The following is a 57671-nucleotide window of genomic DNA, read 5'->3' as shown; positions in this document are numbered from 1 at the left end:
AAACGGCCTGGGAACTTATCCGCCAGACCGCGGTTTCGCTTTAATTCCGGAACAGGCCAATATTCCCCGGCCTGACATTCTTGATTACTATTAAATTAAAATAATTCCCCAAATATGGAGCAAAACGGGCCAATATTTGGTTATATGATTATAAGTAACCGGTTTTTGGAGGAAGGAGTCATTATGATAAAAGTCAAAATGGCTATCCTGGGATTAATGGCGGTATTATTACTTGGAACCCTATATTTATATGCACCCGCGTTCCTCCGGGCGGCGGATAAAAAAGCCGGAAATGCCGAAGCCGGCTCCCAAATAAACACCGATAACATGGAGAATAAAAATATGGAAAAAGCTACTTTTGCGGCTGGTTGTTTCTGGGGTGTCGAGGCCAATTTCAGACAGATTAAAGGGGTTATTTCCACCTCGGTTGGTTACACCGGCGGGCATACCGAGAATCCGGATTATAAAGATGTCTGCACCGGGCAAACGGGGCATGCCGAGGCCGTCGAGGTAATCTTTGATCCCGCCCGGGTAAGCTATGAGCAGTTATTGGACGTTTTCTGGGAGAATCACGATCCCACTACTCCTAATCGTCAGGGTCCGGACATTGGCACCCAATACCGCTCGGTTATCTTCTGTCATAATCCTCCACAAAAAGAAGCGGCCGAAAAATCACTGAAGAAACTGGAGCAGGAGGGTCTTTACAAGCGCCCGATTGTTACCCAAATCGTCCCGGCTGGCGTCTTTTTTAAGGCGGAGGATTACCACCAGCAATATCTCGAGAAACGCGGCCTCTCGAGTTGCCATATTAACGATTAGTATTGAAATATAGATCCGATAGATAAAAGATAAATCGAAAAGACCGGCTCAAGGTATCCCTCAGGCATAAAGCCACCCCGTCATTTGGCCGATTAATAGAGAAATGAAAACGGGGGAACCATGAGCGCCGATTTTATGCAAAAGATCCTGGAGGCGAGTCCGAACCTCACCTCACTGCCCCAGACAATGGTCGAAGTCCTGCGGCTGGCCCGCGATGAAAGTTCCAGCTCCCGCCAGATGGCGCAGGTGATTATGCACGATACGGCCCTGGCGGCCAAAGTCCTGCGGGTGGTCAATTCACCCTTTTATGGCAGAGGCCAGAAAATCGGGAATATAACCGATGCGGTCACGCGTATGGGTCTGCGGGAGGTGACCGCTCTGGCTCTTTCGACCTCGGTTTATCGCATGACCGGCGACTGGAAATCATCGCTCGATCGAGCCCGGTTCTGGAGACACTCACTCGAGGTGGCCATTGCCGCCAGGCTGATTGCCGAGAAAGTGAATTACAAAAACAGCGAGGAAATGTTTGTCGCCGGACTTTTGCATGATCTGGGCCTTCTGGTTCTGGAACAGGCTGTCCCCGATGAATTTTCGGAGATCTGGCTCCAGGCGGGCGCTGAGGGCAACCTGATTGAACTGGAAAACCGCCGGTGGGAAACCAACCATGCTCTGGTCGGCGAATACCTGCTCGAACAATGGCATCTGCCCGAATCGATCAGTACGGCGGTCGGCCGCCATCACTCCATCTATTCCGAGGGAGCCGACCAGCCTATGCAGCTTTCAGGCCAGATTGTCAACCTGGGCCATATGATTTCCAAATTCGGACTTATCTCGGAGATGAAAATCAATACCCGGATTCTGGTCGGTAAAGAAATTATCCGGGCTAATATCGGTATCCCGGCCGATGAACTTCTCGCTATCGAAAAAACACTTTTCAGCCGAACAATGGAGGAGTCGCGTTATCTGGAAATAGATATTGGCTCGATTGATGATATTATTATGGAAGCCAACCAGTTACTGTTCGAACAATATGTCACTATCGAGAGCATGAACCGGGTAATTCGCAAAATGGAAGGCCGGATTAAAAACGAGAAAAGCCAAATACCTAATTAGATAATTCCTCTCTCAATATACTGATCTGGTATGATTGAACGGACGGTCCATCGAACCGTCCGTTTTATTTTAAGATGTTATGCGGTCTGATCTTGTGAGCGATATAGACCAAAACACCGGCATCCCTGCAGAACCCCAAAACGGCCAAATCGACAATTCCGACCCAATTTCACCGCCTTTTTACCGTATTAGGGGGGATTATCTGACTGAAATGCGATTCTGATGCGTATTTTTGGGCGATATGACTTGTTTTTTTGAATCGTTTTATTAAAATAACTAACTAACTTAATAATAAGGATTATTAATGATGTTTATGGTATCCGACAAAGCCAGTCTTGAACTGAAAAAGGTGATGGAATCCGAGGCCAATAAAGGCAAAAACCTGATTCTCTATTTCATAGGGGCCGGATGCAGCGGACCGTCGTTGGGAATGGCTCTCGATGATTCAACCGATGGTTTGGTCGAATTGAATTCGAATCAAATCAACGCTTATATCGAACCGAAATTGAAAGAATATCTGGATCAAATCGGCGAAATAAAAGTTGATTATATTACTAATGAACATGGTGAAGGGTACAAAATCTCAGTCGGTGATAGTGATTGCGGAGCCGGGGGGTGTGCCGGTTGCGCCGGACATCATGAATAAGTAATGCATTTCGAAACGAAAGCACGATTAATTTAAAAGGGATAAAGTAATTTTCTAGGGTTTTGTTTATGTTTGAAGTGACTGATAAGGCCAGTATTGAGTTGAGAAAAGTACTTGATGCTGATGCCCATAAGGGCAAAGGACTGATTCTGTATTTCATGGGGGCCGGCTGAAGCGGACCCTCGCTGGGTATGGCTCTGGATGAGTCAACGGAAGGTCTTGAGGTTTTAAACTCGAATAACATTACCGCTTATATCGATCCCAAACTGAAGGATTATATCAGGCAGATGGGTCAGATAAAAATCGATTATATCACCAATGCTATGGGTAGCGGTTATTCCATAACGGTAGGAGATAACAACTGCGCCTCCGGTTGCGGCGGTACCTGCGGCCATGAATCATAAAAAAGCCTGTTAAAACAGAGTTTTCCCGGCCGGTCGAATTTTTGATCGGCCGTTTTTTATTGCCAATTAACCACCTGTCAGCCTGTAATTAATCAGGCGTGGTCCAACCGGAATTTGCCGTCAATAACATTAACGAGGTTAATGGAGTAGGGTTTATATTTTAACTCGTTTGCCGATAATTATTGGGAACGGGAAATTGGAGCGTTTTGATATATTGATGGAGACGCTATTAATGAGAAAGCTGATCCCTATTTTTATATTTATTGGTCTGGTCCTGACGGCCTTTGGAGAGGTCACTCCGGCCCAGGAGGCCGAATTTATAATTAATATCATCGACAATGTCGATTGGCCCTCGGGAACCGGAGGTAAATTCATTATTTCGGTGGTGGGTAACGGTAAAATCGCCCAGGCCTTGACCGATGCGGCTGGTAAAAAATCGGGCGGGAAATTTAATATCAAGATCAATACCATCACGGCAGATGACGATTTTTCGGAAGCGCAGATGGTGGTGATCACCGATAATGACAAAGCCGCCCTGGCCAAAGTTCTTAAACAAGCCGGCGGCAAACCGATTCTTACAGTCACCAATGTCGCAGGTTTCGCGAGGTATGGAGTCATGGTGGAACTTATCTCACCACCCAGCAGCAATAAAATAGATTATGCCGTCAACCGGATGGTCGCCAACAAATCCGGCTTGAAAATATCCGATAAATTTATCAGCGATGCCATTAAGGTTTTTGGCTGAGAATATTATACAAGCAATATCTATCGGCTCCCGGATTGGGGGTTTTTTTTATTCTCCGCATTTTATTCAAACGCAGGTTTGGTGATTTTGATGGCGCCCGGGATTTCAAACTGGCATATTACCATCGGGTAATTGGAATTTTGGGAGACATTTCAGGAGAAATTCATGGCGATTTATAAGGATCATCAGGACGCCTATGGCCATGCCGTTTATGATTATCTGAAAGGCCGGGGTGGATACGAAATCGTTGAGCGCGACGATGGTTATATCAATATGTCCGAGGGGCCGGCAGTATATCACTCCCAATATCAAAAATGGCCGCCTTATTATCGAAAGGCCCTTCGCCACGCTTCCGGCCGGGTACTAGATATTGGCTGTGGCGCCGGAAGGATTGCTCTTTATCTCCAGATAAAGGGGTGTCAGGTAACGGGCGTGGATAATTCACCCTTGGCGATAAAAACCTGCCGGGAACAAGGCTTGAGAAAAACCAGATTGATGTCAATCACGGATATCAATCCCAGCATAGGCACCTTCGATACCATCGTCATGCTCGGCAATAACTTCGGTTTATTCGGTTCGTTTAATCGCGCCCGCCGACTCCTGCGCCGGTTTTATCGAATAACCGGAACCAAAGCAAGAATAATAGCCGAGTCCAATGACCCAACCAGGACCACCGAACCCCTTCATCTGGAATACCATCGACGCAACCACAAAAAAGGGCGGATGACCGGTCAACTTCGTTTACGTGTCAGATATAAAATATATAAAACCCCGTATTTCGATTACCTGATTGTCTCCGAAAAGGAAATGGCTCAGATCCTCAAAGGAACCGGATGGCACATTGCCGGAGTATTTCCTTCCGGCCGGGGACCATATATCGCGATTATTGAGAAAGACCCCAAAGCCCTTTGAGATAATCCCGATTTCCAATCCTATCGCATTATCCGTCAATCGGATGCATGCACAATCAAACTTGATGAGAGACAATCATTTTTCTTGACAGCCTATCTATATTTGGTTAGCTTAAATTTTCTACGATTTAACGAGGTAAACGATTTTGGAGACCAGACAAACGGCTATCGGCACGAAAAACGATCTTTTCGAAAAATGCATTAAATTCACAGCCGCCCATGATGTTAAAGCGGCAGGATTATATCCCTATTTCAACCCCATCGCCTCGGAACCGGGTGATGAGGTTATCATTGACGGCCGCAAATTGACCATGATCGGCTCCAATAATTACCTCGGATTGGTGAATGATTCCCGCGTCAAGGAAGCTGCCGCCGATGCCGCTCGTAAGTACGGTTCGGGATGCACCGGTTCCCGTTTTCTTAACGGAACTTTGACCCTGCATATCGAACTTGAGGAAAAACTGGCCCGGTTTTTCAAAAGAGAATCGGCCCTGGTTTATTCCACCGGGTTTCAAACTAACCTCGGAACCATCTCCTGCCTGGTCGGAAAAAATGACCTCCTGGTAATTGATCGCTCCGATCATGCTTCGATTGTCGATGGGTGCCGGTTGTCCTACGGCAAAATCGTCAAATTCGCTCATAACGATATGGTTGATCTTGAGCGCGTCCTCAATAATATCGTCAACAATAACGGCCTGCGCGGCGGCATCCTGATTGTCGTCGATGGCGTTTTTTCCATGGAAGGTGATATTATCAAACTTCCGCAACTGGTTGAAATCGCCGGAAAATATAATGCCAGGGTTATGGTCGATGATGCTCATTCGGTCGGGATCCTCGGCGATGGCGGCCGCGGGACGGCCGAGCATTTCGGATTGATCGATCAGGTCGATATTACCATGGGGACTTTTTCCAAATCGTTCGCTTCTCTGGGCGGATTCATTGTCGGCGATGAGACGGTGATCAATTATGTCAAGCATTTTGCCCGCGAGCTGATTTTCTCGGCCTCCATCCCGCCATCCAATGTGGCCGCGGTCCTGAAAGCCCTTGAGATTATCCAGTCCGAACCGGAACGCCGCGAAAATCTCTGGAAAAACACCCACAAAATGCACTATGAACTGCGGCGGCTGGGTTATAATATCGGCCAGACCGAAACCCCGATCGTCCCCATCCTGATCGGCGAGGATATGCAGACCTTTGCTTTCTGGAAAGGCCTGTTCGATAACGGTGTCTTTGCCAATGCCATTATTTCTCCTGCTGTCGCACCCGGCAATGCCCTGATCAGGACCTCCTATACCGCCACCCATACCGACCTGCAACTGGATCATGTTCTCGAGGTTTTTGAACGTATCGGCAAAAAAATGGGCATTATTTCCTGAAAAATGACAAACAATGGCAGATGATATAAATGTCATAGAGGTTGAAACCTCGCGTCAACTGGACCTGTTTATCAATCTGCCGTACCGATTGTACCGTGATGAACCCAACTGGGTCGCACCGCTCCTCTCCGAACGCAAAGAGTTTTTCAACAAGAAGAAGAATCCCTTCTTTCGAACCGCCAAAACCAGGCTTTTCCTCTGCCTCAAAAACGGCCAACCGGTTGGACGTATCGCCACCTGCATCAATTTTGCCCATAATGAATTCCACGGGGAAAATATCGGGTTTTTCGGTTTCTTCGATGTCATCGATGATTATGAGGCGGCCGCCAAACTGCTCAAAGTGGCCATGATTACTCTCAAGTCCGAGGGCCTCGAGGCCATGCGCGGACCGACTAATTTTTCCACCAATCATGAAATCGGATTTCTGATCGAGGGTTTTGATTTACCCCCGACCGTCATGAATCCATACAACAGGCCGTACCTGCCCAAATTGGCTGAAAAATTCGGCTTGAAGAAAGTCATGGATTTGCATGCTTACCTGATTACCCGTGAAAACCCCATACCCGAACGGCATCTCAAGGTCGTAAACCGCATCAAAGAAAGAAATAAAATTACCATTAGAACGGTGAATTTGAAACATTTCGATGAAGAAATTAAAACCATCCGGGCAATTTACAACCAGGCCTGGTCGAAAAACTGGGGATTCGTGCCGATGGCCGAAGATGAATTTGTCCATATGGGCCGAAGCTTGAAGAAAATTGTCGATCCGCAGATGATTCTGGTTGCCGAGGTTGACGGGGAACCGGCCGGGTTTTCTATGGCCGTACCCGATATAAATCAGGTCTTGATCCATCTTAATGGTCGTCTTTTTCCCTTCGGAATTGTCAAATTGCTATGGCATTTGAAAATCAGGAAAAAAATCGACGGGATGCGGATGTTGACAATGGGAGTGATCCATAAATACCAGAAACGGGGAATCGACAATGTTTTCTTCGTGGAAACATATAAAAAAGGTGTCGAGCTCGGATACAACTGGGCCGAACTATCGTGGATTCTGGAAACCAACGACCTGATGTGCCGGGCGGCGGAAAGCATGGGAGCCAGGCTCTACAAGAAATATCGCCTGGTCGAAATGCCGTTATGATTTGTAAAAGTAAGATTATTCTCGGCATTCTGTTACTGCTGGCTCTGATGGCGGCCTGTCGTCACGGTCTCAAACCGGTTGTATATCGGGTAATGAATAATGAACGGCGGTCTCTTGGTACCGAAGATACATATTACCTGAGTCGATTCGAGATGACCGACCGGAAAGCCGCCAATCCAATTCAACCGGGCCGGGGTAATGTCCTTGTAACCAACCAGAGTTATGTCAATCCCGATGCGGAAGAATTAAACACCGGCCTGATTCTGGCCGTGAGCGAAATCAACTACCGAATATATATTTCCCTGCCCGATCAAATACAGGCCGAATCGCTGGATATCGCCAGCCGGTCAATCTGCCGGATAATCGGGCTCTACGACCTGCCGGACAGTCTCCGGCATTATGAATGCATAGAGGGATTTTTGAAAATAGACACCGTCAAATCCTCCCGATTTCACGCCCGGGTCGCCGGGATATATCTCAATCCCGTCAATGATACCCTGTCGTTTGACGGCGATCTCAATGCCTCTCGCCGGAATTAATCCGGCCGATATATCCGCTGTTCATTATTTGAGCACTACCGTAATTGGGAATTAATAATTATTGCATTATCATATTAATCCCTTTTTTGCCGATAAGATAAGCATATGTGGTATTGGCGATAATCCGGAAGGAACACCCCTGATCGTATTAATTTTTGTTGGTTGGAAAAAGGGGATAACCAATCATTAGACCGGTTAAATTCTGGTATGGTACCGTCCGGGGTTATTACCGATTCCATGGTCAACTATAATGACGACAGGATTATAATGATCACTCATGCACCAACGGAAAAGATCAAAGACAAAGTAGCCATCCAACGGGGATATACGAACGAACCTGACGAAGAACAGGCCGTGCTCGAGATGAGTCGTCATTTGAATCGTCCCGAGGTGGCGGTGGTTTTTCTTTTCTGCTCATCGAAATATAATCTGGACAGACTGGGTCGGGCAATTAAGAATGCTTTTGAAGTTCCCGTCATCGGCTGTACCACCGCCGGAGAAATTTCACCGGAAGGATATAAAGAAGGCTCTCTGACCGGTTTCAGTATTGTCGGTGACAGCATAAAAGTATCCTCGTTCTTTATCCGGCCGCTGGAGCGCAATTCCCGGCAGATTTTGGAACTGACCGTCCGGGCCAACGACCACCTGGCCGGGGCCCGCAAAACCGATCCCGAGGCGAAGGCTTTCGGATTTCTGATGATCGATGGAATGTCGGTCAAGGAGGAGCATATTGTCGCCGGTATCTATTCCGGGTTGCCGGATATCCCGCTTATCGGCGGGTCGGCCGGCGACGATCTGACCTTTGAAAAGACTTTTATTTATCATGACGGGGCTTTTGTTTCCGATGCCGCCGTATTCAATCTGTTTATTACATCCCTGCCCTTCCATACCTTCAATATGCATCATTTTGTTCCGACCGAACAAAAACTGGTCATCACCGCGGCCGATCCGAGGCAGCGGATTATAAGGGAAATCGATGGTTTCCCGGCCGCCGAGCGTTATGCCGAATTGATCGGGCACCGGGTCGAAGACCTCAGCCCGGTGATATTTTCCAAATATCCGATCATGCTGAAAATCGGCGGGAAATATTATGTCCGCTCGATTCAAAAAGCCAATACCGATGGCGGCCTGACCATGTACTGCGCCATCGAAGAAGGATTGGTTTTGACCCTGGGGCTGGCCGGTGACCTGATGGCCAATCTCGAGGAAAACCTGAAAAAACACAGCGGAAAAGTAAACGATTTGCAGATTATTATCGGTTGCGAGTGCATCCTGCGGCGACTGGAAGTTCTCGAGAAAAATCTTGTCGAGTCGGTCGACTACCTGATGCGGAAGTACAAAGTGATCGGCTTTCATTCCTATGGAGAACAGGTCAATTCGATTCATGTCAACCAGACCTTTACCGGGGTGGCCATTGGGGGTTGAATAATAAAAATGCCGGAAAGAGAAAGACCTCAGGATAAAATCCCCGAACTACTGGAACAACTCGTCCGGATGGAAAAAATAAACCGGGTTCTCATGAATCGGGTCGAGAAGTGTATCGACAGCTCCGACAGCGCTTTTGCCATTTTTGGAACCAATGTCCTGCTCAACGAAACCATTAAGCAGCGGACCCGTGAACTGGCCGGGATCAACGAACGGCTTCTCCGGGAAGTGCAAGAACGCCGCCAGGCCGAAAAAACCCTGGGTGACTCCCAGAAACGGCTATCGGGAATAATCAATTTTCTACCTGACCCGACGTTTATCGTCGATCTGGATGGGATCGTCATTACCTGGAATCGCGCCATGACGGAGATGACCGGGGTGAAAGCCGAGGATATAATCGGACGGGGCAATTATGAATATGCTATCCCGTTTTACGGGCAAAGACGACCGATATTGATCGATATGATAACCTATCCTCAGGAAAAAATCCTTGAAATATACCCGGAACTGGAAAAAGAAAATGAGACTCTGATTATCACCACTTATATTTCTTCTCTTAAAAACGGTTGTTATATCTGGGCCAAGGCCCGGCCGCTTTATGATTCCGATGGGAATATTACCGGGGCGATCGAAACCATCCGCGATATCACGGTTTCCAAAAAAAATGAACAGGCCCTCAAAGATGGCGAGGAACTGCTCAAGGCCATCATTGAATCGACCGAGGATGGCATTATTGTCACCGATGAAAACGATAAGATAACCTATTATAATGACCGCTTTGCCAGGATGTGGGGATATTCAAGAGAATTCCTGGAAAATGCCGATAAAAAGACTCTGATAAAGCATGCCGTCGGGAAATTGATTAATTCCGAGGAGGTTGCGGATAAGAACTATAACCTTCATGGCAAAAATGATTCCAATGCCAGGATAATTCACTTCAAAGACAGCCTCGTTTATGTGCAATATATTTGTCCCTTGATCCGTGATAATAAAATATGCGGACGGGTCTGGAATTTCCGGGATATAACTGATTCCCAGAAGGCCGAACAGGATTTAAGAGACAGCGAAGCACGGTATCGGACTTTGTTTGATTCGGCCGGGGATGCCATCTTCATCATGAAGGATGATCTTTTTATCGACTGCAACTCCAAAACGCTTGAGGTCTTCGGTTGTACCCGGAATCAAATTATCGGTCAACCGCCTTACAGGTTTTCGCCGGAATTCCAGCCCGATGGACGCGATTCGAAAATTAAAGCACTGGAAAAGATCAATGCGGCTCTGAACGGTCAACCTCAATTTTTCGAATGGACCCATATCAAATATGATAATACACCATTCAATGCCGAAGTCAGCCTGAACCGGATGAATATTGGTCATAAAGTTTTTATTATGGCTATTGTCCGCGATGTGACCGAGCGAAAACAGGCCCAGGAGCAAAAACTGAAACTCCAGGAAGAACTCCAAAGGGCCCGCAGGATGGAATCGCTCGGGGTTCTGGCCGGAGGTGTGGCCCATGACCTGAATAATATGCTGGGTCCCATGGTCGGATACCCGGAACTGCTGTTGATGAAGCTTCCCGAAGATAGTCCTCTACGGAAACAGGTTAAACGAATAGGAAACGCCGCCCGTGATGCGGCCGATGTGATCCAGGATTTACTGACTCTGGCTCGCCGCGGACGATATGAAATGGAACCGGTCAGTATCAACACCATTATCGAAACCTATCTTGACTCCCCGGGGTACCTGGAATTATCCTCGGCTCGTCATGATATCGATGTGGCCGTAAAACTGGATAAAACTCCGCCCAATATTCATGGTTCCACTCCCCATCTGGCCAAGGTTATCATGAATCTGATCGTCAATGCTTTTGATGCCATGCCCGATGGCGGCCATCTTGAAATCGAAACATCGCACCGGCGGCTTGCCCGGCTGATCGGAGGCTATAAAAATATGGTCGACGGCGACTATGTTGTACTCAAAGTGAAGGATACCGGCGTCGGTATCGCCCGCGAAGATATGGAAAAAATATTCGAACCGTACTACTCCAAGAAAAAGATGGGAACCAGCGGTAGCGGTCTTGGATTGTCCGTTGTCTACGGAATCGTAAAGGATCATAAAGGCTATTATGATATTATCTCCGAACCGCAGAAAGGCACCGAATTCATTCTCTATTTCCCCGTCACCAATAAACAGGTTAAAACCGGATGCGATGATGTGGTTTGTTCGGAAAACCACGAAACCGTCCTGGTGGTCGATGATGAGGAACTCCAGCGCCAGATTGCCGAGGATATTCTGGCCAGTTTGAATTATCGGGTGACGACCGTTAAAAACGGTCATGAAGCCGTTGAATATTTGAAAAACAATTCGGTTGATCTGGTGGTTATGGATATGATTATGGAGAACGGTTTCGACGGGCTGGATGCGTATCGCGAGATAATCAAAATCAAACCCGGACAAAAAGCGGTTATTGTCAGCGGTTTTTCGGCCACCGAGCGGGTCAATGAGATGCAGAGTCTCGGGGCCGGCCCCTATGTCCGCAAACCATACACCCGCCGGGATATCGCCCGCGCCATCCGCGAGACTCTTCATGGTACACCGGTTCCCTCCGCCGCGGAATCATAATCACTCGGATAACGTCCGATCTCGCTCCTTTTTAAAGGCTGCGTAAGAATCCCGGTCATACAATACGAAAATTATTTTCTCAAGCGACTGCCGTTGTCCCGATAACTCGCGGGCACAATCGATCATTATCCGGGCGCACCGCTCCACCGAAAAACCGCCGACTCCGGTTCCGATGGCCGGAAAAGCCAGCGATTTCAGCCCCAGACGATCCGCCAGCAATAAGCAGTTACGGGTAACCTCGGCAATAATCCTTTCATCGGTGCGAAGATTCTGACCCATTCCGGCCGCATGAATAACGTACTTATGGGGCAGTCGCCCCGCGGTTGTCTCCACCGCCTGACCGACCGTAATCGGACCTTTGGCCATCGCCTCCTTTTCGATCATATCGCCGCCCTTGCGCTTGATGGCTCCGGTCACCCCGGAACCCATCCAGAGATGATTATTGGCGGCGTTGACAATGGCCTCGGTTTCCGCCTCGGTTATATCACCATGTTTGACTTCAATTTTGGGAGTCAACCTTGTCACCTCCGTTTAAAACCGGAATCCCTTTCCTGCGATCGAAAATTGCGATAAACAGCCATCCTGTCCCGAAACCGGCCAGCGTTCCCAGAGCCGCCCCGACTAGAAGATCACCCGGGTAATGCACCCCGACAAAAACCCGCGACAGCGCCACTAAAATGGCCAGGGGAATGAGTAATTTTGATGACTCGGGAGTTATCGCCCGGAATAAATAAGCCTGCCCGAACAAGTTGGCGGCATGCGACGACGGCATCGAAAAACCGGAACCGCATCCGACCAGCAGATGCACTTCCATCGTATGACAGGGACGAACGCGTTCCAAAAGTGGTTTTAGCACGGCGCTTGATAGCTGATCGGATATGGCCAACACGATCAGCGAAAATATCACCGCCAGCCGAAGACGTTTATCGCCTTTCCAGAGAATAACCGCCAGGCAAAAGGCATAGAATATTTTCAGATGCAGATCAAGCGTGACAAAGGGCATGATAATATCGGTCACCGGATTGGACAGGGTGGTATTGATAAAATGAAACAGGGCTGTATCCATCTGCCCCAGCCAGGCGATAAAATCAAGCATATCGACCACCGCTCCTGTTTAAGAATGAGATCACCTGACGATAATTCGGAATCCCGGTTCTTGCTCCCGGCCGGGTACACTTTATGGCCGCCGCCGCCGAGGCGAATCTTAACCTCTTTTTCAAATCCCAACCCTTTAAAAGTCCGAACAGGTAACCGCCGTGAAAGGTATCACCGGCCCCGGTGGTATCGATGCTCTTAACCTTGAAAGCCCTCTGCCGAACATAGCCCGATATTTTATCATAGCCGATCGAACCATTGGTCCCCGATGTTACGACAATGGTTCCGGGACAGATTCCCTTTAGTTTTTCAATAGCCGTCCGCGGTTCGGATGAACCGGTATAGGGAAGGGCGAAAGCGTCGGCGCAGACCAGATGATCGGTCAGCGGCAGTATCGCCGATATATCGTTGCGTATCGAACCGATATCGAAACTCACTGTTATTTTTTCCCGCCCGGCCCAGTTCGCCAGCTTCAGACAGGCCGCTATATCCCGCCCATCCAGATGAACCATCCGGGTTGCAGGAAGATCTCTTAATTTTATATCACCCGGAGTCAGGTTTATCTGACGGTTTAATACAATCGTGCGACTGCCGCTACCCCGCTCGATCCATCCGGTTGCCAGCGCCGTCGGCTGTTTCTTCCTGACGACGTAAGAAACGCTAATCCCTTCGCGTTTCAACTCCTCGACCAGTAATTGCCCGAATAGATCATCACCGACCGGAATGATAACTGCCGTCTTCATTCCCAGCCGCGACAGTGCCACCATGGCATTAGGAACCGGTCCGCCTCCCTGGATAGTCAACCCGGTCCCGTCGATCTTGGAACCGACCGGCGGATAATTGCCGATACCCACCAGGATATCCAGCGGCGATATACCCAGACCGAGGCAATCCAGATGCTTACTCAATACGAATCCTCCCCGAAGTCAGGTCAATTAATCTTTCCCGAATTTGTTCGACAAGTGATCTGCGAATCTCGACCGTCAATCGAACGATATCGGAAAAATCGGATTCGAGAATCCCGGCGCCTGCCTGATGCAAGGCTCGCTCCACGATATTGTAATCCGGGAAGGGAATCATCATGGTTAATTGCCCGGTAATATATTTCTCAATCACTCCGGCCTTTTCAATAGTAGCCGCGGCGGCCTCGGAATAGGCATGGGTCAGACCGCCGGTCCCGAGTTTGGTGCCGCCGAAATATCGGGTGACGATTACCATTGTGTTGGTCAAACCATTGCCCTCGATCCGGTCATATATCGGCCGCCCGGCCGTGCCCGATGGTTCTCCATCATCCGAGTATTTAAACTTCGTGTCATGACCGAAACCGACCCGCCAGGCGAAGCAGTTATGCGTCGCATCGAAATACTTCTTTTTAATCCGACCCAGTATATCCGCCGCCTCGAATTCGTCCCGGCAGGGATAAGCCTGTCCGATAAATCTTGAGCCTTTGATTTTATTTTCTATTTCCGAAACGGTTTTGATGGTATAGAAACTGTCGGTGGTATCCATAATGCTTTTTAAACCATGGACTTGACTATCAAATCCACCCCGCTGTCGAGATGGAATGGAATCGCGCCAAGGGCGATTATTTTTTTCACACTGGAATTGTCGCGCTCCGGCCGTTCGCATCCATCAAGCATAATAAACATCAGTTTACCGAGTTCATGACAGAAGGTGGCGGTGTCCAGTGTCCCGTTCGAATCGGCCATCACCTCCCCGATCACTACCGATTGCGATAGCCCGGCCACCAGCCGATTACGGGCCTTCAACCGGCCCGGGATGATCTTGCTTTCGGGCGAATATTCCGAGATGACACTGCCGTGTTTGATTATTTCCTCGGCCAGGGCTTTGTTCTCAACCGGGTATATCTCCTCCAGCCCCGATCCGATTACCGCATGGGTTCGGCCCCCGGCTTTCAAAGCCCCAATATGTGCCGAGGCGTCGATCCCTTCGGCCAGACCGGATATTATTGAGATCTTTTTTTCGGCCAGTCGTGAGGCCAGATCTAATGCGTACCCGATTCCCGCCCCGGTGGCCTTATGTGATCCGACAATGGCCACGGTCGGTTCATCGCGGCGAGGTAATTTGCCCATATGAAAAATAATCGGCGGAGGATCATTGAGTTCCTCCAATAGAGCCGGATAGAAATCATCGAACATCGAACAATGAGCCATTTTTCTCGCCTCGAGGGACCGGATAAAATCCTCGGATTCATCAAGATGCTCCGCCGCCTCGGTAATCTTGCCGGACTTTTTATCCCCCAGACCCTCAATCGCCAGCAACTGCTCTTTTTCGGCCATTAGAATTTCGGCCGGGCAGCCGAATCGGGCCAGTAATACCCGAAAAGCCCGGGGGCCCACCTCGCCATAATGACGCAATGCCCAAATCTGGGCCGATAGTGAATATTCGTCGATATTTTTCATTGGATAAAGTTATGTTAATCCCCCCTTGATGTCAACGACTTAAGAATTTGACTCATTTTCCGCTTTTATCCGGCGGGATTTTTCGATATTTTGTATAATTGAACGTATCTGAATGAGAAACATGATTAATCGGGATGGCTCCAATCATGAGCGATGAAAAATCATCCGAAAAACCCGTTATCGAGGCGGTGAAAAACGCATCATTTAAGGTCAGCCGCTTGCAAAACCTGTACAACTCGCGCGGAGAGAAGATCCCGACCAAAGAAACTTTCTGGCTGTGCCGTTGCGGTCATTCCGAGAATAAACCTTTTTGCGACGGGCGCCATAAACAGGTCGGATTCTCCGATGAGAAATCCGATGACCGGGTGGCATATCATTGGAAGGATTATACCGGTAAAGAAATTACAGTGCATGATAATCGCGGACTCTGTTCCCATTCGGCGGAGTGTCTTAAAAATCTCCCGGCTGTTTTCGATAACCAGCGCAAACCCTGGGTTCTTCCCGATGCCGCGACCGTTGAAAAGGTGATTGAGACAATCAAAAAATGTCCGTCTGGGGCCTTGGGCTATTCTGTCACGGGTGAAAAATATGTCGCCTTTGGCGGCGAACCGGCTGTCCATATCGCCCGAAATGGACCCCTTAATGTCACTGGCGGGATAGAATATAAAGATGGTGATAACAATCTTCCCGATACCACAGACCATTATTCCCTCTGTCGTTGCGGGAAATCCAAAAATAAGCCGTTTTGCGATGGAACACATAGGATAATACATTTCCGGGATGACAAAAATTAGTCTTTCGAATTTTCTTGATTCGCATGAATAGAAACCGATAATGAGAAGTATGAAGACAATTAGAAAAAGCCGCCTGACAATAATATTACTTTTGGTCATGGTTCTTCTTGCGGCCGCCATTATCTCCACCGTTTCAGGCAAAAACCAGATAATCTGCGATTACTGCAAACAGCAGATAAACGGGCCCTATATCGAGGCCGGCGGTAAATATTTTCACCCGATTCATTTCCTATGCGAAAACTGTAAAAAGCCGATTGATCCGGCCAAATATTACCAGAAAGACGGTAAATTCTACTGCCCGGATTGTTATACCAAGCTGTTTGCTCCGCGATGCGCTTACTGCGGGGGTATTCTCGGAGAAGGATACATTCTCGCCGATGGCAAAACCTATCACAAGGACTGCTATTACAATAACGTTGCTATCAGGTGTTCCGTCTGCGGGGAATTGATTACCGGCAATTATATAACCGATTTCTGGGGGAATATCTATCACCCTGATCATCAGAATGAGTATCCCAAATGCGATTATTGCGGCCGCCTGATTGCCGCTAACCTGACCGGCGAGGGACAGGTTTATCCCGATGGTCGGCATATCTGCGGGATCTGCCTGAAAACAGCCGTCAATGATATCGGGCGAGCCACGGCCATTTTCAGTAAAGTCAAACTCCACCTTGCCAGTGTCGGTATCTGGGTCGAAGATAGTGATGTCAGCCTGCATCTGGTCGACCGTCATGAAATGGCGGATATTTCCAAAATCGACCATGAGGGCAACCAGGCATTTATTAAATATTATGAAGTCACCGACGAAAACGGCCATAAATTACGTACATATGATATCTATATTCTCGAAGGGATTCCGGAAATAAGTTTTATTGCGGCGGCGGCCCATGAGTTGATGCATGTCTGGCAATACATAAACGCCCCGGCCGATAACGATCCCGCCCTGTGCGAAGGCAGCTGTAATTACGCTTCCTACCTTGTCCTGGAACATTATCCAGACAAAATGGCTGAATACCAGAAGGAAACCATCAGGCAGGACCAGGATAAAATCTATGGTGATGGTTTTCGGCGAGTCAGCCGATTAGTCGAAGACCATGGCGCGGCCTTCTGGCTCAGACACCTGAAGAACCACAAAGAATTTCCGGCAGGCTACTAAAAGCATTCCTCGCTTTTTTCTCCGAATTTATCTCTAATTCAAAATTTCTTGATTGCCTTTGCCCGCTCGGTTTTATATCTATGAATAATATCAACTTAAATACCGGGGAAACCGACTATTGTGCCCGATATGATAAAAGACAGTACCACCGTTAATGTCGCCATTAGCCGGAATGGCGCCGATCTGGCCGATAAATTCCGAGACTGGCTGATAAGTATCGGCGTTTCGACGCATCTGGCCGATTATCTCGGATGGATCGGAATGGCCCTCGCCGTTTTAATTCTGGCCCTGATAGCCAATTATATCGCCAAACGTATTCTGGTGGCGGGGGTGGGTTATTTTGTCCAGAAGACCAAAACGCGCTGGGATGACGCCCTCGTCGAAAATAAAGTCTTTACCCGCCTGTCCCATTTTGCTCCGGCTCTGATTATTTATTTTACGGCTTTTTTATTTCCTTCGATCCAGGATACCATCCAGCGTTTTTCGATAGTCTATATGGTTCTGGCGGGAGTCCTGGTCATTAATTCCTTCCTGAATGCGGTTGTTGATATTTACCAGAGTTTCGATATCTCCAGGCAACGGCCGATCAAAGGCTATATTCAGATCGTTAAAATCATTGTCTTTATTTTCGTCGGAATAATTGTCATTTCAACCCTGATGAATCGCTCGCCGCTGATCCTGTTGAGCGGCTTCGGAGCCATGACCGCCATCATTATCTTGGTATTCAAGGATTCCATCCTCGGTTTCGTGGCCAGCATTCAACTGGCCGGCAATGACATGGTCCGGATCGGCGACTGGATCGAAATGCCCAAATACGGCGCTGATGGCGATGTGATCGATATCACCCTGCATACTGTCAAAGTCCGAAACTGGGACAAAACCATTTCCACCATCCCGGCCTATTCGCTTATTTCCGAGTCATTTAAAAACTGGCGAGGGATGCAGGAATCCGGGGGGCGGCGCATTAAACGAGCCGTTCATATTGATCTCAGCAGTATTAAATTCTGCACCCCGGAAATGCTTGACCGGTTCGAGAAATTCCAGTTGATATCCGACTATGTAAAAAATAAACGCCGTGAAATTACTGAATACAATAAAACTAATAATTTCGACACCTCGGAACTGATTAACGGCCGAAACCTGACCAATATTGGTACCTTCCGGGCCTATGTCGCGGCCTATCTTCGCCAGCATCCTAAGATTCATCAGGATATGACATTTCTCATCAGACACCTGACTCCCGGTCCGAATGGCCTGCCGGTGGAAATCTATGTCTTCAGCAATGATCAGGTCTGGGCCAATTACGAGGCTATTCAGGCCGATATTTTCGATCATATACTGGCTATAGTGCCCCTGTTTGAATTAAGGATGTTCCAGAACCCCACCGGTTTCGATTTCCGATCCATTGTCAATTAATCTCTACCAATATCCTTTGGCATTGGATATATGTGATTGTGATTCCATAACTTATAATGGATAATATTAGCCCTGCTTTGCCTTACTCCTCGTTGTTCCATTATCTAAATGGTTGCCAGTGCAATATCGTGGTAGCCCTTGGACTGACTCGGATTCGCGGCAAACTTGTGGAAGAAACGCCTACTAAACGACTCGTGGCGAGTCATCCAGGCAGTGTTATCAAGAGAATAAGTAGAAAATGACGAAATATTGTGGATAACCTGTTAGTAAGTTGTCACTTTTATTTGAATAACTGTGAATATGTCTATTCCAAGTCTTTAAACGAATGTCCCGGATAACTAATAACCTGCCCTATGGTCGAATAAGAATCCCCCGGAATGGGGGGCAGGTATCCGATATAAAACTATGCCGTTATGGTATCCGCCTTTTTGTCGCTGGTAACATTCATACGCAACATGGTTTTGATAGTAATCCGATTAAAACCGACAGTCATCAGGCGTCCATATACAACTACGGGTGTTTTCAGATAGCCGTTATCCAGGCTGATCAAATCAATCACTTCCCGGCGGTTATTAATAACGCTGTCCGCCTTTTTTCTGCCGAGACCATTATAATTGGGGTTGAAAAAATGGGCCGGCTTAAAATGCCGCAACAGGCCCTCAATTTGATTTCGACCGAGCGGCGATTTTTTCAAATCATGAACCTTTAAAATCACTTCGAGTTCTTCCAAAAAACCTTTCGCTTCCTCCCCGACCGAATCGTTCGGATGCACATACAAATCCACCTGTCTGATCATTTTTTTTATCCTTGATTAATTTTTTCCTGAGTCTCGGTGATTCGGATGGTTACTCATCCGAACCACCAAGCCTTCTTACCCCTTTTAATCACCAAACCTGATAAGAATTCCGGCCACCTGATGCTCCCGGGAATCGCCCCCATCGATTCCCTCCCCGATGACTAACGGCGGCGGCCGGTTTTCTTATTCCCCCTCACTCTGCTGTCCCGAGCTTCCTGTAATGTACATCCGGATTTTTCTTTTCCTGATCTATGGTCAGTGGTTTTACTTTGGGAAATCCAACCGGCGTCTGGGCCACCTCGGCAAACAAATTGGTCAGGATATTAAGCGAGATATGGGCGATTATTTCGACTATCTCGGAATCGGAATAACCGATGGTCTTCATTTCCTGAATATCACTGTCCTGGATACGTCCGCGGGTTATTAGGACGGCCCGTGCAAATTTAAGTGCCCGATCAACTCGTCTATCTGCCGCCGAAGCCCGCCGGGCCATTAGCATTTCTTCCTCATTTATCCCGGCCATGCGAGACAGGGCGCTGTTGGCCGCCAGACAATAACTACTTCCATTAAGCTCCGCAATCATCAGGGAAATCAATAATTGCAGTTTATCATTGAGTTGTCCATGCGACAGGGCTTCGTTGAAAAGGTAATACCCTTTTAAAACTGCCGGTGAGCAGGCCAACCCCTTGATCAAGTTGGGAGTCATACCGTGCCCGTTTTTATAGTCGTTCAGCAGTTCTTTGGTTTCGTTGTCTATCATGTCAATATTAATTGTGTCAAATCTTGACATATTTTATTACCCGTGTAATTATTACCGAGCGCTGTTTTTCTCCTGCCGTTTTGTTATGCAACCCTCATACCAAATTTTATAAAAATCGTATCCTGTTGTGCCGCAATAGATATTGATTTTGGTATTATAGCCGGACACAGCGATTTTTCGTAAAAACCAATTTTTTGTTTTATTTTTATTGGAAATTCGTTATATTGAATACAAGTTAAAAGAGAAAACTGGTCGCTTCTTCAATCATTCGATTTAATATCTTGGCAAATTCTGAAGCGGTTCCAGAAAGCGCATAATCTTTAAATTAATCTTTAATTAATATTATCTGTCGGGTTACAGAATCATTTTGGAAACGATTTTAATCAGGGGTGATACAGCTTTATTATGACTGAAATCCCGGAAAATAACGGCGGCCTTGCACGGTTATCGGAGCTTTTTCTGAAATTCAGTGCGAACGCTATTATCCTTGCCGATCTCTCCGGCAAAATCAAATGGATTAATCAGACTGCCTGTGATTTTCTTGATTATTCGCTTGCCGAAATCGTCGACCGGCAAATTCCCGGCGTCTACGGGCAATGGCCCGAAAATAACTGGGATACCTTCTACCGCAACCTGAGCGAAAAAAAGGAGATATCTTTCAAAACCGAGTACCACTCCAAATCCGGCGCCAAAATTCCGGTGGAAGTCAACGCCAATTACCTGGATCTGGGTTTTGCCCGATTTATCTGCTGTATTATCCGTGATATTTCTGCCATTCAATATCCCGATGAAACCCTGCGGCTGATGTACTATTCGATAGACCGGGCCAGCGATGCGGTGTACTGGTTGAAAGAAGATACCAGCATTGTCTATGTCAATGAAGCCGCCTGCCGGGCTCTCGGCTATACCCGCGATGAATTACTGCATATGTCAATCCTTGATATCGATCCCAATTTCAATATTGATATCTGGCCGGAACATTGGTCCCGAATAAAAGATTATAAATCCAAAATATTCGAGACTCAACATCGGGCCAAATCAGGGGAAATTATCCCGGTGGAAATCTCCGCCAATTTTATAAAGTTCGGCAAAAACGAATATCACTGTTCCTTCGCCCGCAACATCACCCGGCGGAAGAAGTACGAAAGCGAGATACGAAAAGAAAGCTCTTTAAGAAAGGCCATAATCGGCAAGGGGGCGGACGGGATTTGCGTCTGTCATGAGATTCCTGATTATCCTTATGTTAAATTCACTGTCTGGAATGAAAGGATGGTTTCCTTGACCGGTTATACCATGGATGATATTAATAAGCTGGGCTGGTATCAGACCATGTATCCGGATCTGGATTATCAAAAAAAGGCCGTGGAACGGATGGCCCTGATGCGCCAGGGAATCGATATCGAGGGAGAAGAATGGGTCATCAAACGGGCTGATGGTCAGGATCGAACCATTCTTATCTCCACCAGTGTCCTCGAAACCAATGAAAATGATGCTCATGTGATCGCCATGATGCTCGATATCACCGAGCGGAAAAAGGCCGAAGAGGATTTGCGCCGGGCCATGATCGAATTGGAAAATCTGAAAAACCGTCTTCAGGATGAAAATATTTATCTCCGTCAGGAAATTAAGGATGAGTACAATTATGATCAGATAATCGGCCGGTCACAGGCCTTGAATGATATCATGGAAAAAGTGACCCAGGTGGCCAATACCAGTGCCACCGTTCTAATCACCGGTGAAACCGGAACAGGGAAGGAGCTCATTGCCCGTGCCATTCACGAACATTCTCAGAGAGCCGAACAACCCATGATCAAAGTCAATTGCGCCTCCATCCCAAAAGACCTCTTCGAAAGCGAGTTTTTCGGCCATGTCAAAGGTGCCTTTACCGGCGCCCACCAGGACCGGGTCGGGCGTTTTCAACTGGCCGACGGGGGGACGCTGTTTCTTGATGAAGTCGGTGAAATTCCCATCGAGTTACAGGGTAAACTGCTTAGGGTTCTGCAGGAGGGGCAATTCGAAAGGGTCGGAGAGGATATTACCCGCACGGTCGATGTCAGGATTATTGCCTCGACCAACCGCCTTCTGGAGCAGGAGGTGGTCAACAACCATTTCCGCCAGGACCTGTATTTCCGGCTAAGCGTTTTTCCCATCGAAGTGCCCCCATTGCGGGAACGCCTTGATGATATTCCGCTTCTGGCCAAGCATTTCATGCGTCTATCCTGCCGCCGGATTGGTATTCCCGATATCGACATCAGCGAAAATCAAATCAATTTGCTCAAAAGTTACGCCTGGCCGGGGAATATCCGCGAATTACAGAACATTATCGAGAGGGCCGTTATTAAATCCCGCCTGGGCGAGTTTAAAATCGAACTGCCGGCCGAGGCCTTCGGTCCGGACATGGTTCTCAAACCAAAACACGACAGACTGATTCTGAAATCCGCCGGCGTTATCAGTCATTCGGATTTAAGAAAAATAGAAAAGGAAAATATCATGGCGGCTCTTGAAACCAGTCACTGGAAAGTCTATGGAAGCGGTGGAGCCGCGGAGCGCCTGGGGATGAAACCGTCAACCCTGTCCTCGCGGATTAAGGCCCTGGGAATCAAACGTTCCGGCGATGATTAATCTCCAGCTAATCATCATCCACCTGCAGGGCGGCCAGAAAAGCCTCCTGCGGAATTTCAACCGTCCCGATCTGTTTCATCCGCTTCTTGCCCTCTTTCTGCCTTTCGAGCAGTTTTCGTTTACGGGTAATATCGCCGCCGTAACATTTGGCGGTAACATTTTTACGAAGCGGTTTGACCGTGGCCCGGGCCAATATTCTGCCGCCGATAGACGCCTGGATAACGACCTCGAACAATTGGCGGGGAATAAGCTTCCGAAGTTTTTCGCACAGGTTGACACCGTACTTATAAGCCTTCTGGCGGTGAATGATAACTGAAAAAGCGTCCACCGGGTCGCCGTTAATCAGAATATCCAGCTTAACCAGATCCGATTCACGGTAAAAGGGAAGACCGTAATCGAGCGAACCATAACCTCGCGAAATAGATTTCAATTTATCATAGAAATCGAATATTATTTCCGACAGGGGCAGTTGATAACTCAACACCGCCCGCAACTGGGTGGGATATTCGGTGTTTTTATAAATACCCCGTCTCTCCGTACAGAGACGCATAATCGGACCCAGCGAATCCGGTAGCGTGATTATCTGGGCCTCGACATAAGGCTCCTCGATATATCCAATCTTGCCGGATTCGGGTATATCCGAGGGAGAGTCGATCACTTTGACCGACCCGTTTTCGAGATAAACATTGTATTCGACATTGGGGACGGTATTTATAATGGTCTGGTTATATTCCCGCTGGAGACGTTCCGTGATGATTTCCATGTGAAGCATCCCGAGGAAACCACACCGGAACCCGAATCCGAGGGCCGTCGATGTCTCCGGTGTAAACGCAAGCGAAGCATCATTTAACCGCAGTTTCTCCAAGGCATCACGCAGTTCAGTGTAATCCTCGGCGATAGCCGGAAACAACCCTGAAAAAACCATCGGTTTTACCTTAACAAATCCCGGTAGCGGCTTATCGGCCCGGCGTCGGGCATGGGTGATGGTGTCACCGATACGGGTATCGGCCACATCCTTGACACTGGCGTACAAATAGCCGACCTCGCCGGTTTCGAGCGCCGCCATGGGAAAATTGGCCAGCCTTCGGCAACCGACCTCATCGACCTCGAACTGCTTTCCATGAGAGAAAAAGGTAATAACATCCCCGGGCGCAATCGAACCATCGACCACCCGAACATACGCCGCCGCTCCCCGGTAGGAATCATAGACCGAATCGAAAACCAGCGCCTTGAGTGGGCGCTCGGCATTACCTTCGGGAGGCGGAATCCGTTGCACTATCGCCTCCAGAAGCCGATCAATTCCCAGTCCGGTTTTGGCCGAACAATGGAGGATTTCATCTTTTTTGCATCCGATCAGATCGACAATCTGGTCGGCCACCTGGTCCGGTTGAGCGGCCGGCAGGTCGATCTTATTAATTACCGGAATAATTTCGAGATTGTTTTCCAGCGCCAGAAAGAGGTTCGAAACCGTTTGAGCCTCCACACCCTGGGCGGCATCGACCACCAGGATAACTCCCTCGCAAGCCGAAAGCGCCCGGCTGACTTCATAAGTAAAATCGACATGACCGGGAGTATCGATCAGATTGAACTGGTATATAAAACCATCGGTGGCTTTGTATGCCAATCGGATGGTGTGAGCCTTGATAGTAATACCGCGCTCCCGCTCCAGGTCCATATCGTCGAGAACCTGGGCCCGCATCTGGCGTTCCGATATAGTCCGGGTCGATTCCAGAAGACGGTCGGCCAGGGTTGATTTCCCGTGATCGATATGCGCAATAATCGAGAAATTGCGAATCAGTTTCTGTTTCGGCGTCATACTCATAAAATGGTGGCTGAAAATACGCTTATTGTAGCCTTTTGTCAATTCGTTCTGCTGGCCCCAATGGCAAATAAATCGTTTATGCTTGACTTTGTGTTCACTTGGACTATATTTTCCATCTGGCTTAAAAGGGCTTATGGCTGAGATAAACAAAATAAAGAGAGCATTTTACGAGAAATCATTCCTTTCTTTCGGGAGGATCTGCCTTAAACTTGGGCTAACCCCCAACATGTTGACCGGTATCTCGCTGATCTGTTCTATCATTTCCGGTGTATACTTCTGGAGAGACCAGATCTGGTGGGGTATCTTCTGGATGATAATGACCTCCTTTACCGATATGCTGGATGGTTCAACCGCCAGGGCCGGCGATATTGGGACTGTTTTCGGGGGAATTTTAGACCATGTTTCCGACCGTTATGGCGAGTTCTTCATCCTGGCCGGCATCACCCTTTCGGGATCAGTTCATCCGGGCTGGGGCCTTTTTGCCCTGTTCGGTATGATTATCGCCAGCTATACCCGTGCCGCGGCCGAGTCCATGGGCAAGATCGAAAATTGCGCCGTCGGCATCATGGGGCGACTGGAAAAATTCCTCGCCATTATCATCGGCGCCATCCTGGAGAACTACTACCCCCAATCTCGCTGGCTCGAGGTGGCCCTTATTATCGTCGGACTGGCCTCGTTTATAACCTCCATCCAGCGTTTGGTCTATACCCACAAAATTCTTAAAGATAAAAAATCGGTGTAATAAAAGTTATGATAACCGCCATTGGTAATCCCGTTTACGATTATATCAAAACGCAAAAAATCGAAACCGAAGGACGCATTCTGTCCGGATGCAGTACCAATGCCGCCCTGACTCTGGCTCGTCTGGGAGAAAGTGTTCGTCTGATCGGTGCTATCGGTGATGATTTCCGCACCGATTTCGAAACCAGACTCAGTGCACTGGGAATCGAGGCAAGAGTAATCCCTTCACCTCAGTCTGGCGGTTTTTCACTGATTTACTATGATAATTTCGGCAACCGCACTCTCGATCTGCTCGGCCGGGCCGATAATATTGGCCCTATTAAACCTGGTATATACTCGGACTCCGAGGCTGTTCTGATTGGCCCAATTCTGGGCGAGGTATCATTTGATAATATCCGAGATATCCGGCGTCATTATGATGGTTACTTGTTTTGTGATCCCCAGGGATTGCTCCGTAATGCCGATGAGAACAATCGCGTTTATCATGAAAAAGTGGACGGAATCGACAATATTCTCGGATTATTCACGGTCGTTAAACCGAATGAACTGGAAGGACGGGTTTTAACCGGGATCGACTGCCGCCGTGATCCCTACCGGGCCGCTGAGATTATCAAAGACTGGGGGCCGGAAATAGTTATCGTCACTCTGGCCGAACTTGGTTCGGTAATTTATGACGGCCGCCGTTTTATCGATATCCCACCGTATCGGATTGATCTGCTTGATTCCACCGGGGCCGGCGATACCTACATGGCCGGATTTACTTTCGAATATCTTAAAACCGGTGACCTGCGTAAAGCCGGGTGTTTCGCTTCCTGTGTTTCCTCGATCATGATCGAACAGGTCGGGCCGGATTTTGTCATGACCGAATCCGAAATCCGGCGGCGCCAGAAAACCCTGCTGGAGATGACTGATTTCAAAGTACCGGTCACCATTTAAAAAAAACGGCGGGCCGATCCCTGTCAGGGAACAGCCCGCCTGATATTAAGCCTGATTTACCGCTTAAATAACTATTTCAACAAAATCATCTTTCTTTTTTCGATATAGTCTCCGGATTTCATGCAATAGAAATACAAACCGCTGGCCACGGGATAACCGGATTGATCACTGCCATTCCATTCCACCGTATATGTTCCCGGCCCTCTGGTTTCATCAACCAGTGTTATCACCTGCCGTCCCAGAAGATCAAAGACCGTGATATTCACCACCGACCGGGTCGGGACCGAGTAACCAATAATGGTAATCGGGTTGAATGGGTTGGGATAATTCTGATTCAAAGCGTACCGTTCGGGAATCAACTCGGCGTTATCGTTCACATCAAGGAACGGTTCAACCGTGACCACGATGGTGTCATGAGCTATGGCGGTATCGGGATCGGTAATAGCGATGTACAAATAGACCTCACCGCTATATCCGGCCGAGGCTGTCAGCGTTAGAAGACCGGTTTCATAACTGAAATCGCGCAGAAGTGAATCATTGCTGGCGCTGAAGGCGTAATAGATCAGGCTGTCATCGCTCTCCGCATCGCTGACGGCCGCGTAGATATCAAGAACCGCCGAGCTGTCCGCCCCAAAAGCGATACTGTCGGGAAGACCGGATATAATCGGCGCATAATTATACCTGATCACGAATTTAACCGTGTCATTGGCGGTCAATCCTCCCGGATCGGTCACCGTCATATACAGGTAGGCGGTGTTGTTATAGCCGATCACGGAAGATACATTGAGAATTCCGTTTGATGTGTCATATGCTGGAATAAGGGAGTCGCTGCTGGTCGTGAAATCATAATCAAGAAGAGAATCATCACTTTCGGTATCGGCCACATAACCCCAGATGTAGAGATTATACGAGGAATCCGCCTTGAAACTGAGACTGTCCGGCAATCCGGTAATAACCGGATCGGTATTGGGCATGGTTGTGACCGTGACAATGGTGGTGTCCGAGGCGCTGTCACCATGCTGGTCAGTGACGGTCATGCCCAGGACCACTTCTCCGATAAAACCTCCCACGGCCGATAGAATCAGGAAACCGGCTTCGTTGAGATCGTACAGCAGGGAATCGTTGCTGACGGTGAATTCATAAACGATATCGGTATCGCTGGTGTAATCATCGGAAACATAATTCCAGATTCCCAGAAGCCCGGTGCTGTCGGTGTCAAAACTGATGCTATCGGGCATACCCGTTATAACCGGAGGATCATTGGTGACTTCCTTGGTGACAATATATAGAGCCGATGATGTGAAATTGGTGTCGAACACGATGCCGAACTGGTTGAGTCCGAGGATTGCCAGGAAATCACCAATCCGCGCGTTGTATGTCATTACCCGGAAACTGTCATTCACGGCCGGGATAAAATCGTAAATCAAATTGATATTGAGAACTCCGCCAAGAACCGCATTCTGAGTGATATTGAGAATGTCATGCTGGGTGATAGGAGTCAGTCCGCCTAGATCGATATCGACCTGACCGTTGACATCGATCGGGAAGTTGTTGGTCTGCATATTAATGATGCCGGCCGAATTACCCGGGCTGACCCGTCCGTCGTTAGTGAAGGTGGTGGCGTAAGTGTTCAGCGAACCATTCCCCTGGATTTTACCGGTGGTACTGTTATTGAAAGTCCCCCCGTCGACCGTCATGGTCATGAGATTGGAGAAATTAAGCGTGCAGGTGTTGTTGAAAGAATTGGCTCCCGTCATATCCACATAAAAATGTCCGCTGTTGACATTGATCGTCCCGTTATTGGTGTGCGATATGGAAGCCTTGTTCATACGCAGAGCGATATTGTTGATATTGATCTCACCCTGATTGGCCAACTGGGCCGCCAGGATTCGTGTTCCGCCGGTCGAACTGCCTCTTCGGGCGACAATCTCACCGAGATTACTGTTGGTCAGTGCCCCCGATGTCACATTCAGGGTTGCCGTTGTGGCCGTATCCTCGATAATACTGGTCAGGTCGATAACGCCGTTATTGGTGAACCCGGAAGCGACAGTCAGCGATGCCGAGCCGTATGAATCACCCTGAACCAGAATAGTGTCGTCGATACCGTTGGTGACCGCTCCGTTGAGGTTGTTCAGGCGTGAAATACTCAGCATACCGCCGTTGTCCAGATCGTTGTTGACGGTGCTATTGTACATGGTCATCAAGCCTTCATTGACGATCGTTCCGGCCCCGTTGACCGTAATAGAATAAAGATCCAGAGTTCCCGTATTGGTAAGGGTACCGGTATTTTCCGCCAGACCGCCGGTGAAATTGACATCGGCATCGACCGTGTTGCTGTTGCTGACATAGATGGTGTCGTCGATCAACGAGAGCGTTCCCTCACCGGTAACTGTCCCGTTATCGAAATAAAACTTGCCGCCGAGCCTGGAGAACATCTTGGAGGCGGCGATATTGATCGTCCCGCTGTTTTTAAAATCATCGTGGCAGGTCAGATTACCACTGGTTACGTTAATTGTGCCGACATTGGTATGCAGGGGATCGGAAGCGCTTATAATCAGACTGCTGGTCGTGGCGACATTGACCGTTCCCTCATTATACAATTTAGCGCTGATATAACGCGGATAGGCCGATCCGGTTCCGATTTCAGCCGTTATAATTCCATCGGAGGCATTGATTAGAGAATCATCCGACCCCAGAATACTGATGTAGGAATAGTTGGTGGCGCTCTGGGTCAGGATAATCTCACCGTGATTGGTAAATGATTCAGCTACCGACAAAATCGTCAGGTTGGTCGTTGTTCCCTCGGATATCATCTTCGAACCGGGTTCCGTAGTCAAAGTGCCATTGATAATCCCGGCGATAGTGGCTTTGATAATCCCGTCGTTGGTCAGATCGACATTGACTGTTCCATTGGTCAACAGCAGCGAATCGCGGTTAATAAGCGGCGGTGTCCCTTCGATAAAAGCGTTACCTATCGATATTGTTCCCTCATTGAACAGAGTGTCGGAAATGGTCAATGATGATGATACTCCGCCCAGAACCAGGCGTCCGGTATTGGTAAATTTGGGAGTAATGGCAACCACCACGCCGTTGAAACTGAGGGTTCCGTTATTGACAATGCTCCCGGACAGATGGTTGAAATAATCGGAATCGAAAGCGAATGAACAGCCGCTGTCGATCTGGATTGTCCCGGTATTATTGAAAGTCGCGCCGGAGGCCAACTGGGTGAATACCAGATTGCCGACCTGGACATGATAAGTTCCGGAATTGGTATGGGTGGCATCGATTTTGGAAATTTTCAGATAGGTGTCGGAATTGATTGTCCCGGCATTGGCCACCTGAGCCTCGAGGGTTCGTTCCGAGGAAGTGGTCAGACTGCTTCCCTGAAGGGCATTGATTGTTCCCGGCGCCTCGTTGACCAGAGATCCATTTGTAACCGTTATTTTGGCGGTTGTGGTTGTCGAAAAATAACTGCTGGTCAGGTTGATGGTCCCCCGATTGGTAAATCCGGTATCAACCGTCAGGTAGCAACTCGCTTCCATATTCCCTTCAACCGTTAATGTCCCGGTGGTATCATTGACGAACCAGGCCGGGAACGAACATGTCCGGGTCAGATTCAATGATCCCTTGTTGATGATCCGATGCTCGATACTGCCGTTGTCCAGATCGACCTGGCCGTCGATATTCATGTAAAAATCGCCGGTGGTATGCACATGCGAACTGTTAATATCAAGATAACCGTTCTCGTATACATTGCATGTTCCCGTAACAGTGATTTCCCAGCTGTTACAGCGCAGGGTTTGGGTTCCGCTGTATCCTCCCAGATAGAGGGTATGCACTGTGGCGTTCATATCCAGGTTGACGATATAGTTACCGTCCATGGTGATATAAACAATATCCCCGGAGGTCGGGACTGTTCCGGTACTCCAGTTGGAAGCATTGTTCCAGTTGCCGCCGGACAGGTTGTTCCAGACAACCGTGGCCGCCTGACCCGGAATAGCTGCCATAATAATGAGAACCGTTACAATTAAGGGGAAAACGATTCCTTTACCGTGGTTCATAGCTTATCCCTTCTAAAAAGTTAAGATCTTTGAATTCAAATTCTTATTTTATGATTATCGGCTGATTAGGTGGATAATTGAAGGGGCCGAAATGGTTTTAAGACGCCCTTCCATTTAAAGTAAGCGACTGAGAGTCTTGCAATTGCGGACGAAAATTCGCCGGGCGTCCCCGTTTATCTACCGGTTTTTGCCGCCCGAATGGCATCGACCAGCAACCGATAAGGGGTTTTTTCGGAATTGGCCCTGATAGCCGTATAGCATTTCCCGCAGCTATTCCTAAGAGAAAAGTGCTTTATTAATTCCGGCCTGGAATCGTATTCTTCACGAAACATCCCGCACGGGGTCAGTTTCGCCCAGGGGTTGATAATCAGGAATCTCTGTCCAGCCCGGCAACCGGGCCGACTGCCGTGTCGGAAAAATTCGATCATCTGCCTCAGAGTCCATTCCGAGGTGTGGATCGGGTAACCGTCTTTTTGCATCGCCACCAGCCTGTCAATCACCTGTTCCAGATCCTGCAAATCCTCAGGGCGGTTGACTGAATAATGGCTCTTGCCGGTCCGAAGTTCATTATATGTGCTGAAATTCACCGCCACGCCCCAGTCCCGGGCCAGTTCGGCGATCCGGGGTAAATCGCGAAAATTGCCGCTTTGTACCACGCAGGCCAGGATGATGTCATGATTACCATAACGGGCCAGCCGTGGGGCAAGCTCGGCAATATGTTCAAAATTCCCTTTCAGATGACGAAACTCGTTGTGCCGCTCATCGGGATAATCAAGCGAAAACGAAAACTGGTCGATCCCGGCCTGGCGCAATTTCAGGTATTTCTCCTCATTGAGGAGCTGGACATTGGTGGTGATCACGAATACCGCCGTCGGATCGCGCCGCCGCATTTCCGCAACTATCTCGGCCAGGTCTTTCCTGAGAAGCGGTTCGCCGCCGGATATCTGCGCTACGGCCGGACGAAGAATATCCATCCAGCGGGCGAAATGATCCGGTCCTAGCCGCGGTTCCTTCACGTAATCGCCCAAATCGCAATGCTCGCACCGGGCGTTGCAGTTGTATGTAATTTCGAATGAGACCGTTATCGGCCGCCCCAGAAGGATATTTTTTGCCGCCCGAGCCATAATCCGAAATTTACGCCATTTCGTGAGTCCCTTCACGAATCCATCCTTTTCCGTAAAATGATCTGCAATTCAATATAACGGATATATCCGAATATCACAAGGGATACCGGGACCATCTCTTTTGACCCTTCGATCAGCCGGACTATTTTCACCTAACCCCGAATACCGTCGAACAGAATTTTCTCCAGGATATCCTTAAAATCGGCCGTCTTCTCAAAACGTTTGGTTTTGCCGCGGGCATCATAAAGATATCGGGTGATAGTTTCCATGATGACATTCACGGTGGCCGCAATGATTTCGGGCGGGATATCCTGGCGGATTTCGGCCGTCCGCGCCCCGCGCCGAATTATCGCCGTCAAATGTTCCCTCTCCGTATCACGAATCCTCCGGCGAAAATCGTTGCTTAATTCCCGGCTGTTCTCGAAAAGCATTTTCGCAAGGAAATCTGCCTCCACCGGATGTTCCTCGCGAAATTCAGCCGGTCCTTCCAGAAATCGCCGTAACCTTTCACGGGACCTGATTTCATGGCCCGAACCGGTCCGTTTGCACCAGAAAATACGGTAATTATCAAGGAATATTTCGCCGACAAAACCCAGCAAATTTTCCTTGTATCCGAAATATTGAAACAGCGATCCCTTTGAAATCCCGGCCTTATCGGCGATCATATCAAGCGAAACCCGGTCAAATACATTGCCGCCGAACGTCGCCAGGGCTGTTTCATATAAACGTTCTTTTTTGTCGGGTGAAAGCTTGCGGAAAGTGGCCGAGATAATCCCGGCTTTCTCCAGATCGACAATCAAATTTTCATTCATATAATACCAGTATAATAATAATGACTATTAAGTCATATAATATGCAGTAATACTCTATTTAATGTCAAGTTTTTTCTTGCCTTGCTGGAATTCCCTGGCTATATTGACCCCCGATTGACATAGGGAATTTAAAAAGAAAAGGATATCTTATGCCAAAAGTAAGGGTCGCTATAATCGGTGTCGGCAACTGCGCGTCATCATTCGTCCAGGGTGTGGAGTACTACCGTAAAGCCAAAGATACCGATTTTGTTCCGGGTTTGATGCATGTCAACCTGGGTGGATATCATATCAGCGATATCGAATTCTCGGCCGCCATCGATATCGACAAGAATAAAGTCGGCAAAGACCTGGCCGAGGCCATTTATACCCGGCCTAACAATACTTACAAATTCTGTGATGTGCCCAAGACCGGTATTATCGTTCAGCGCGGGATGACTCATGATGGGCTGGGCAAATACCTCAGCCAGATCATCGAGAAGGCTCCCGGCGACACGGTCAATATCGTTAAACTGCTCAAGGACACCAAAACCGATGTGGTCGTCAGCTATCTCCCGGTCGGTTCGGAAACTGCCACCAAGTGGTATGTCGAGCAGATTCTTGAGGCCGGATGCGGTTTTGTCAACTGTATCCCGGTATTCATCGCCCGCGAAAAATACTGGCAGGGACGTTTCCGGGAAAAAGGTCTGCCGGTGATCGGCGATGATATTAAATCCCAGGTCGGCGCCACCATTACCCATCGTATTCTGACCCGCCTATTCCGCGAACGCGGAGTTCGGCTTGAACGCACCAGCCAGCTCAATGTCGGCGGCAACACCGACTTTCTGAATATGCTCGAACGTGAACGTCTGGAATCCAAGAAAATATCCAAGACCAACGCCGTCACCAGTCAGCTCGATTATGATATGGGACCGGGCAATGTCCATATCGGCCCGTCGGACTATGTCGAATGGCTGGCCGACCGTAAATGGGCCTATATCCGTATGGAAGGCCGGACGTTCGGCGATGTACCGCTGAATATCGAGATGAAAATGGAAGTCTGGGACTCCCCGAATTCCGCCGGAGTGGTTATCGATGCCGTCCGCTGTTGCAAACTGGGACTCGACAACGGTCTCTCCGGAGCACTCGAAGCTCCTTCGGCTTACTTCAAGAAATCTCCTCCGGTACAGTACACCGATGATGAAGCCCGCAGAATGACCGAAGAATTCATCCTCAAATATGGCTGGAAAGGGGAAACCCCTTCCAAACGAAAACTGACCATCAAGGCCAAAGCCTCGCCCCCCCGAACCACGGACCGGACAAAGACCACCATCACCACTCGACGGAAAAGGGTTACCGAAACGGTGGCCAAAAAGTAGTTTGCCGAAGGAATAAAATTGGCTAAATTAAAGGCGGACAGATAACTGTTCGCCTTTAACTGTATGTATGATGCCGCCTGGATATTTTATAACATTCGAAGGAATCGACGGGTCGGGGAAAACAACCCAGTTGCAAATGGCCGAAAAATTCCTCGCGGATAACGGCCGTTCCACACTGGTTCTTCGCGAACCCGGGTCTACGCCCATTTCGGAAAAAATCCGCGACCTTCTGCTTAATCCCGGTTTGAAAATCAATCCCGTTTCGGAACTGATGCTCTACCTGGCGGCACGCGCCGAGCTGGTCGCTCAGGTTATTGCCCCAGCCATTGATAATGGCCGGATTGTCCTGTGCGATCGTTTTCATGATTCCACCACTGCCTACCAGGGATACGGTCGGGGAATCGAAGTGGCTCTGGTAAGTCGTCTGAATGAACTCGCGATCGGAAAATATAAACCGCATCTGACTTTCCTGATCGATGTCGATTACCGGACCTCCCTCACCCGCCGCAAAACAGCAACCGATCGGCTGGAGGCGGAAAATCATGAATTCTTCGACAGGGTCAGACAGGGATTTCTTCAAATCGCCCGAAACGAACCGGACCGGGTGATTGTTATAAATGGAAATCGAACCCCAGTTGAAATATTTATCGAGGTTAAAGATTGTCTCTCCCGCAAAATGAACATCATCTGAATCCCGATCAACTGAAGAACCATCGCCGGACCATGATCTGGGGAATGGCGATTTTTTTTGTTCTGATCTTTTCGGTCGGCGGCTTCTCGCTTTATGTTTTCTCCGATGATTCCCTGTCTTATTCCGGCGACCTGGTATCCAGCCTGCGTCTTATATCGATGCTCAATCACGGCGAATCACCGACGCAAATGGTTCGCGAGGCTCGCGAGGCTGTCTTCGACAAACTCGACCGCTATTCCGGCTATATCGAACCGCGCGAACTCGATCGGGTAACCGAGGAATTTTCCGGATCATACGGCGGGATCGGGATAACCATTGTCGGACATGAATATGGCTTGATGGTTATGTCGGTCAGGGAAGATGGTCCGGCCAGCCGGGCCGGTGTTCGAACCGGGGATATTATTATCCGCGTCGATAGTACCGACCTCCGGGATATCGGTTCCTATCGCGCCACCTTTCTTCTCCGCGGCGAGGAAGGGACAGGAGTCGATATTACTATGGTCCGTAACAATCTCAGCGATACGCTCGATTTTCATCTTACCCGTGAAAAACTGCGTTTGATCCATATCCCCTATGCCGGATTAACCGCCCGAAACACCCTGTATATCCGAATCCTTGATTTCGAATCGGGGCTGACCTCGGAACTTTTGGATATTCTGGACACCCTGTATTTGAACCGCAAAGACTCGGTAAAAGCCCTTATCCTTGATCTACGCGGCAATCCCGGGGGATTGCTGGGTGAGGCGATTGCCTGCTCCAACCTCTTTCTTAAAAAAGGGATGCTGATTGTCGGTGTCAAAGGCCGCTCCCGCTGGAGAGTCGAGGAGTACCGCGCTACGGCCAAAGATATTACCGGCGGCCTGCCGATGGCTATTCTGGTCGATCGTGGTTCGGCTTCAGCGTCAGAAATTCTGGCCGGGGCCCTGAAATATGCCGGGCGCGCCATCCTGGTCGGTGATACCACCTTTGGCAAGGGTCTGGTTCAGGAATATCACGGTTTGGGCGATGGTTCCGGCGTGCGGCTGACCACAGCCCGGTACTATTTCGAGGGAAAAAAATTTATCAACGATCCCGCCGATCCGAAAATGGACAGCGGGGCCGGAATTCCACCTGATTATTATTACCATTCGAACGCCACCGATAAATTTCTGACCTGGCTGGAATTATCTCTCCTGATGCGAGATTTCGCCCTCAAACACAAGGACGATATCATAAAATATTCGCCGTTTACTACCACCGCTCCGTCATGGGTAGATAAATTCACGGTTTATGCCGGGGAAAACGGCTTCGCCTACCAATCCGATCTGACCACAGAAGCCGAGTTTATCCGCGATGAAATCGTGTTCAAAAAATATTCGGATGATGCTTTCCGAGCGATTGATAATATCTACAAAATCTCGCAGGAAGAGGACTCCCGGCAATTCCAGGCCTATTCCGACTACATCCGCCAGCGCCTTTACCAGATTGCTCTGGAAATTGAATACGGTTCAGCCCGGGCCTACCGCGATGCCATTATCCCTTACCGCCGGGATATCATCCTGGCCGAAAAAATACTCCATCATGACTGATAAAAAACAGGCCATTTTTTGCGATTTCGATGGGACCTTTGCTTCCCGCGATGTCGGTTATCGGTTGTTTAAGCATTTCTCCGACGGGAAAAATGATGAAATTGTGGCCGCCTGGAAAGCCATGAAAATATCCTCGAGAGAATGCCTGCTTGAAGAGGCCCGGATGGTCCGGGCTTCGGAATCCGAGATTAAATCCTTCCTCGATCAATTTGAACTCCGCCCCGGGGCGGCCGAATTTTACCACGAGGTGACCCGAAGAAATATTCCCTTCTATATCGTTTCCGATGGTATCGATTTATATCTTGATTATATCCTTGAAAAAAACGGTCTGGGCAAAATTAAACGTTTCTGCAATCACGGAATTGTGAAAGACAGCCGCCTCAGGCTGGAATTCCCTTATGACAATCACGGTTGTCCGCGATGCGGGTGTTGTAAGGGGGCCCGGATCGGCGATATAATCGGGCCGAATCCCTCGATTTGGCAGGTTATTTTTATCGGGGACGGTCTCTCCGATCTTTGCGCCCTTCCCCGGTCCAATCTGATTTTCGCCCGCGGCGATCTGCTTGATTATTGTCAAGCCAATTCTATTTCTGCTATTGAATATCAAAATTTTTTTGATATAATGAATTACTTAAAGATGTCCGGATAATTTTCCCGGATGACAGCCTTGGTGATCATAAAAATTGGAGTTTAAAAATATGAAGGCGATTATTATGGCCGGGGGATTCGGAACCCGGTTACGTCCTCTGACCATCAATATCCCCAAACCGATGGTGCCGATTGCCTCAATACCGATGATGGAACATGTTGTCAATCTGCTCAAGAAAAACGGTTTCACCGATCTGATCTCCCTTTTGTTCTTCCAGGCCGATGAAATTAAAAACCATTTCAAGGATGGCCGGACTTTCGGGGTCCGCATGGAGTACCTTCAACCCGCCGAAGACTATGGTACGGCCGGGGCGGTCCGCTATGCCGAATCTTTTATCGATGATACGGTAGTGGTGATTTCCGGAGATGTTCTCACCGATTTCAATCTGAAAGAGGCGATCGAATGGCACCGGGCCAGAAACTCCGAGGCTACCATATTGCTGACCCGGGTCGAAAATCCCCTGCCCTACGGGATCGTTATTACCGATGAAGATGGCCGGATTGTCCGGTTTCTGGAAAAACCGTCCTGGGGCGAAGCCTTTTCCGATACCATCAATACCGGGATCTATATTCTCGAACCCCATACCGTTCGCCTGATCCCGCCCAAAACCAATTTCGATTTTTCCCAGAATTTATACCCCCTGATGCTGTCGAAAAAAATGGGCCTTTATGGTATGACCACCAAAGGGTACTGGAAAGATGTCGGCAATGTCAATGAATATGCCCTCGCCCACGAGGATTTCCTGGCCGGCCAGATTAATCTTCAGCTCAGCCTGGAAAAGAGACGGATCGATCAGGCCGATGTATACCTTGGTGAAAACGTCCGGCTCGGCAATGACCTCAAAATGGAAGGGGTTGTCGTCTGCGCCGACCATGTGACCATCGATGATAACGCCGTTATCGTCAATTCCGTAATCGGGGCTCGCTCACGCGTGGGCGAACGATCCGAAATCAATAACTCGGTTATTTGGTCCGATTCGAATGTAGGGGCCGAATCGCAAATAAACCGGGCCATTATCTGTTCCCAATCGACTATCGGCGACAATGTCGCCCTGATGGATAATGTCATTGTCTCCGACAACTGCAGTATCGGCAATGGCGCTACTGTCAAGGCTAATTGTAAAATCTGGGCGGGGAAGACAGTCGATGAAGGCGCTATTGTGTCATCATCGCTGGTCTGGGGCGAAAAATGGAACCGCGAGCTGTTTACCCAATCCAAAGTAACCGGTTTGGCTCTGACCGAAATAACCCCTGAAATGTCGGTCAAACTCGGCGGGGCCTTCGGCGCCTTCCTTGGCCAAGGCAAACGGGTCGTTACCAGTCGTGATGCCTCCGATACCTCGCGTCTCCTGAAACGTGGCCTGATTGCCGGATTTTTGGCCGCCGGGGTTCATGCCGATGATCTTGAAATGTTGCCGATACCGGTTGTCCGTTACGCTCTGCGTAGCGGTGATTATGCGGCCGGGGTTTATGTTCGCCATAATCCTCTGGACAACAACCAGATAGACTTTATTTTTTTCAATGGCGACGGACTCGATATGCCCACCACCAAACTCAAAAAAGTCGAACGCCTCTTTTTCGGCGAGGATTTCCGTCGCGCCAAACTCAATGAAATCGGACACCTTGATATGCCCCAGGGGATGCTGGAAGACTATCGAACCGATTTTATTACCTCGATTAAACCCGAGGTTATCCGAAAAGCCGGATTCAAAGTCGTCATTGACTATGCCAATGGTGGCTCCAGTATCGTGTTCCCCACCATTTTCTCCCAGCTCGGAATCAACCTGGTGGCTCTCAACGCCTTTATGGATCCCCGCCAGTTCTCGCGGCATCCCGATGAAATGGCTCAATCAATTGTCCAGTTATCCTCGATTGTCAAAACCCTCCATGCCGATATCGGATTTTTGATCAATCCCGCCGCGGAAAAATTGACCGTGGTCGATGAAAACGGTTTCTTTATCGACAGCCAGCTTTTGCTCTTACTGGTCGCCGACCTGTTTCTTCGAACCCATTCAGCCCGTCGAATTGCAGTCCCGGTGGCGGCCTCGATGGGGGTCGATGAAATCGCTTCCCGTTACAATGTCGAAGTGGTCCGGGTCCGCAATTCACATCTTTCGATGATGGAAGCCCACCAGCAGGGGAATGTTGATTTCGTCGGCGGCACCCTGGGAGGTTTCATTTTCCCCGGCTTCCAGATGGGTTCCGATGCCATTCTGGCGGCCGTGTATATCCTTGAAATGATGGCCAAGGAAAAAATCCGGCTGGGCGAACTGCGCGGCCACTATGAAAAATATATCCGTAAAACCATCAGTGTGCCCTGTCCCTGGTCCAAAAAGGGAACCGTCATGCGTCACCTGATTACCGAAACCGCCAATAAAGAGCGGCAGTTGATCGATGGGGTACGCGTGATTGAAAACGATGGCTGGGTGCTGATCGGCCCGGATAATCTGACCGCGGCCTTCACCATCCTGGCCGAATCGGAATCTAAGGATGTGGTCAATCAACTGATTTCCGATTATAAGACCATCGTCGAGAAGGCCCAGAGCGCCGAGGAGTAAATCTAAAAAATTAAGCGCCGACCCTTTGTCCCCTCGGTCGGCGCTTCGTAGGCAATAGGTTGGGAATCAAATTGCTCTTCGCGCTGTTTGCTCATCAAATCGGCTACTTTTTTATACTGGGGTTTTAATTTAAAAGTTTCACTGTTGTCTTAAAAAAATTGTTTCATCCGGATAAAAAACCATAAACCGCGCGTTCTATTGCTCAAATAGCTTGATTTCAGTCCGATTTTGAAATAATATACGACCTTGATTTTGGAGTTCCGAGACGCAACTATTGGGGATTATTTTTCACTTCCGGAGGTTGATGATGGATTATTTCAAACGCACCAGGATTTCTCAGATCCTTGTCGATGACCGGATCGAAACCGGCAAGGAGATTATTATCCTTGGCTGGGTCCGGACTATCAGGCTGTCCAAAACCGTGGCTTTTGTGGAAATCAACGATGGCTCGTGTGTCGGTAATATCCAGGTGGTTGCCAATAATCCCGATAATTTCCCGGTCCTCAAAGATATTCTCACCGGCGCGGCCGTGCGAGTGGTCGGCAAACTGGTCGAATCTCCCGCCGAGGGGCAGAAATACGAGCTGGTGCCCGATGTCCTGGAACTGGTGGGGCCGGCTGACCAGAGCTACCCCCTCCAGAAAAAACGGCACTCCTTCGAATTTCTGCGCGAGATTGCTCACCTGAGGATGCGGACCAACACTTTCGGCGCGGTCAACCGGATGCGTTCCAAAATCGCCTATGCCGTGCATAAGTTCTACCAGGAACGGGGCTTTTATTATCTCCATACCCCGATCATCACCGCCTCCGATTGCGAGGGGGCGGGGGAGATGTTTCGGGTGACCACTTTCGATCTCAATAAGGCCCCGGTTAAGGACGGCAAGATCGATTATGATGCCGATTTCTTCGGGGCCGAAACCTATCTGACCGTGTCCGGACAGCTCGAGGCCGAAATCGGGGCGATGGCCTTGAGCGATGTTTACACTTTCGCGCCCACCTTCCGGGCCGAGAACTCCAACACCTCGCGTCATGCTTCGGAGTTCTGGATGATCGAGCCCGAGATGGCTTTCTGCGACCTGCAGGAAGATATGGACCTGGCCGTGGATTTCCTGAAATACCTGTTTAAATACGCTCTGGAAGAATGTCCCGATGAAATGGCCTTCTTCGGCAAGTGGATCGATAAAACTCTCCACCAGACCCTGGAGCATGTCGTCACCTCGGATTTCGAACGCCTGACCTACGGCGAGGCGGTCAAACTGCTGGAAAAAGCCGACCAGAAATTCGAATACCCGGTCGGATGGGGTCAGGATTTGCAGTCCGAACATGAACGGTACCTCACCGAAAAGGTTTTTCTCAGGCCGGTTATTGTCTATGACTACCCGAAAGATATCAAGGCTTTTTACATGCGGGTCAACGATGATGAAAAAACCGTGGCGGCCATGGATGTCCTGGTCCCGAAAATCGGCGAGATCATCGGCGGCTCGCAGCGCGAGGAGCGGTATGATGTCCTGATGAATCATATGAAGCTGAAAGGCCTCAACACCGATCTTTACGGCTGGTATTTCGATCTGCGGAAATATGGTTCGGCGCCTCATGCCGGTTTCGGGCTGGGATTCGAGCGGACTTTGATGTATATCACCGGGATGGCGAATATTCGTGATGTCATGCCGTTTCCCCGCGTCCCCCGCTGGGCCAAATTTTAGGTCTGCCGGCCGAACTGTCGGATACAATAAAATCACTGAATATCGAATCGATTCGGGCCGCCTGAATTTTCGGAGGCGGCCTTTTTAAGAGACAGCTATTCAGGGTGTTATGTCGAAATGGGTTCATTTCATCCTCCTGTAAAATTTCCAATAGAAAGATACAGGAAACGTGATCCGGTGAATTGAAAATCCCAGGTCTGAAGACCTGGGCCACCCGGTAGCTTTTTGAAAATGGGTTCGTTTTGTCAGTAAAAAGTTTTTGCAAAATGGGTTCGTTTCATCCTTTGGAATAATTTTTCAGGCAAGCCGGGTCATTTCGGTATCATCGTCTTTGAGAAGGCGGAGGAGTTTGAAGGCGCGGTCCATCTGGCGGTCGAGGCGCATCTCATAGCGAAGGATATTGCGGCAGTATTCCAGATCGGGAATGGTCCGGCATCCAATCAGATCAGCGCGGGTTTGTTCAAGCTGTTCGGCGGATCGGGCGGGATGATCGGGGTTATCGCGAAGACGGCGAAGGTTTTGGCGGTGGTGTTCGGCGAGATCGTGATCGATATTATCGAGCTGGCGGTTGATCCGGGCGGTTTCGGCAGAGATAGCGCGGCGGGATCTCCAGAGGCAGTTGGCGATCTTATGGACGAGTTGTTCCTGGAAAACGCCGACCGGTTTAAGTTCGTCGAAGAGGCTGGAGAGGAGGTAATCATAGTCGTCGGGGTCTTCTTTGAGATGGGGCGAGTTGATAATAATATCGGCGGCATAGAGGCCGTGTTTAATAGCGTTGCGCGATGAGACGGCTTTACCCTCGGCGGTCATGGGTCCGTTTGATTTTTTGGCATTGGCGCGGTTGGCAAGGAGTTGTTTTTCGCTGACGGACATGGTTGTGGCCCTTTGGTTAATGGTTCATATAAGAAAGGGCGCGGGGTATTATTCAGCAGTGAAGGGGTGGGGAAAATGGATGAGGAGGAAAACTTATGCATCAGGTTTGGAAATACATAGCCTTTTAATTCAGTCAATAGCGTGTTGTTCATGGTCTTATAGTAAAATGGGTTTGTTTCATCCGGCGGGAGATTTTTAAATAAAAATGGGTTCGTTTTGTCAGTAAAAAGTTTTTCTGGGGTTTGCACTACATTAACTATATGGTGCTTGTGTTTTGATGGAATAGCGGAATTGGTTTTCATATAAAACGGGGGTGAGGACGGATTAAGGGTGAGGTAGCAGTATTATTGTCGAAACCGCAGGGGATTTCGACCTAAAAGGACTGTAGTTTATGAAAACTGCCGGGATATCAGGCGGTTTGATTGAAATCTCTCAGTGCCGTTTCAAGAAGTTTCTCGAGACTGCCCCGGCCGCTGTAGCTTATGAAAACCGCCCGCAGGTTGTGTTTCTCATATAACCGGCGTTTGAATTCCATCCGGTCGCGATAGTGCGGCATATGGCGGTAACCGCAAATCTCGACAAACAGGTTCAGATCGGGCAGGAAAAAATCGGGACGGTACTGCCGCCCCTCAAGCAAAATCAACGGTTCATAACTGAAACGGATATGATTCTTTTCGAAATATTCGACACATTTTTTCTCATAACCGGACCGCACTTTTACCCCGGTCCCGGCCTCCATCACCGGCTCGAACTTTTTTCGGCGGGGGAGAGCCACCCCGCGCAAGGGTCCCAACCGGCCGGTTTTCCTGAGCCGTTTGCGATAATTCATTTCAGACTGAATATACGGGGTCGGGAACATAATGCAACCGATGAAAATGATTCGTTAACACCGGCGTGTTAAAATTCAACCCGGTCTTCCCGGGAAAACTGATTTGGCCGACCGGTATAATATTGTGGACATCGGCCGAAATATAATATTATATGATTACGGTAATATTTTATGGATAATCTGACCGTCCCATTTGAACTGCGATTTTTTATTGCTCTCGGTCTGTCTTTTCTGATCGGTCTGGAGCGGGAAAGATCCGGGATGATTTCCAAAGGCCGGGTCTTTGCCGGGGTCCGGACTTATTCCCTGATCGGTGTTTTCGGATTCGGTTGCGCCTGGCTGTATAATATCGGGGCGGAGTGGATGTTGCCGGTCGGCCTGATCGCCATGACATCGCTGGCCCTGGTCGGTTACCTGGCCAAACTTCGCCAGGGTCATGTCGGTTGGACCAGCGAGGTGGCCGCCATCCTGACTTTTATCATCGGCGCGCTCTGCCTTCTGGCCGATATCTGGGTGCCGATGGCCCTCGGGATTATCGCCACCTTCCTGCTTTCCGAAAAAGCCCAGATCGAGGATTATGTCGAAAGTCTGGATAAGGCTGAATTTCTGGCGGTGGTCAAATTTTTGATCGTGACCCTGATCATTCTGCCGGTACTGCCCAACCAGGAATACACCCAGTTCAACCTCAATCCCCGCCATATCTGGCAGATCGTGGTTCTGGTTTCCTCACTTGGATTTGCCGGTTATTTCCTGTCCAAGAAATTCGGCGACCGGATCGGGTTAAAACTTTCCGGTATCCTGGGAGGGATTGTCTCCAGTACCGTTATCACTATCACCGCCGGGCGGATAGCCCGAAAAACCCCGGAACAGAGCGGCGATGCTCTCCAAGCCTCGATCCTGGCCGGGAGTGTGATGTATCTTCGGATTCTGGTCTTGATCTGGATTATCAAGCCGGAATTCGTTACTCATATCTGGCTTAAACTGGTTATTCTGGCGGCTGTGGGCGTGGCATTGGCCCTGTTTATCAAAAAACCGGTCAGTTTCGGCCAGAAGCCGATCGTGAAAAGCCCCCCCAACCCCTTCGAAATCAAACCGGCCCTTATTTTCGCCTCGCTTTTCGTTTTTCTGACCGTTGTAACCATGCTTATTCGTCGGTTCTATGGAGCCGCGGGCCTGCTGGTTTTGGCCGGTATCACCGGTGTCACCGATATCGACCCCTTTATTCTTTCCCTGGTCAACAACGCCGCCGCCTTCCAGGCGCTTCTCCTGAAAGCCATTATCGTTTCCATGATGAGTAACACCATCATGAAAGGAATCTATTTTGGTTATCTGGCCCGGGAAATCAGGGGTGAAACAGCCTGGCGTTACGGCCTCTGGGCGCTTCTCCATCTGCCCGTCATCCTGATCAATTGACCGTTGTCACATCGGTCGCTGTTATCCACGTTTACCGCATTGACAAAACCGGCTTTTTGCTTATCTTATAAGCCGGAAGATGAGACAGAATTGTTCCCGGCCGAAAGCTATGGGGATATCGACCGTGCCGGGACAAAGGGTAATTGATGAAACTGCTTTTTTGTATCTGTTGTTCTAAGGGGCTTATAATTTAGACATCGGGACACGCCGACGGCTGTGTCCTTTTTTATTTTGCGAATTTCAAATATGGTGATAACATGGACAGCCTTGATTCCGAACTAATTTACCTGGATAACGCCGCCACCTCATGGCCAAAACCGGATAAAGTATATAAATTCATGGTTGATTTTTACCGGCAGTGCGGGGTCAATCCCGGTCGTTCCGGCTTCGACAAAGCGATCGAGGCCGGTAATGTGGTCGAAAATCTCCGCAAGCGTCTGACCAAATTTTTCGGCGGTGATGAGGATGCCCCGGAACGACTCTGTTTTTCCTATAATGCCACCGATGCTCTTAATTTGATTATCCAGGGTTTGCTGGGTCCCGGAGATCATGTTGTCACCACCAACCTGGAACACAATTCGGTTATCCGTCCGATCAATCACCTGGTCCGCGACCGGGGAGTGGAGGCGACCTATGTCCCCTTCGATAAAGACGGTTTTGTCGATCCCGAGGACATCCGGAAAGCCATCAGGCGCAACACCCGGCTGGTTATGGTCAATCATGGTTCCAATGTTATCGGGACCATCCAACCGATGAAGGAAATCGGGAAAGTATGCCGGGAGATGGGGGTGTTGTTCGGAGCCGATGTTTCGCAGACGGGGGGGATGGTACCGATCGATATGACGGCGATGAATATCGATGTGCTGGCGTTCACCGGGCATAAATCGCTCATGGGCTCGACCGGGATCGGCGGGTTATGTGTCCGCAAACGTGTCGATATCAGGCATACTCGATCCGGCGGGACCGGGGTGCGTTCGGCCTATCCGTATCATCTCGATGAGTATCCTTTCCGGATGGAATACGGGACGCCCAACGTGATGGGAATCGCCTCGCTCTGGGCGGGCCAGGAATGGATCGAGGAGCAGGGCGGTGTCGGGAAAATCTATGAAAAAGAGATGCGGCTGGTTACAAAACTGGTGACCGGATTCAAAAATATCGGGGGCGTGATTGCTTACTGCTGTAACAGCCTGGATAACCACCTGGCCACAGTAACCATAAACATCGAGGGGATGGAGGCCGGTGATGTCGGGATTATGCTCGATGTCGATTTCAATATTGCCACCCGAACCGGCCTGCACTGTGCCCCGCTGGTCCATCAGCAGCTCGGGATTGTCGATATTCACGGCGGTGTCCGGTTTGCGGTGGGGCCGTTTAACACCGAGGAGCATATCGACCAAGCGATTACCGCGATTGAGGAGATTTCGGTTCGCGCCCGCAAAAACAGTATCGCCCGGACGTAGGAAAGCGAAGTGATAGTATTCCGAAACTGGAGAATCGCAATGTTACGGTTAACAGGTGATCAGGGTTTGCCGGATTGAAAGGTACTATTATGAGTCGATATGGGAGTTACGAAGATCAACCGATTCTGGCCGAGCTCTATGACTATGTACCGGGATACAGAAGCCGCCCGGATATTGATTTTTTTGTTCGTTGCTGTATGGAATCCGGCGGTGATATAATTGAACTTGGGTCCGGAACCGGACGGATTTTAATTCCGGTGGCTGAAGCCGGATGTCAAATAACCGGTGTTGATCTGTCGGAGTTCATGCTGAGCAGGTGCCGGGAGAAACTTGAAAAATGCCCAGATGAAATAAAAAACAGAATTCGGTTAATTCAGGGAAATATCATCTCAATCGATCTTGACCGGAAATTCGATCTGGCCATCATGCCGTTCCGGGTTTTTCAGCATCTGGTTACGGTCGAGGAGCAACTGGCCTGTCTGAAAAATATCAACCGTCATTTGAACGGAGACGATCGTCTGGTGTTCGATGTTTTCCAGACGGACCTGAAGAGGATCAATAATCCGGCTTTCATGAATGAAATGGAAGATTTCTCCGATATCGATCTGCCCGATGGCCGTCGTCTTCGACGAAATCACCGAGTAGCCGCTTTTCATCCTGAAGAACAGGTCAATGAAGTCGAACTGATTTATTATCTCACCGATTCCAAGGGGGAAACCTCCCGGATAGTGCAGGCCTTTCCATTTCGATATTTTTTCCGTTATGAGATGGAGCATTTGCTGGCCAGGGCAGGATTTAAAATTCTCGAAGTCTTCGGTGATTTCGATCGCTCACCATTGAGCGGTCATTCGCCCGAGATGATATTCGTCACAGAAAAAACATAACCGTTCTGACAAATCAGGTTTTACGGGCAGACCGGATCCGGACCGCTCCGATAGATATAATTTATCAGATAGGTGGCGTCCAGAATATTAACTCCTCCGGAGTTGTTGACATCTCCGGATTCCTCCGGAACGGGAGAGGAACCGTCTCTGTACAGATAATTGATCAGACAGGTAACATCCAGTATATTAACCGAGCCGCTGTTGTTGGGGTCACCGCAGATAAAGGCCACCGTAAAATGATAGGTAGTAAGGGGAGCGATGACCGGATCGGAAGCAGTGCCGCCGGTATCATTGACCGCCGTAACATAGTAGGCAATATCGATTCCGGCGGGAAGGGGGGGGACGGTAGCGGTATAAACCGAATCGTTGGGAAAGCCGCCGGTTGTGGTCATAGTAAAAGCATGAAAACCATCCCCGGTATCAATATATAATTCCACCTGAGCAATTGCGATTTCGCAGGTTATCATGGCAGAGAAGGTGACCGGATCGAGTCGTTCGGGGTTTTCCGGGATATGATTGGTTCCATACAGGCTTAAGGGATAAATCTCGATCGGAGCTCCCGGCGTAAGATCGTGGCCGGCCAATCCGGGGAAATCAGGAGCGTAGCGGTAACACCGGAAAACATCATTGATTTCCTGTTGAAGCAAATCACCCTGGGTGGCGATTCCATTGGCCGTAACCGGGTTAATATATTCCCAGACAATATCACCGTCCGGGGTGACCTCAAAAAAGCGGCCCTGGACTCCGGAACAAATAAGGGTGTTGCCATTGGCAAAACGTTGGGAACCTGAAATCCTCCGGGCCAGAAAACTGGATGGCGGGCCGGCCTTGTATTTCCAGACAGCGCTATCGGGACCGAAATATTCCCCGGGATCGGGAAGGGTGTAATTGCCGCTTTCATCAACCGGAGTGATAATTTCATCCACTGTGGAATAGTTACCGTCGAGTCGTCCGGTACCGTTATTGAAAATCATAATATGGCCTTCGCCCGGAAGACCGGGCGCGATCCAGTGGGCGTCATGTTGCTTGAATAACCGCTTATCGTTGATATTACCGGCCCGATATGTTGCCGGATTTCCCCAGCGATAGAGAATATCGCCTCCCCGTCCCCGATTGCCGCCCGTGTGACCGGCGGCTTCGGCAGTGGTGGTACCATGATCTATTATCCAGAATTCATCGAAGCTTCTGCTATTTATAATGATCTGATCCAGATCGGCATTATACTGCACCGAATTGGCATGAATCCAATCGGCTCGATTGGCCAGAATGTAGTTTATGTCAACCAGTTCGGGATGATTGGCGACCACCCCGAAATTATCTTTGGTGGAATCGAAATCCTGAACGAGATGATCCCAGAGATGCCACTCCCAGACAATATTGCCGGAATTTACGCCGGTATGCTGAATTTCTACGACATGTTCCGGCAATAGCGTGTCATTGGCAAGTAAGGCAGGATTTCTCCCGGCATTGACAGCTTCCTCGAAAGTCTTTTTTTCCCAGGCCAGAACCAGGACATTGCCATTAGGAAGATATTCGACATCGTGATGCTGAAGATGGTCATCACCGTAATATTCATATTCCCATAAAATATTTCCGTCCCAATCAATCATCTGGAATCCGCCTCCGGCCCCGCCGGTTCCGATGAGATGCATGGTCCGAAGAAGGTTGCCATTTTCAAGAAGATAACAGGATAGCCCGGGGGTATGATCGTTATGCCATTCATGGACCAGCCGTCCGTAATTATCGATCAAATAGGTACTGGATGAAGAAATGGGAGTGAAAAGCGTATATCCCAAAAAAGAAGCGGAATCGCAGGTAAGCAATCCAACGGTCTGATCCAGGGATAGAGCCGGCGAAATAATCGCTGAAAAAAACAAAAGAATAAAAATAACGGTCTTTTGGGCGGGAAGCCTGTGGGTGTGCATTTTTCTCTCTCTTCTGCAGTTATTGCGGTTAGTACAGCTTTAAATATAAGCCAATATCGGTAAAAGTCAAGTAATTATGATTACCTGCGCGGGTTATCGGATAAAACAGCGATATCCAGACGCGGCCCTTCATATCCCTCCGTGAATTTATTATTTTCCCCAAATATTATTTTTGATATTGATTTTTGGCCGGATTAGATAATAATACCCGGACGATAGATGCGGAGTCGGATTATTTACCCATCGGTGATGGAGGAAAGAATTGTCGTCTGTTTTGCGGGTTATCGCCACCATCTTAATCGGGATGGCTATCTTTATCGGATTGCCTCTTCTGGGCTGGGGTATCGATGATTTCCGCGGTTTTATAGGCCAACCGGCCCGTCTGACATACCTGGTTTTGGTCTTTCTGATGAATGCCATTATTGCTATCAGGATTCCCGAGGTCGGGCATGATCGTAGTAAAGGTGTGAAGATGATTCGCCGCCAGAAATTGGCAGTTCTTCTGCTTCAGATTATCAATCTTTCCCTTGTTATCGTTGCGCCCTATGGCGACCGACGTGACCTGGCCGTGTTTGGTGACCATGAAATAATCCGTTATTTCGGATTGGTATTGTATCTCCTGGGGATTATCGGAATGCACTGGGCGGAGATGGCTCTGGGAAAGCAGTTTAATATCCAGGTATCGATTATCGAGGGGCACCGGCTGTTAACCGATGGCCCTTACAAATATCTTCGTCATCCGAGGTACTCAAGCATAATTATATTTATCACCGGCATTTCTCTTGTTTTCCGCTCCTGGCTGGCGCTTATTCTGGCGGCGGCAACCGCTTTGGTTCTTTTATGGCGTATTCATGATGAGGAAAAGCTGATGTCTCAGCAATTCGGAGACGAATGGCAGTCATACATCAGGAAAACATGGCGTCTTATCCCGTTTATATATTGACCGGCCATTTATATGTATGCGTTTATTCGTAGGCGCACATTTCCGGCGCAATCCGATTAAATTAATGAGTAATTCCGCCGGGAATGATCATAGAATATAGTCTCAGTATGCCGGGAGTCTATCGCTTCTCATAATTAAAATAAATAGGATCGGTATTATAGATTTTTTGTTTTTTTAATTTAAAATATTTATATTAAGCTGGGAGTTAACAATACTAACCTTCACCGTGGGAGGATCACATGAAACAATTCATTGGGCTGATTCTGGCCATCATGGCGTTGCTGCTGGTCTTTGGATGCAGCAGTACGCCCCCCACTCAGCCGACCTCCAATGTCGGCGTCGATCATTCGATTGCCCTGGTTGAAAGGCCTCAATTTATTGAGACCCGTCCGCCTGAGGTGATCGCGAATTTCACCGTCGATTTAAAAAATGTTCCGACGGCTGTAATGGAGAAAAAACCGCCGCCGCAACCGCCGCCTGACACAACTTCCGGAGATCCCAATCCGAACCCGGCTCATAAGTATGCCTATATTGTCGGAATATCCAATTATGAGGGGACGGCCAATGATCTCCAGTATTGCGATGATGATGCCCAGGCCATGAAATCATGGCTGCAATCGGAAGGCTTCACCTGTCGGATGGATCTCGATTTGAACGCCACCGCGGCTAATATCACTGCCGGTTTGCAGTGGCTGATCGACAACACCGATCCGGGTGATGAAGCGGCTTTCTGTTATTCCGGGCACGGTGCCAGATCCACAGCCGGATCGGCCATTATCTCGGCCGATCTGTACTATGTGACTCATGGATACGTGATGTCGTATTTTAATGCCATTGATTGCACCAAAAAGCTGGCGACACTCGATGCCTGTGTGATCGGCGATTTTCATTCCGATGTGGTCAATGGGACTTTCATGGCTACCGCTTCAAATCGTAAGTACTCTTACGATGCCCCAACCCTCGGTCACGGCGCCTGGACTTATTACTGGCTCGATGGAGTTGAGGATGCCAATCTGATTTACGCCGAGGATGCCGCTCCTTATGCTGAAGATGGTATGAAAGCCTGGGCCGCCGTTTATCGCCTGAGAGTGGATCCCAAGCATACTGACAGCTATACCGGCGAGATGGATATGTAATCAGTTGTCAAAGCGGCCATTTAGCATTAAAAAGGGCCCCGTAATTACGGGGCCTTTTTAATGCCTGTGACAGATTGGATATTATTTTATCTCCAGAGTCATGGGATCGCGCAGGGGGATGATGGCAATCTCGCCGAAATCGGAAAATTTCTCGACATGTTTATCCGATCCCTTCTCAACCGCGTCCGGATCACCGACCACCAGAAAAACCAGTTTCTCCGGATGTAAGTATTTTTGCGCCGCGGCCAGAACATCATCGGCCGTTACCGCTTCCATATTTTTGGTATAATTCTGCCAGTAATCATCCGGGCGATCGGTATAATCATCATCGGCAAAGGTCCTGACGATATCTCTTTTGGTACCGAAGGGATTGACAATATTGCTGATAAATCCGGCCTTGGAATTTTCGACTATTTCCGGTTCGCATTTTTCGGCACGAATACGCCTGATTTCGCTCACGATAAGTCCGGTTCCGAAGGCGGCTGTTTCATGTTTGGTCTGGAACCAGGCCCGGAATGTTCCGGGATAAAGGACCGGAAAATCGAAGGCGCTGCCGGTGTTATAAGCCAGACCCTCATCGGATCGAACCCGGCGGGTGATGCGGGAGGTGAAGCCGCCGCCGCCGAGAATATCATTCATCACCATCAAGGCGTATTGATCCGGGATATCCCGTTTGACACCAAGATGCCCTATCCGAATACGCGATTGGTTGATATCATCTTTCCGGATCATATAGACCCCCGGTTTTGGATCGGGAATTTGATCGGAAATAACCGGAAGATCGAGTTTTTGGTCCGGCCAGCCGCCGAACATATTATCGAGTTTGGTTAAAATATCCTCGGCTTTAAAATCGCCCGAAACGGCAAAAATAAAGTTTTTCGGGAAGAAATATTTCCTGTAAAAGGCAATCAGATCCTCACGGGTGATTGAATTGAGCGATTGCTCCGTGCGCCGGAAAGGAGTGGTACAGGGATGATTGCCGTACATCAGGAAACTCCACTCGCGCGATTCGATCGATGCGGTCGAGGCATTACGCTGCTCCAGATCCGAGAGTAAATCCGCCCGGTACCGGTCAAGTGCGGCCTGATCGAAAACCGGCGCGTTAAGAATTTTGTTCAACAGAGCCAGACCTTCATCCATATCTTTCGACAGGCAGAAAAGACTGATTATTCCCCGGGTATCATCGATGTTGATATTTATTTCGCCCGCCAGATAAGCCAGCCGCTCGTCGATCTCTTTGGCGGTCATTCCCCTGACGCCCCCGTTGCGCATCAGATAACCGGTCATGTCGGCCAATCCGGCCTTCTCCACCGGTTCATAAATCGATCCGGTCCGAACCATGATGGTCAGGTCGAATGTCGGAACTTCGGGATTCTCCGCGGCATAGGCGACCGCGCCGCATTTCAGTTGATGCCGATAATCGGCCGGTTTCGGCGGCTGATAATTTAATTCCTTGAATTTGAGTTTGTCGGGATGATCGACAATATCCCCGGCCTGACTCGATGATCCGGCGATTAACAGGGCGGCTATCGTTAAAAGCATCGCCAGCGCCGCGGGCCGGCCAAACGGTATGATGAATAATTTGATCATGTTCATATTTCCTCCGGCTAATGCCTTATTTCTCCTCGGCGGCTTTAAGTTCCTTGAGGTGTTCCCCGGCGATTTTCAATAATTTTTCCACACTTGCCTTTTCATCGGGGTCTTCAACCTGGTCGAGTCGCGATGACACCATACCCATAACCTGCTCCAGTCGGGCCGGGTCGTTGATAGATTTAATCATCTGCACCATCTGCGTAAATTGAGGATCCTCGCCGCCTTCCTCCGATCCGCTTTCAGTCTTGCTGTTGATAATCAGAACATTACGCTGGTCCCGGGTGAAATATTTTTCCGCCACGCGCAGGACATCTCCAGCCGTTACCAGATCGCATTTCTTTGGATTATTATTGGCCTCGGTCCAGTCTCCCATGGCGGCATTCTGGCCAAGGAAAAACAGGATGCCGATCCCGGACATGATATCCATAAACCGGATTTTTTGAACCCGAAGCTGGTTTTTCACTTTCTGTAATTCATCCTCGGGAACCGGATTCTTCTTCAAATCCTCGATCACCTCGTAAATAGCTTCTTCGAGCTGCTCGGCCTTGGCTCCCGAAATACCCTCAGTGCTGATCTGGAAAGCCCCGGCATATTTTTTGGAATCCTGACCGGCATCGACCGCCAGACCGCCCCCCGGCATCATCCGGGGACCGCCGCCGCCGGAGCTTTTGGCCAATCCCTTTTCCTCGACCAGTTTTTTATACAGCCGACCGGTTTTACCGCTCATGATCCCGGCCATAACTTCCAGGGGATAGCTGTCGGGGTGTTTCCAAGCCACGGTATGGTACCAGATTTGAACCTGCGGACTGGTTTCGGCCTCGGCAATCATCCTTTTTTCACCGTACTGCTTCTCTTCAAGCGTCACCACTTCCGGCGGCTCTTTCTTTCCGCGGGGAATCCGCTCGAAATATTTCCTGACCATTTTTATCAATTCATCCGGATTCAAATCCCCGACCAGAAGCATGGTCAGGTTATTCGGGGCATAATAGGTATTATAGTAATTTAAAGCTTGTTCCCGGGTTATACAATCCAAGTCCGACGGCCATCCGATGACATCCCAATGATAGGACGATGATTTCCAGAACATGGCCCGGAAATCCTCCTCGATCAATCCGGTCGGTGTGGATTCAATCCCAAGGCGACGTTCCTCGCGAACCACATCGCGCTCGGAATAAAACTCCCGGAAAACCGGGTGGCTGAAACGATCGGATTCCAGCCACATAAACAGCTCGATTTTGTTTTTCGGCAGACGCACAAAATACCCGGTCATATCATCCGCGGTAAAGGCGTTCAGGAAAAATCCTCCGTTTTTGCTGTAGATTTCGTCAAGCTGATCCTTGATAATCAACTGACGTTGTTCCAGTATCAGGCTGTCGAAGACCGTTTCGATTTCTTTATAACGCGGTGTCTTAGCCTCAGGATCATACATATCGCTGATTTCTCCGCGACGGAGTTCCTCGCGCATAATCCCCTGTTCGACGCGCATTAAAGCCCGGAGCGAATCGAGTTGAGCCATGATTTCCCTGTCACGGACTATATCTTTGGTCCCGATCGTTTCGGTGCCCTTGAACATCATATGCTCGAACAGATGCGAGATACCGGTTATGCCGGTTATTTCGTTGGCCGAACCGACGCGCGCCATGATGGCGGCCATAATGGTCGGGGATTCGTGCCTCTCCACCATTAAAACCTGCATACCGTTATCAAGCCGGTATTCCTTTGCCTCGATATTCTGCGCGGTGGCAGGTGCCGCCGCCGTAAGAACCAGCATGGCACAGACCAAAATCGCATACTGTATGCGTCTATTCATGAGCCGCTCCTTGGATATGTTTGATAAATGAATGGATCATTGTTTTCCTTCCGGGTTATAAAAAAACAAATATAGCCAATATCGGCCTGATTATCAAGCTCTAAGTGAGTTCATAACTTAAACAAAAAAAACCTTATTGCACACACAAGGCATTGTACCACTATAAGTTGTCAATCCATCAGAGCGTGCAGACTAAAAACGGCTATTTTGGTCGAAATTAGGATCGGGAAATAAGTCCGGGTCGGGGGAGAAGGGAAATTGCGCTATTGAAATCAGCCGATTATTGCCGGCGGAATCATTTCGAATTATTCGTTAAATATCCAGTGGATAATCGAATTATTCTGCTCTTTTTGCGCGGTACTCGTTTTCGAGCATGGAATAAAAGTGAAGATCGGTGAATTTCCGGCAATTATTACGGCCTGGCGAAAAATCCCTTCCCGGGAAAACCCGGCTTTTTCCAGCAGCCCCTCCGAGCGCTGATTCCCATCCGCTACAACCGCGGTGACCCGGTGGAGTCGGAGGAGTTCGAAACAGCACCGAAGCATACCTTTAAGCACTTCGCCGCCGAAACCGTTCCCCAGCAGTGGGGTTTTCCGATAATAATACCGATTTCACCTTTCAGGTTTATCAGGTCAACACCCTCGGCAATGCAGTAGCCAATCAAGTCATCGCCTTCGTATATTCCCTGGAGCAGGTTGGCGGGATTACCTTTTACCCGGCGAAACCATTGCACGGCTTCATCGACGGTTTTGATTCGATTGGAAATATATTGATTGACCTCGAGGTCGTTGCGCCAGAGAACGACCGCCTCAAGATCGTTTTCGGTCATATCACGGACTACCACCATATATAACGACCTTATTTTATTATTGGTAAAATGTCAATAAAATTGCCGAGAATGAATAGTTGTTCGAGTTGGAATGAAAGCGGGTCAACATGAATAAGCATTTAAGCGGATTTGAAGAAATAAAAGCCGGGCTTTTTTTAATTTCAAATTTCAGGTATTGGCTTCCTGATCTCGAATAAATCCGGCCAATATTTTGATTTCCCGCCCGGTAAAAATGGTATTATCTTTATATTGGGCCTGTGAATATTGCCGTTTTTGGGGAAGAATGTTGAAGATAACTGAATATTGGGCGGGTAATCGGTTCCTGGTAAAAAACATTATTATATTACCTGTGCTTTTAGTTCTGATATTTTCCGCCTCCTGCCGCGAAATCCAAAATGAACTCGATCACTATCTTGTGGCGGCCAATGAATTGTGGGGATTCGAGGGAACCGCACTGGTGGCGGTCAGGGGCAGGATAATTCTTTGCAAGGGCTATGGCCTGGCCAATAAGGAAATGGGTATTCCCAATACACCCCAGACCAGGTTTTATATGGGTTCTATCACCAAGCAATTCACCGCGGCCGCGATATTAAAACTCCAGGAACAGGGATTGCTTGATATAAATGACCCCATAACCAAATATCTTCCGGAATACCCCCGGCCCAGCGGAGATAAAGTCAAACTGCGACATCTTCTATCTCATTCCTCGGGAATCCCCAATTACACCGATGATCCCCGGATTGTCCTCAAACGAACCATGCGCATGACACCCGAGGAATTGATAAGGTCATTTCAATACAAAGCGCTCGAATTCGAACCGGGAACGGAATTCAGATACAGTAATTCCAATTATATTATTCTGGGCGTTATCATAGAAAGAGTCTCCGGTCAGTCATATGAAGCCTACCTGCACCACAATATTTTGCACTTGGCCGGTATGAAGAACACCGGATATGCCCGGCGCGAGGCCGGAATCCCCGATCGGGCCGATGGGTATACCCAGGAGGAACCGGGCCAACTGGTCGATGCTGTTCCGGTGGATCATTCCATTCTTTATTCGGCGGGGGCCCTTTATTCCACCGTCGAGGATATATTTTTGTGGGACCGGGCGCTTTATGGCAATTCCATTCTCAGCCGCCAATCGGTTGAGGCTATGATGACACCCAATCTCGGGAATTACGGTTTTGGCTGGATGCTGGAAAATAAATATGGGCGCCGGCATGCCTATCACGGCGGTTTTCTGGATGGTTTCAATTCGATTTACAGCCGCTGGCCGGATGATCATCTGTGCATTGTCGTTTTCAGCAATGATGACGAGGCCCCGGTAAAAAAGATGGCCATGGGACTGGCCGCGATTGTTTTCGGGAAGCCTTATGTAAAACCGATACGAAAAACACCGCGAGTCATCGATCCCCGCCGTCTTCATGAATACGCGGGGGCCTATCAGGTCGATTCCGGCCTGTACCGTTATGTCATTGTTGACAACGATTCGCTTTACACCAATCTGCGCCTTGAACCACGCCAGCTTCTCTATCCCCAGGCGGTTGATACCTTCTTTTTCGCTTCCGACAATACCAGATTGATGGCCTTTGGAAAAGATGATTCCGGACGTGTCGATGAGCTTGGTGTGATTGACGAGGGGATAATATATCCTGCAAAGAAGATGTTAATTGATAGTCTCGGTATGGGGGAACTTCCTGTTATTCCTACGGTACTGCCTTATGAAGAACTGGTGCAATTGACCGGAATATACTGGCTGGAGTCCTATACCGATGAAAATAATATTAAATTCACTCTGGTCATTGCCCAGAAAGAAGGCAAGCTATTCGCCTCGATCGGCCGATCGGAGCCAATCGAATTAACGGCTCTTTCTGAAAACGAATTCATCTATCCGGCTTCCGAATTTCGGATTACTTTTATCATAAACGGCGATGGCAACGCCCCCGGGTGTATTATAGAAATGGGTGATGCGGAAATCCGCGGTGAAAAGATCAGATAACTTAATATCCCCTGATATTCCTTGGGGATTTCGATTCTGCCGTCTGGATATGCAGAGAACGATATTCTTTTTCAGAATCAGCAGTTTATCACAATCCAGATTATTAGATCTCGGCGTAGTGACAATTCGGTCGTTAGTGAACCGATATTGTTGGAAGAAAATTAGATTATTGTTGGCCGCCATACGTCTGGCGGTGATATCCTACGCCTCGATTGGCAGTTCTTAATTGAATTATTCCATTCCATCAGGAGGCCGCGTTTAATGATACAAGTACGAGTTCCAGGAGAAGTTCCATTGGCATTTGGCCGACTCGGGAATCCGCCATGTCTATATAAAGCCTCAGATTCCGAGGCTCAATGGAAAGGTAGAACACTCCCACGATACTGATGAGGGATCGACATGACCAAGGTGATGACGGAGAGTGACTGGGCTTGTTTGGTGTTGGTGCTGGATTGGTACACCAAGCAGATCGTAAGGTATCACTGCGGGGCTCGGGCGACCTTGCGCGACTGGCTGACAGCTTTGAATCAGGGACCGAACAAACATTTTCCGGAGGGTGTTCGTGATCGGGGTTTGCACCTGATGTCGGATAACGGCAGCCAACCGACCTCGGAGAAGTTCATGCGTGCCTGTTCCCTGTTGGATGTTCACCAGGCCTTCACCAGCTACAACAATCCCAAAGGGAACGCTGACACGGAGCGGCTGATGCGGACGATCAAGGAAGAATTGATCTGGCTACGGGAGTGGCGGAATCCATACGATCTATCAGCGGCAATCGGCAGTTGGATTGAGTAGTATAATGAGAGTTATTTGCATTCGGCCCTGGGATACCGGACGCCGAATCAGATGGCAGAAACCTATAACTTGACCACAAGGACTCTCTTAGAAATTGCTTGCTAAATGGGGTGCATTACACCACAACATAATAGGTCATAGCACCAGATTTACCCTTCTTGTAATGTATACTTGCCATATATCTCCGTTAGAAATCCGTTAGAAAATATAATAAGCGGAGAAGTATTTGTTAATAAATTATTTCATTGTAAATGGATAGTTGATTAGGAAATGTGCTTCCCGAGACATAGTTTACACTTTATTCCGGGCACATGGTTTACACTTTTTATATACGCATTTTATATTACGTTGTCCAGTT

Annotated in this window: 48 protein-coding genes (1 of these 48 running past the window's edge); 31 read left to right on the top strand and 17 right to left on the bottom strand. The window is 48.9% G+C overall.

From position 1 onward, the window contains the following. The 12 genes from JXQ28_02430 to JXQ28_02375 form a co-directional block, all read left to right on the top strand. Positions 1-44: the 3' portion of a DegT/DnrJ/EryC1/StrS family aminotransferase gene (locus tag JXQ28_02430; protein ID MBN2276581.1), read on the top strand. It extends 1369 nt beyond the left edge of the window; 44 of the gene's 1413 nt are visible here — the last part of the coding sequence; its start codon lies beyond the left edge, outside the window; its stop codon occupies positions 42-44. 283 nt (positions 45-327) lie between these two features. After that, on the top strand, positions 328-819 hold the full coding sequence (gene msrA / locus JXQ28_02425; GenBank protein MBN2276580.1) for a peptide-methionine (S)-S-oxide reductase MsrA: 492 nt from the start codon (positions 328-330) through the stop codon (positions 817-819). A 120-nt stretch (positions 820-939) separates the two neighbouring features. Then, positions 940-1932 (top strand): HDOD domain-containing protein, encoded by a 993-nt coding sequence (locus JXQ28_02420; protein MBN2276579.1) that lies wholly within the window; start codon positions 940-942, stop codon positions 1930-1932. 304 nt (positions 1933-2236) lie between these two features. Continuing rightward, on the top strand, positions 2237-2578 hold the full coding sequence (locus tag JXQ28_02415; protein ID MBN2276578.1) for a hypothetical protein: 342 nt from the start codon (positions 2237-2239) through the stop codon (positions 2576-2578). A 191-nt stretch (positions 2579-2769) separates the two neighbouring features. Beyond that, a complete protein-coding gene (locus JXQ28_02410) occupies positions 2770-2982 on the top strand; it encodes a hypothetical protein (GenBank protein MBN2276577.1) in 213 nt (70 codons plus the stop codon). A 232-nt stretch (positions 2983-3214) separates the two neighbouring features. Beyond that, on the top strand, positions 3215-3727 hold the full coding sequence (locus JXQ28_02405; GenBank protein MBN2276576.1) for a YfiR family protein: 513 nt from the start codon (positions 3215-3217) through the stop codon (positions 3725-3727). Between the two features lie 165 nt (positions 3728-3892). Then, on the top strand, positions 3893-4639 hold the full coding sequence (locus JXQ28_02400) for a methyltransferase domain-containing protein (protein ID MBN2276575.1): 747 nt from the start codon (positions 3893-3895) through the stop codon (positions 4637-4639). A gap of 166 nt (positions 4640-4805) precedes the next feature. Beyond that, the gene (locus JXQ28_02395) at positions 4806-6014 is read left to right on the top strand and encodes a pyridoxal phosphate-dependent aminotransferase family protein (protein MBN2276574.1); all 1209 of its coding nucleotides are present in this window, start codon (positions 4806-4808) and stop codon (positions 6012-6014) included. Between the two features lie 13 nt (positions 6015-6027). Next, positions 6028-7158, top strand: coding sequence for an N-acetyltransferase (locus JXQ28_02390; protein ID MBN2276573.1), 1131 nt, complete (start codon positions 6028-6030; stop codon positions 7156-7158). After that, positions 7155-7697 carry a hypothetical protein gene (locus tag JXQ28_02385; protein MBN2276572.1) on the top strand — a complete coding sequence of 181 codons (543 nt, stop codon included), beginning with the start codon at positions 7155-7157 and terminating at the stop codon, positions 7695-7697. The genes JXQ28_02390 and JXQ28_02385 overlap by 4 nt, the downstream gene beginning before the upstream one ends. A gap of 207 nt (positions 7698-7904) precedes the next feature. Continuing rightward, positions 7905-9122, top strand: a complete 1218-nt coding sequence (locus JXQ28_02380; GenBank protein MBN2276571.1) for an FIST C-terminal domain-containing protein — start codon at positions 7905-7907, stop codon at positions 9120-9122. A gap of 9 nt (positions 9123-9131) precedes the next feature. Then, positions 9132-11744: a PAS domain S-box protein gene (locus tag JXQ28_02375; GenBank protein MBN2276570.1), complete on the top strand. Its 2613-nt coding sequence runs from the start codon at positions 9132-9134 to the stop codon at positions 11742-11744. Here JXQ28_02375 and JXQ28_02370 read toward each other — a convergent pair whose 3' ends face one another. The 5 genes from JXQ28_02370 to JXQ28_02350 all read right to left on the bottom strand — a co-directional run bounded on the left by JXQ28_02370 (position 11745) and on the right by JXQ28_02350 (position 15262). Next, entirely contained in the window at positions 11745-12173 is a 429-nt protein-coding gene (locus JXQ28_02370; protein MBN2276569.1) for a macro domain-containing protein, read from the bottom strand. 70 nt (positions 12174-12243) lie between these two features. Then, positions 12244-12840: a phosphatase PAP2 family protein gene (locus JXQ28_02365; protein MBN2276568.1), complete on the bottom strand. Its 597-nt coding sequence runs from the start codon at positions 12838-12840 to the stop codon at positions 12244-12246. Then, positions 12833-13747 carry a hypothetical protein gene (locus JXQ28_02360; GenBank protein MBN2276567.1) on the bottom strand — a complete coding sequence of 305 codons (915 nt, stop codon included), beginning with the start codon at positions 13745-13747 and terminating at the stop codon, positions 12833-12835. The genes JXQ28_02365 and JXQ28_02360 overlap by 8 nt, the downstream gene beginning before the upstream one ends. Continuing rightward, positions 13740-14348, bottom strand: coding sequence for a YigZ family protein (locus tag JXQ28_02355; protein ID MBN2276566.1), 609 nt, complete (start codon positions 14346-14348; stop codon positions 13740-13742). The genes JXQ28_02360 and JXQ28_02355 overlap by 8 nt, the downstream gene beginning before the upstream one ends. 8 nt (positions 14349-14356) lie before the next feature. Continuing rightward, positions 14357-15262: a DNA-protecting protein DprA gene (locus JXQ28_02350; protein ID MBN2276565.1), complete on the bottom strand. Its 906-nt coding sequence runs from the start codon at positions 15260-15262 to the stop codon at positions 14357-14359. 146 nt (positions 15263-15408) lie between these two features. Here JXQ28_02350 and JXQ28_02345 point away from each other — a divergent pair, with 146 nt between their 5' ends. The 3 genes from JXQ28_02345 (at position 15409) to JXQ28_02335 (ending at position 18628) form a co-directional block, all read left to right on the top strand. Then, the gene (locus JXQ28_02345) at positions 15409-16056 is read left to right on the top strand and encodes a CDGSH iron-sulfur domain-containing protein (GenBank protein MBN2276564.1); all 648 of its coding nucleotides are present in this window, start codon (positions 15409-15411) and stop codon (positions 16054-16056) included. A gap of 49 nt (positions 16057-16105) precedes the next feature. After that, entirely contained in the window at positions 16106-17212 is a 1107-nt protein-coding gene (locus JXQ28_02340) for a protein DA1 (GenBank protein MBN2276563.1), read from the top strand. Positions 17213-17341: 129 nt separating this feature from the next. After that, positions 17342-18628 (top strand): mechanosensitive ion channel, encoded by a 1287-nt coding sequence (locus JXQ28_02335; protein ID MBN2276562.1) that lies wholly within the window; start codon positions 17342-17344, stop codon positions 18626-18628. Positions 18629-19031: 403 nt separating this feature from the next. Here the strand turns inward: JXQ28_02335 and JXQ28_02330 are convergent, their stop codons facing one another. Then, positions 19032-19424 (bottom strand): hypothetical protein, encoded by a 393-nt coding sequence (locus tag JXQ28_02330; GenBank protein MBN2276561.1) that lies wholly within the window; start codon positions 19422-19424, stop codon positions 19032-19034. 193 nt (positions 19425-19617) lie between these two features. Continuing rightward, positions 19618-20214: a carboxymuconolactone decarboxylase family protein gene (locus tag JXQ28_02325; protein ID MBN2276560.1), complete on the bottom strand. Its 597-nt coding sequence runs from the start codon at positions 20212-20214 to the stop codon at positions 19618-19620. 375 nt (positions 20215-20589) lie between these two features. Here JXQ28_02325 and JXQ28_02320 point away from each other — a divergent pair, with 375 nt between their 5' ends. Then, entirely contained in the window at positions 20590-22806 is a 2217-nt protein-coding gene (locus tag JXQ28_02320) for a sigma 54-interacting transcriptional regulator (protein MBN2276559.1), read from the top strand. Positions 22807-22813: 7 nt separating this feature from the next. Here JXQ28_02320 and lepA read toward each other — a convergent pair whose 3' ends face one another. Then, entirely contained in the window at positions 22814-24628 is a 1815-nt protein-coding gene (gene lepA / locus JXQ28_02315) for an elongation factor 4 (protein MBN2276558.1), read from the bottom strand. Positions 24629-24854: 226 nt separating this feature from the next. Here lepA and JXQ28_02310 point away from each other — a divergent pair, with 226 nt between their 5' ends. After that, a complete protein-coding gene (locus JXQ28_02310) occupies positions 24855-25370 on the top strand; it encodes a CDP-alcohol phosphatidyltransferase family protein (GenBank protein ID MBN2276557.1) in 516 nt (171 codons plus the stop codon). A gap of 8 nt (positions 25371-25378) precedes the next feature. Beyond that, a complete protein-coding gene (locus tag JXQ28_02305) occupies positions 25379-26305 on the top strand; it encodes a ribokinase (GenBank protein ID MBN2276556.1) in 927 nt (308 codons plus the stop codon). Between the two features lie 71 nt (positions 26306-26376). On the opposite strand, the gene JXQ28_02300 is transcribed toward JXQ28_02305, so the two are convergent. From JXQ28_02300 to JXQ28_02290, 3 genes are all read right to left on the bottom strand, one after another. Further along, entirely contained in the window at positions 26377-30366 is a 3990-nt protein-coding gene (locus JXQ28_02300) for a T9SS type A sorting domain-containing protein (protein ID MBN2276555.1), read from the bottom strand. A 173-nt stretch (positions 30367-30539) separates the two neighbouring features. Next, positions 30540-31526 (bottom strand): radical SAM protein, encoded by a 987-nt coding sequence (locus tag JXQ28_02295; GenBank protein ID MBN2276554.1) that lies wholly within the window; start codon positions 31524-31526, stop codon positions 30540-30542. Between the two features lie 116 nt (positions 31527-31642). Further along, positions 31643-32302: a TetR/AcrR family transcriptional regulator gene (locus JXQ28_02290; protein MBN2276553.1), complete on the bottom strand. Its 660-nt coding sequence runs from the start codon at positions 32300-32302 to the stop codon at positions 31643-31645. Positions 32303-32451: 149 nt separating this feature from the next. Here JXQ28_02290 and JXQ28_02285 point away from each other — a divergent pair, with 149 nt between their 5' ends. The 6 genes from JXQ28_02285 to asnS all read left to right on the top strand — a co-directional run bounded on the left by JXQ28_02285 (position 32452) and on the right by asnS (position 40824). After that, positions 32452-33657, top strand: a complete 1206-nt coding sequence (locus tag JXQ28_02285) for an inositol-3-phosphate synthase (GenBank protein ID MBN2276552.1) — start codon at positions 32452-32454, stop codon at positions 33655-33657. A 70-nt stretch (positions 33658-33727) separates the two neighbouring features. Further along, positions 33728-34348, top strand: coding sequence for a dTMP kinase (tmk, locus tag JXQ28_02280; GenBank protein ID MBN2276551.1), 621 nt, complete (start codon positions 33728-33730; stop codon positions 34346-34348). Further along, positions 34318-35916, top strand: coding sequence for a S41 family peptidase (locus tag JXQ28_02275; GenBank protein MBN2276550.1), 1599 nt, complete (start codon positions 34318-34320; stop codon positions 35914-35916). Before tmk ends, JXQ28_02275 begins: the two co-directional genes overlap by 31 nt. Continuing rightward, positions 35909-36565, top strand: a complete 657-nt coding sequence (locus JXQ28_02270) for an MtnX-like HAD-IB family phosphatase (protein MBN2276549.1) — start codon at positions 35909-35911, stop codon at positions 36563-36565. The genes JXQ28_02275 and JXQ28_02270 overlap by 8 nt, the downstream gene beginning before the upstream one ends. A gap of 49 nt (positions 36566-36614) precedes the next feature. Further along, positions 36615-39122 (top strand): NTP transferase domain-containing protein, encoded by a 2508-nt coding sequence (locus tag JXQ28_02265; GenBank protein ID MBN2276548.1) that lies wholly within the window; start codon positions 36615-36617, stop codon positions 39120-39122. A 307-nt stretch (positions 39123-39429) separates the two neighbouring features. Then, complete coding sequence (asnS, locus tag JXQ28_02260; GenBank protein ID MBN2276547.1) at positions 39430-40824, top strand: asparagine--tRNA ligase; 1395 nt, start codon at positions 39430-39432, stop codon at positions 40822-40824. A gap of 297 nt (positions 40825-41121) precedes the next feature. Here the strand turns inward: asnS and JXQ28_02255 are convergent, their stop codons facing one another. Next, the gene (locus JXQ28_02255) at positions 41122-41697 is read right to left on the bottom strand and encodes a hypothetical protein (protein ID MBN2276546.1); all 576 of its coding nucleotides are present in this window, start codon (positions 41695-41697) and stop codon (positions 41122-41124) included. A gap of 409 nt (positions 41698-42106) precedes the next feature. Beyond that, positions 42107-42526 carry a hypothetical protein gene (locus JXQ28_02250; protein MBN2276545.1) on the bottom strand — a complete coding sequence of 140 codons (420 nt, stop codon included), beginning with the start codon at positions 42524-42526 and terminating at the stop codon, positions 42107-42109. Positions 42527-42697: 171 nt separating this feature from the next. On the opposite strand from JXQ28_02250, the gene JXQ28_02245 reads away from it, so the two are divergent. The 3 genes from JXQ28_02245 to JXQ28_02235 all read left to right on the top strand — a co-directional run bounded on the left by JXQ28_02245 (position 42698) and on the right by JXQ28_02235 (position 46283). After that, positions 42698-43939 (top strand): MgtC/SapB family protein, encoded by a 1242-nt coding sequence (locus JXQ28_02245; protein ID MBN2276544.1) that lies wholly within the window; start codon positions 42698-42700, stop codon positions 43937-43939. Between the two features lie 257 nt (positions 43940-44196). After that, the gene (locus tag JXQ28_02240; protein ID MBN2276543.1) at positions 44197-45399 is read left to right on the top strand and encodes an aminotransferase class V-fold PLP-dependent enzyme; all 1203 of its coding nucleotides are present in this window, start codon (positions 44197-44199) and stop codon (positions 45397-45399) included. Positions 45400-45488: 89 nt separating this feature from the next. Further along, positions 45489-46283, top strand: coding sequence for a class I SAM-dependent methyltransferase (locus tag JXQ28_02235; GenBank protein ID MBN2276542.1), 795 nt, complete (start codon positions 45489-45491; stop codon positions 46281-46283). A 20-nt stretch (positions 46284-46303) separates the two neighbouring features. Here the strand turns inward: JXQ28_02235 and JXQ28_02230 are convergent, their stop codons facing one another. Then, positions 46304-48208, bottom strand: a complete 1905-nt coding sequence (locus JXQ28_02230) for an aryl-sulfate sulfotransferase (GenBank protein MBN2276541.1) — start codon at positions 48206-48208, stop codon at positions 46304-46306. A 262-nt stretch (positions 48209-48470) separates the two neighbouring features. On the opposite strand from JXQ28_02230, the gene JXQ28_02225 reads away from it, so the two are divergent. Then, entirely contained in the window at positions 48471-49151 is a 681-nt protein-coding gene (locus JXQ28_02225; protein MBN2276540.1) for an isoprenylcysteine carboxylmethyltransferase family protein, read from the top strand. 239 nt (positions 49152-49390) lie between these two features. Continuing rightward, positions 49391-50287, top strand: coding sequence for a caspase family protein (locus JXQ28_02220; GenBank protein ID MBN2276539.1), 897 nt, complete (start codon positions 49391-49393; stop codon positions 50285-50287). Between the two features lie 81 nt (positions 50288-50368). Here the strand turns inward: JXQ28_02220 and JXQ28_02215 are convergent, their stop codons facing one another. From JXQ28_02215 to JXQ28_02205, 3 genes are all read right to left on the bottom strand, one after another. Next, positions 50369-51883 carry an insulinase family protein gene (locus JXQ28_02215; protein ID MBN2276538.1) on the bottom strand — a complete coding sequence of 505 codons (1515 nt, stop codon included), beginning with the start codon at positions 51881-51883 and terminating at the stop codon, positions 50369-50371. A gap of 19 nt (positions 51884-51902) precedes the next feature. After that, entirely contained in the window at positions 51903-53690 is a 1788-nt protein-coding gene (locus JXQ28_02210) for an insulinase family protein (GenBank protein MBN2276537.1), read from the bottom strand. A 490-nt stretch (positions 53691-54180) separates the two neighbouring features. Beyond that, positions 54181-54519, bottom strand: coding sequence for a GNAT family N-acetyltransferase (locus JXQ28_02205; GenBank protein MBN2276536.1), 339 nt, complete (start codon positions 54517-54519; stop codon positions 54181-54183). Positions 54520-54868: 349 nt separating this feature from the next. Here JXQ28_02205 and JXQ28_02200 point away from each other — a divergent pair, with 349 nt between their 5' ends. Together JXQ28_02200 and JXQ28_02195 are read left to right on the top strand one after the other, a co-directional pair. Next, the gene (locus JXQ28_02200) at positions 54869-56518 is read left to right on the top strand and encodes a beta-lactamase family protein (GenBank protein MBN2276535.1); all 1650 of its coding nucleotides are present in this window, start codon (positions 54869-54871) and stop codon (positions 56516-56518) included. Positions 56519-56926: 408 nt separating this feature from the next. Continuing rightward, a complete protein-coding gene (locus tag JXQ28_02195; GenBank protein ID MBN2276534.1) occupies positions 56927-57313 on the top strand; it encodes a DDE-type integrase/transposase/recombinase in 387 nt (128 codons plus the stop codon). The last annotated feature ends 358 nt before the right edge of the window (positions 57314-57671 follow it).

The organism is Candidatus Zixiibacteriota bacterium (genome assembly GCA_016933955.1).
In the GTDB taxonomy this organism is placed as follows: domain Bacteria; phylum Zixibacteria; class MSB-5A5; order GN15; family PGXB01; genus JAFGTT01.
The sequence above is the reverse complement of the archived record's forward strand: the minus strand, read 5'-3'. Positions and strand labels throughout refer to the sequence as shown.

Excerpts from the sequence above, each read along its gene's own strand:
- msrA (MBN2276580.1), top strand. The coding sequence starts at position 328 with ATGGAGAATAAAAATATGGAAAAAGCTACTTTTGCGGCTGGTTGTTTC.
- JXQ28_02420 (MBN2276579.1), top strand. The coding sequence starts at position 940 with ATGAGCGCCGATTTTATGCAAAAGATCCTGGAGGCGAGTCCGAACCTC.
- JXQ28_02415 (MBN2276578.1), top strand. The coding sequence starts at position 2,237 with ATGATGTTTATGGTATCCGACAAAGCCAGTCTTGAACTGAAAAAGGTG.
- JXQ28_02410 (MBN2276577.1), top strand. The coding sequence starts at position 2,770 with ATGGCTCTGGATGAGTCAACGGAAGGTCTTGAGGTTTTAAACTCGAAT.
- JXQ28_02405 (MBN2276576.1), top strand. The coding sequence starts at position 3,215 with ATGAGAAAGCTGATCCCTATTTTTATATTTATTGGTCTGGTCCTGACG.
- JXQ28_02400 (MBN2276575.1), top strand. The coding sequence starts at position 3,893 with ATGGCGATTTATAAGGATCATCAGGACGCCTATGGCCATGCCGTTTAT.
- JXQ28_02390 (MBN2276573.1), top strand. The coding sequence starts at position 6,028 with ATGGCAGATGATATAAATGTCATAGAGGTTGAAACCTCGCGTCAACTG.
- JXQ28_02385 (MBN2276572.1), top strand. The coding sequence starts at position 7,155 with ATGATTTGTAAAAGTAAGATTATTCTCGGCATTCTGTTACTGCTGGCT.
- JXQ28_02380 (MBN2276571.1), top strand. The coding sequence starts at position 7,905 with ATGGTACCGTCCGGGGTTATTACCGATTCCATGGTCAACTATAATGAC.
- JXQ28_02375 (MBN2276570.1), top strand. The coding sequence starts at position 9,132 with ATGCCGGAAAGAGAAAGACCTCAGGATAAAATCCCCGAACTACTGGAA.
- JXQ28_02370 (MBN2276569.1), bottom strand. The coding sequence starts at position 12,173 with ATGGGTTCCGGGGTGACCGGAGCCATCAAGCGCAAGGGCGGCGATATG.
- JXQ28_02365 (MBN2276568.1), bottom strand. The coding sequence starts at position 12,840 with ATGCTTGATTTTATCGCCTGGCTGGGGCAGATGGATACAGCCCTGTTT.
- JXQ28_02355 (MBN2276566.1), bottom strand. The coding sequence starts at position 14,348 with ATGGATACCACCGACAGTTTCTATACCATCAAAACCGTTTCGGAAATA.
- JXQ28_02350 (MBN2276565.1), bottom strand. The coding sequence starts at position 15,262 with ATGAAAAATATCGACGAATATTCACTATCGGCCCAGATTTGGGCATTG.
- JXQ28_02345 (MBN2276564.1), top strand. The coding sequence starts at position 15,409 with ATGAGCGATGAAAAATCATCCGAAAAACCCGTTATCGAGGCGGTGAAA.
- JXQ28_02340 (MBN2276563.1), top strand. The coding sequence starts at position 16,106 with ATGAAGACAATTAGAAAAAGCCGCCTGACAATAATATTACTTTTGGTC.
- JXQ28_02335 (MBN2276562.1), top strand. The coding sequence starts at position 17,342 with ATGATAAAAGACAGTACCACCGTTAATGTCGCCATTAGCCGGAATGGC.
- JXQ28_02330 (MBN2276561.1), bottom strand. The coding sequence starts at position 19,424 with ATGATCAGACAGGTGGATTTGTATGTGCATCCGAACGATTCGGTCGGG.
- JXQ28_02325 (MBN2276560.1), bottom strand. The coding sequence starts at position 20,214 with ATGTCAAGATTTGACACAATTAATATTGACATGATAGACAACGAAACC.
- JXQ28_02320 (MBN2276559.1), top strand. The coding sequence starts at position 20,590 with ATGACTGAAATCCCGGAAAATAACGGCGGCCTTGCACGGTTATCGGAG.
- lepA (MBN2276558.1), bottom strand. The coding sequence starts at position 24,628 with ATGAGTATGACGCCGAAACAGAAACTGATTCGCAATTTCTCGATTATT.
- JXQ28_02310 (MBN2276557.1), top strand. The coding sequence starts at position 24,855 with ATGTTGACCGGTATCTCGCTGATCTGTTCTATCATTTCCGGTGTATAC.
- JXQ28_02305 (MBN2276556.1), top strand. The coding sequence starts at position 25,379 with ATGATAACCGCCATTGGTAATCCCGTTTACGATTATATCAAAACGCAA.
- JXQ28_02300 (MBN2276555.1), bottom strand. The coding sequence starts at position 30,366 with ATGAACCACGGTAAAGGAATCGTTTTCCCCTTAATTGTAACGGTTCTC.
- JXQ28_02290 (MBN2276553.1), bottom strand. The coding sequence starts at position 32,302 with ATGAATGAAAATTTGATTGTCGATCTGGAGAAAGCCGGGATTATCTCG.
- JXQ28_02285 (MBN2276552.1), top strand. The coding sequence starts at position 32,452 with ATGCCAAAAGTAAGGGTCGCTATAATCGGTGTCGGCAACTGCGCGTCA.
- tmk (MBN2276551.1), top strand. The coding sequence starts at position 33,728 with ATGCCGCCTGGATATTTTATAACATTCGAAGGAATCGACGGGTCGGGG.
- JXQ28_02270 (MBN2276549.1), top strand. The coding sequence starts at position 35,909 with ATGACTGATAAAAAACAGGCCATTTTTTGCGATTTCGATGGGACCTTT.
- JXQ28_02265 (MBN2276548.1), top strand. The coding sequence starts at position 36,615 with ATGAAGGCGATTATTATGGCCGGGGGATTCGGAACCCGGTTACGTCCT.
- asnS (MBN2276547.1), top strand. The coding sequence starts at position 39,430 with ATGGATTATTTCAAACGCACCAGGATTTCTCAGATCCTTGTCGATGAC.
- JXQ28_02255 (MBN2276546.1), bottom strand. The coding sequence starts at position 41,697 with ATGTCCGTCAGCGAAAAACAACTCCTTGCCAACCGCGCCAATGCCAAA.
- JXQ28_02250 (MBN2276545.1), bottom strand. The coding sequence starts at position 42,526 with ATGAATTATCGCAAACGGCTCAGGAAAACCGGCCGGTTGGGACCCTTG.
- JXQ28_02245 (MBN2276544.1), top strand. The coding sequence starts at position 42,698 with ATGGATAATCTGACCGTCCCATTTGAACTGCGATTTTTTATTGCTCTC.
- JXQ28_02240 (MBN2276543.1), top strand. The coding sequence starts at position 44,197 with ATGGACAGCCTTGATTCCGAACTAATTTACCTGGATAACGCCGCCACC.
- JXQ28_02235 (MBN2276542.1), top strand. The coding sequence starts at position 45,489 with ATGAGTCGATATGGGAGTTACGAAGATCAACCGATTCTGGCCGAGCTC.
- JXQ28_02230 (MBN2276541.1), bottom strand. The coding sequence starts at position 48,208 with ATGCACACCCACAGGCTTCCCGCCCAAAAGACCGTTATTTTTATTCTT.
- JXQ28_02220 (MBN2276539.1), top strand. The coding sequence starts at position 49,391 with ATGAAACAATTCATTGGGCTGATTCTGGCCATCATGGCGTTGCTGCTG.
- JXQ28_02215 (MBN2276538.1), bottom strand. The coding sequence starts at position 51,883 with ATGAACATGATCAAATTATTCATCATACCGTTTGGCCGGCCCGCGGCG.
- JXQ28_02210 (MBN2276537.1), bottom strand. The coding sequence starts at position 53,690 with ATGAATAGACGCATACAGTATGCGATTTTGGTCTGTGCCATGCTGGTT.
- JXQ28_02205 (MBN2276536.1), bottom strand. The coding sequence starts at position 54,519 with ATGACCGAAAACGATCTTGAGGCGGTCGTTCTCTGGCGCAACGACCTC.